The organism is Methylosinus sp. Sm6, assembly GCF_019802345.1.
Taxonomy (GTDB): Bacteria; Pseudomonadota; Alphaproteobacteria; order Rhizobiales; family Beijerinckiaceae; genus Methylosinus.
This window is the reverse complement of record NZ_JAINDZ010000026.1, coordinates 1-55,573: the sequence shown is the minus strand read 5'-3', so window position 1 is coordinate 55,573 and position 55,573 is coordinate 1. Positions and strand designations below refer to the sequence as shown.

Sequence of the window (55,573 nt, the reverse complement as noted above, 5' to 3'; positions counted from 1 at the left end):
GCAGCCGCACGGCGCGCAAATCCTCGAGATTGGCGCGCAGCGTCGTCTCGTCATTGGCGCCGCCGTCGATGTAATCGAAGAGGAACCGCGGCAGTCTTTTCCGCGCGGCGTCGCGGAAATCGGCGGCGCAGGAAATGATCATCGCCTCGTCATCCGAGCGTTCATATCGTCTCGACGCTCATTTGGCTCCGACGCTCATTTGCCGCCGCCGGCGACGATCCGCGCCACCACCTTGGCCGTGTAATCCACCATGGGCACGATGCGCGCATAATTGAGCCGCGTCGGGCCGATGACGCCGAGCGCGCCGACGATGCGCTTGTCCCCGTCGCGCAGGGGCGCGGCGATCATCGACGAGCCCGAGAGCGAGAACAGCTTGTTTTCGGAGCCGATGAAGATGCGCACGCCTTCCCCCGTCTCGGCCCGCTCCAGCAGGTCGATGACTTCGGTCTTGGTCTCGAGGTCGGCGAACAGCAGGCGAATGCGCTCGAGATCGGCCATGGCCGTCAAATCCTCGAGCAGATTGGCCTGGCCGCGAACGATGAGCTGGCGGTGCTCCGCCCCGGCGCCGCCCCAGCTCGCGAGGCCCGCCTCGACCAGCCTCGCCGTCAGCGTGTCGAGCTCCGTCTGCGCGGCCCTGCGCGCCGTTTCGATCTCGCTGCGCAAATCGGCGAGGGTGCGGCCGCGGATGCGGGCGTTGAGATAATTCGCCGCCTCGACCAGCGAGGAGGCCGGCAGATCGCGCGGCACCTGCAGAACGCGGTTCTCGACCGAGCCGTCCTCGCCGACGAGAATGGCGAGCGCCCGCTCCGGCTCGAGCCGCACGAATTCGATCTGCTTCAGCCGCGCATTGTCCTTGCTGGTGACCACCACCGCGGCGCCGCGCGTCAGCCCCGAGAGCAGGCTGGTCGCCTCCGCCAGCACGCGCTCGAGATCATGATCCTTGGAGGCGGCCTCGACCTGAGCCTCGATCTGCGCCCGCTCGTTCTCCTCCATGTCGCCGATCTGCAGCAGCGAATCGACGAAGAAGCGCAAGCCGAGCTCGGTCGGCATGCGGCCGGCGCTGGTGTGAGGCGCATAAACGAGGCCCAATTCCTCGAGGTCCTGCATCACATTGCGGACCGAGGCCGGCGACAGCGTCATCGGCAGCAGGCGGGACAGCTGGCGCGAGCCGACCGGGTCGCCGCTCGCGAGGTAAGTGTCGACGATCTGGCGGAAAATCTCGCGCGGACGCTCGCCGAGATTGGCGAGGCCGCTCGATCCCGGCGGCGGCGCGTGAGGATGGCCCATGCGGATCATGACGAGAGAATGGCGCCTCGGCGGCGCGGGTCAAGCCTCCTCTCGATCTCCTCTCGACCGTCCGTGTCGGCGACCGTTGACACGAGCGGCCGCAAACTGGTCTATGCGGTTCGGCGCAATCACCTTTCCATGGAGCCCTGACCTGCAGTCGCTCGCCCCGACCTCCCTTTCGGCAGCCGTCGCCCCCTTCGAGCGCGCCTGGCATCACCGGGAGCTGATCCGCGCCGTGGTGCGCCGGGAGCTCACGGTGAGGTTCCGCGGCTCCGTGCTCGGCCCGCTGTGGGCGGTTCTGTCGCCGCTCGTCATGCTGCTCACCTATACGGCGCTGTTCTCCATCACGCTCCCTCAGCTGTCCGAGGGCATGAGCATCGCCAAATACGCGGCCGGCATCTTCATCGGGCTGACCGTCTTCAACCTGTTCAGCGAGCTCGCCTATCGCGCGCCGATGCTGCTGCACGAGCATGTCACCTTCGTCAAGAAGTCGATCTTCCCGAGCGAGACCATCGCCTGGGTGGCGACGATCCGCGCCTTCGTCTACGCGGGCGTGAGCTTCGCCGTCTATATGGCGTTCCGCCTCGTCACCGCGCAGGAGCTGCCGTGGACGATCCTGCTCACGCCGCTGCTCGTCATTCCCTTCGCCTGCTTCATGATGGGACTCGTCTGGTTTCTGATGGCGCTCGGCGCCTTCACGCGCGACGTCGCCCATATCATGGTGTCGGTGGTGCCGGTGCTGATGTTCGCGACGCCGATCTTCTATCGGCTCTCGCAAATGCCGCCGAAGCTCACCTTCTGGCTGCGCTTCAACCTGATCGGGGACTATATCGAGATGCTGCGCGGCGTGGCGCTCGACGGGGTTCTTCCCGATCCCTTCGCTTACGTCGCGCTGGTGGTCGTCTCCTATGGCGTGTTCATCTTCGGCTACCAATTCTTCATGCGCTACAAATCGGTGATCGTCGATGTCATCTGAGCCCATCATCCGCTGCGAGGGCGTCGGCAAGGCCTTCCAGCTCTATCTGCATCGCAACGACCAGCTGAAGCAGGTGCTGTTCGGCCTGTGGCGCAAGTTCTACAAAGAGCATTGGGTGCTCCACGACATCGGCTTCTCGATCGGCAAGGGCGAGAAGGTCGGCATCATCGGCCGCAATGGCGCGGGCAAGACCACGCTGCTGCAGATTCTCTGCGGCATCACGCGGCCGACGCGCGGCTCCTTCGAGGTTAAGGGACGGGTGGCGCCGATCCTCGCGCTCGGCTCGGGCTTCGACGGCCTGCTCACCGGGCGCGAGAACGCCCTGATCGGCGGCGCCATTCTCGGCCTCAAGCGCAATGAGGTGGAGAAGCGCCTGCCGGCGATCGCCGCTTTCGCCGATATCGGCCCCTTCTTCGATCAGCCGATGCGGCTCTACTCGAGCGGCATGGTGGCGCGCGTCGCCTTCGCCATCTGCGCCAACGCCGACGCCGACATTCTCATCGTCGACGAGGCGCTGTCGGTCGGCGACGAAGTGTTTCAGGCCAAATGCGAGGCGTTCATCTCGGATTTCGCCAAGAAGGGGACGATCCTGGTCGTCTCCCACGATCTCCACTTCCTCGCCACCCTCTGCGACCGGCTCATCTGGATCGACGACGGGTCGGTGCGCGCGGTCGGCTCGCCCGAGGAGGTGATCCCGGAATATAAGGAAGTCGTGCTCGCGGCGGCGTGAATCAGAAAAGCCGGCCGCCCGAAAAGCGAGCCCTAAGCCTCGCGGTCCAAACGCGGCGCTGGACAGCGAGGCTTCAGGCTCGCTCTTTCCAGCATCGGTTGGTCGCCGAGCTCAGGCTCGCGACGACGGCCGAGGCGACCGCCGTCTTCTCATCGGAAGCAATCTTGCTCGGCGGCGCCTTCAGTTGCGGCGCGCCAGCGAGCGGAGGAAGCCCTCCATGTCCTCGGTCAGCTCCTGATCGATCGCCGGCGCCAATTTGAGCAGCAGATTGGCGACGAATGCCTGATCATTGCGCTTTTCCTCGAGCACCTCGCGCAGCACCGGGACATTGTCCTCGATATGCGTGAGGAAGGAGATTCCCTTCTCCAGCGTGTCCGTCCAGCGCTCGCGGCTCCACAGCGCCAGCGGATACATGATCTCATGGACGAAATTGGATTTGCGCGCCTGCTCGAAGAAGCGGATGCCGGAGTTCCAATTCTCCTTGGCGCGCAGCGGCGGCGGCGGGATGTCGCCGAGCAGCATCTTCTTGCCGGCGGCGCCGACATGGTCCTCGAGGCTGATGGGCGGATCCATCGGCGTGCGGAAGCTCCACAAGGAGGTGGCGCCCGGGAAATCCTTGCCCATGCTCTCGACGAGCGCGGCTTCGACCTTATCCGTCGCGGCCTTGTCGCCCTTGAGCGCCGCGGTCATGAAGAAGGCGAACAGCGCGTCGCCGCCGTAATTGACCGCCGCGGAGCCCTTCAATTGCTGGGCGGTGAGCTTGGGGGTCACGCCGTCGGCGGGAACCGTGACATCGCCGGCGCGCAGCGCGGTGATGAAGGTGGTGATCTCCAGCCAGCCCATATAATTGGCGATGAAGGCGTCCGGGTCCACATAGACGATCGCCAGATTGAGGGGCTGCTTGCGCTTCTGCAGTTCCGCCATGTCGGTCATGAATTTTCCTCGCTGTCCTCTCTTTTCCCGGCGCCGCGCGCTGGTCCGTCCCCCGCGCCGACGCCCGCCGTCACTCGTCCGCCAGCATCACTCCGGTGATGCAGAGATCCCCGTCGTCGACGACGAGCGAGAGAGGCGTCAGCTTCGCGCCCTGGCAGGGGCCGATGAAGCAATGGCCCGTGTCGATGTCGAATTGCGCGCGATGCCGCCCGCAGGTGAGAAAATTGCCGTCCTCGTCCAGGAACACGCCCTGCGTCGTGTCGAGCCGCATGTTCTCGTGCGGGCAGGAGTTCTCGAAGCCGAAGAAGTTGTTGCCCTTGCGGGTGATCAGGATCGGCCAGGGCTTGGTGTCGCCATTGTCGTAGGCGCGCATCAGGACGAAGCCATGGGCCTGGCCGTCCTCTATGTGGCCTGTTCGACAAATCACAAAAAGATCGTCCATCGGCTTGACCCCTTTCCAACAAACGCCGCGTCGCGACAAGAACGCGGCGAACTCTGGAAATGTTTTTAGCAAGGGATGAGCCAGCCGCCGCCGCGCTTGACGATATAGGAAGATCACTATATTCGAGATCGTCCCGAATTGAGAGGGCTCCCATATGGACCACTCGGCGACCGAGCGCAGAGAAATCGAGGCGGAGGCCGGCTCCATCGCGCTCCGAACAGATGCGACGTTCGAGAGAATCGAGCGGCACATGCGGCATATTCGATGGATGCTCGCGCTCACGCTCCTATTGCAACTGCTCACGCTGACGAAGCTCTGCTGAGCGACCCAAAGGGCATCGGGTGATGGAAAAACAGCCTTTCACCCTCGTCCTGAGGAGCTCGCGAAGCGGGCGTCTCGAAGGACAGCCACGGGCGAGACGCCCGGGATTCGTCCCTTGGCCGTCCTTCGAGACGCCGCCTGCGGCGGCTCCTCAGGACGAGGGTTAGGGATTATCATTCACTCGATTGCCCAGCGACCCGGACAGAGGACGATGAAAGGGGCAGAGCAACGAGTTGCGCATGAGCTTATGCGTCAGAGCGACGACAGCACCCTCAAGGCGCAGCTGGTCGGCAAGATCGGCCGACTCATGAAGGAGCGCGGCTTGAAGCAGGTCGAGGCCGCCTGCCTGTTCGGCGTCAAGCAGCCGGACGTCTCCAAAATGCTGCGCGGCGACTTCCGGCAGTTCTCGGTCGAGCGGCTGCTGCGTTTCCTCGTCGCGCTCGGACAGGATGTCGAGATCGTGGTCAAGCCGCCGAGCGGCGCCGAGGCGCCGAGCCTGCGCGTCGCGCGGTTGTGACCGAAGGATTTTATACGCACGATCGGACGAAAGGATCGAGATGACCGCGACGGCGCTGGCGACGAAGACGCCCGACTACTCCACCGAGACGCTCGACGTGAGCATCACGCGGGCGACGACGGCGCTCACCGCGCTCGGCAAGGCGGACGGACATTGGTGCTTCGAGCTCGAGGCGGACGCCACCATTCCCGCCGAATATGTGCTGATGCGCCATTATCGCGACGAGCCGATCGATCATGTTCTCGAAGGCAAGATCGGCAATTATCTGCGCCGCATTCAGGGCGCGCATGGCGGCTGGCCACTGTTCCACGCGGGCGCCTTCGACATGAGCGCCAGCGTGAAGGCCTATTTTGCGCTGAAGATGATCGGCGACGACATCGACGCGCCGCATATGAAGCGCGCGCGCGAGGCGATCCTCGCGCATGGCGGCGCGGCGCGCAGCAATGTGTTCACGAGGGCGCTGCTCGCGCTCTATGCGCAAGTTCCATGGCGCGCCGTGCCGGCAATGCCGGTGGAGATCATGCTGCTGCCGAAATGGTTCCCCTTCCATATCGACAAAATCTCCTATTGGGGCCGCACCGTGCTCGTGCCGCTGCTGGTGCTGCAGAGCTTGAAGCCGCAAGCAGTCAATCGGCTCGGCGTGCATATTCGCGAGCTGTTCACGACGCCCCCCGAGGAGGTGAAAGACTGGCCCAAGGGCGCGCATCAGCATCCGGCGCTGATCGCCGTCTTCGGCGCCATCGATAAATTCCTGCGCGCCGCCGAGCCCTATTTTCCCAAGGGCCCGCGCGCCCGCGCCATCAAAGCGGCCGAGGCCTTCGTGACCGAGCGGCTCAATGGCGTCGACGGACTCGGCGCGATCTTCCCCGCAATGGTCAACAGCCTCGAAATGTATGACCTGCTCGGCGTCCCCGCCGACGACGAGCGCGTGAGGCTCGCGCGCGAATCGATCGAGCGCCTGCTGGTGATCAAGGACGACGAAGCCTATTGCCAGCCCTGCGTCTCGCCGGTGTGGGACACGGCGCTCGCCTGTCACGCGCTGCTCGAGGTCGGCGGCGAGGAGAACGAGGCGCGCGCGCGCGCCGCGCTCGAATGGCTGGCGCCGCTGCAGGTGCTCGATGTGAAGGGCGACTGGGCCGTGCAGCGTCCCGATGTGCGGCCCGGCGGCTGGGCTTTCCAATACGCCAACCCGCATTATCCCGACGTCGACGACACCGCCGTGGTGGTGACGGCGATGGACCGCGCTTTTCGCGGCGCCGCGCAGCCCTATGACGAACGCATCGCCCGCGCGCGCGAATGGATCGAAGGGCTGCAGAGCCGCAACGGCGGCTGGGGCGCCTTCGACGCCGACAATGAATATTACTATCTCAACCACATTCCCTTCGCCGATCACGGCGCGCTGCTCGATCCGCCGACCGCCGATGTTTCGGCGCGTTGCGTCTCGATGCTCGCGCAGCTCGGCGACAAGCCGGAGTCGAGCCCGCGGATGAAGGAAGGCGTCGACTATCTGCTCACCGAGCAAATGCCCGACGGCAGCTGGTTCGGCCGCTGGGGCATGAACTATATTTATGGGACCTGGTCGGCGCTCTGCGCGCTGAACGCCGCCGGCGTCGCGCCCGAGCATCGCGCCATGCGCCGCGCGGTCGATTGGCTCGTCGCCATTCAGAACGAGGACGGCGGCTGGGGCGAGGACGGCGACAGCTACAAGCTCGACTATCGCGGCTATGAGAAGGCGCCGAGCACGCCCTCACAAACGGCTTGGGCCATGCTGGCGCTGATGGCGGCGGGCGAGGTCGGCCATCTCGCGGTGGCGCGAGGGATCGCTTATCTCCAGGCGCAGCAGGCCGAGGACGGCCTGTGGACGGAAGAGCTGTTCACCGCGACCGGCTTCCCCCGCGTGTTCTATCTGCGCTATCACGGCTACGCCAAATTCTTCCCGCTATGGGCGCTGGCCCGCTACCGGAACCTGCAGAGAGGCAACAGCAAAATTGTCCAGACCGGCCTCTAGACGCCGCTTGGACGGCCATGATGACGACGAGCCCCCGCGCTTTCTCATCATCACCGGGCTGCTCAGCGAGCGCGCCTGCGCGGAGGGCGAGGGATTGGTGCCGATTTGCAGCGGCGCCGATACGGAGGGACTGCGCGCGGCGTTGGAGCGCACGCAGGGCTTCGCCCTCGCCGGCGTGGTCAGCTTCGGCATAGCGGGCGGACTGGATCCGGCTCTGCATCCGGGCGATGTCGTCGTCGGCAGCGCCGTCGTCGCCGACGGCGTGCGCTACGAAACCAGCGCGGAGCTCTCGGGGATTCTGAGCGAAGGGCTCGCCGCGGCGGGCGGCAAGATCGCTTCCGGCGTCATCGTCGGCGTCGAGGCGCCCGTGCTCGATCCGAGGGCCAAAGCGGCGCTGCGGTCGAAGACCGGCGCCGTCGCCGTCGATATGGAAACGCATATCGCCGCGGACTTCGCCGCGCGTCGGCGCCTGCCGTTCGCAGTGGTGCGCGTCATCAATGATCCGGCGGCGCGCGCGCTGCCGCCGCTCGCGCAGACCGCGGTGACGCCCGACGGCGGCGTCGACCTCAAGGCGGTGTTCCGCGATCTCGCCCGCGAGCCGCGCCAGATCGGCAATCTCATTCTCGCCGGACTGGACTTCTGCAAGTCCTCGGCGACGTTAGGCCGCTGTGGGCGTCTTCTCGGCCCGCTTCTGAGCCTCGGCCTCCCGGAGCTCTGACAGCGTCGCCACATTGGCGTCGAAGACATATTGCGCCGGCCGCTGCTTCTCGAGCGAGATGTCCGGCGCAAAATCGCCTTCGGTGCGCACGCCGCGCAGAGCGACCAGAGCCGCCTTCCACGGACGCGCGACGGCGTCCTGCACGGCCGTCGCCTCGAAGCCGCAATGCACCATGCAATCGGCGCATTTCTCATAATTGCCGACGCCATAGGAGTCCCAGTCGGTCTCCTCCATCAGCCGCTTGAAGGTCGGGACATAGCCCTCGCCGAGCAGGTAGCAGGGACGCTGCCAGCCGAACACGGTGCGCGCCGGATTGCCCCAGGGCGTGCAATGATAGGTCTGATTGCCGGCGAGGAAATCGAGGAACAAAGTCGATTGCACGAAGGACCAGGCCTTGCCGCCGCGGCCGCGCCGCAGCACGTCGCGGAACAGCTCCTTGGTGCGCGCGCGGTTCAAGAAATGCGCCTGGTTCGGCGCGCGCTCATAGGCGTAGCCGGGCGACACGGTCATGCCGTCGACGCCGAGGCGCTTCGCCTCGTCGAAGAAATCGGCGACGCGCTCGGGATCGGCGTCCTGGAAGAAGGTGCTGTTGATGGTGACGCGGAAGCCCTTCGACTTCGCCAGCGCGATCGCCTCGACCGCGCGCTTGTAGACGCCCTTCTGGCTCACGGCGCGGTCGTGCATCTCCTCGTCGCCGTCGAGATGGATCGACCAAGTGAAATAGGGGCTCGGCTCATATTGATCGATCTTCTTGGCGAGCAGCAGCGCATTGGTGCAGACGATGGCGAATTTCTTGCGCGCCATGATGCCTTGCACGATCTGCGGCAGCTCCTTGTGCAGCAGCGGCTCGCCGCCGGCGATGACGACGACCGGCGCGCCGCATTCGTCGACCGAGGCGAGGCAGTCCTGCGCCGAGAGGCGCTTGTCGAGAATATGATCGGGATAGTCGATCTTGCCGCAGCCGGCGCAGGCGAGATTGCAGCGGAACAGGGGCTCCAGCATCAGCACCAGCGGATAGCGCTTCCGGCCGGCGAGATGCTGGCGAAGGATATAGCCGCCGATCGACCAAATATAGCGGAGCGGAATGGACAAGAACGCTGTTCCTTCTCAGGCTGCCGCGCCTCATGGCTCGCCGGCGCCGCGACTTCGAAGCCGCTTGGACGCCTCGGGACCGAGCGCGCTCAAAGTTCTTCTGATCTAACACGAAAGCTCCGCAGCGCAAACCGGCGCCGCTCATCGCGGGCCGAGGCGCGGGAGCGATTGGACTGGACCCTTTCCATTATCGAAACTGGCGGTTTCACCGCGGGCCCGGGCCGCAATGATCGACTCGGCCGAAGTCTCACGGCCTGGAGCGAAGCACCGGACCGAGCGTCTCGTCGTCGACGCTCGGTCCGAAAAAAGGGAGGAGAAAATGGCGTTGCAAGTTCACAGCAGCGGCGATCTGGGCAAGACCATATTGTGGATCGCGGCCGCCGTCGCCTTCGTCGCCATCGCGCTGTCGAAGGGGCCGGAGTGGCTCTCGCCCGACAGCGCGAATGTCACTGGCGGCACCGGCGCGACGAGCCGCATGATCAACTGATCGCCCGCTCGCCCGGCGTCCCGGAGGCAGCGCCTCCGGGGCCCTCGCATCGACGGCCGGCGCCGGACCCGACGCCGCGGCATGTCGGCGCCCCCGCCGGGCCGCTCCCACCCAACTTCTTCCCCGATCCGGGTCGCTCGACCCGTCCCGGCGCCTCGCCGGACGGCGCGCTCGCGCGCCCTGCAGGAAACCGACGCGACAACGGGTCGCAGCTGGACCCCATGTTTGCGCGAAATTGGGGGTTTTTCCTGACACGCCATAGCGTTACCACTCGCCCGCTCCATCTTGCGTCCCACGCGGACGCTTTATGTGGCGATCCGAATAGACTTGCCTCGCCGGCTTCGGCCGCGCGAGGCTTTTTCATGCTCCAGCGGCCCCATGGTAGAAGGGCGGCGAAATTCGCCCATGCGTCCGAAAGGCGCGGGAGATCAGCTTGTCCGACATCCGCGTCAAGATCTGCGGCCTTTCCACTTTGCCGACGCTCGAGGCGACGATCGCCGCGGGCGCGGATATGGCGGGCTTCGTCTTCTTCGAAAAGAGCCCGCGCCATATTTCGCTGGAGACGGCGCGCGCTCTCGGCGCGGTCGCGCGGGGCCGCATCCGCAAGGTCGCACTCAGCGTCGACGCCTCCGACGCCGATCTCGACGCCATGGTCGAGGCGCTGCGGCCGGACCTTCTGCAATTGCACGGGAGCGAGACGCCGGAGCGCGTCGGCGCGGTGCGGGCGCGCTTCGGCCTGCCGGTCATCAAGGCGATCGGCGTCGCGACCGCCGCCGATGTGGCCGCGGCGCAAGCCTATCGCGACGCGGCCGACAGTCTGCTCTTCGACGCCAAGCCCGCGCCGGACGCGGCGGTCCCCGGCGGCGCGGGCGTTCGTTTCGACTGGGAGCTGCTGCGCGGCCATGCCGGCGATTGGATGCTGTCGGGCGGCCTCGATCCCGCCAATGTGGCCGAGGCGCTGCGGGCGACCGGCGCGCCGGCGGCCGATGTGTCGTCCGGCGTCGAAAGCGCGCGCGGCGTCAAGGACGCGGGGAAGATCGCGGCTTTCGTCGCGGCGGCGCGGAGGCGCAGCGGTGATTTCGACATGGCGGGCGCGATATGAGAGGATGAAAAATACAGCTGACCTGCGGCTCTCGCGCGAGGAGGAGGCGGCGATGACGGGGTCTTGCCTCTACGACAAGGACTTCTATGCCTGGGCGAAGGAGCAGGCCGCTCTGCTGCGCGCCGGCGACCTCGGCCGCGCCGACATCGCTCATATCGCCGAGGAGATCGAGAGCATGGGCCGGACCGAGAAGCGCGAGCTCGTCAGTCGGCTGACCGTGCTGCTGCTGCATCTGCTGAAATGGCGGCATCAGCCCGTCGGCCGAGGAAACTCCCGGCGTCTCTCCATCGCGAATTCGCGGGACGAGATCGTCGATCATCTCGCCGACAATCCGAGCCTTAAGTCTCTGCTCGACCCCGCGCTGGCATCGGCCTACCGCTACGCCCGCCGCAAAGCGGCGGTCGAGACCAATCTGGCCGAAGAGACGTTTCCCTCGATCTGTCCCTGGTCGTTCGACGAAATCATGGACGAGCGCTTCTGGCCGGAGGCGTGACGAGAACGCCCGCGCCCCGCTTTCATCGCGGCGACGGAGGGTCTAAGACAGCCTCGCAAGACGACCGGCGAGGACGCGCGATGAATCAGCAGGCCTTAAACTCCTTCCGCAACGGACCGGACGAGAACGGCCGCTTCGGCCTGTTCGGCGGGCGCTTCGTCGCCGAGACGTTGATGCCGCTGATTCTCGACCTCGAGCGCGCCTATGCGCATGCCAAGGCCGATCCGGCCTATCAGTCCGAGCTCGACAGCCTGCTGAAGCATTATGTCGGCCGGCCGAGCCCGCTCTATTACGCCGAGCGCATGACCGAGCATCTGCGGGCGCTGGCGGCCGAGCAGGGCGGCGACGGCGGCGCCAAGATCTATTTCAAGCGCGACGAGCTGAACCACACCGGCGCGCATAAGATCAACAATGTGCTGGGCCAGATCCTGCTCGCGCGGCGCATGGGCAAGAAGCGCATCATCGCCGAAACGGGCGCCGGCCAGCACGGCGTCGCCACCGCCACCGCCTGCGCGCGCTTCGGGCTCGAATGTGTCGTCTACATGGGCGCGGTCGATGTCGAGCGGCAGAAGCCGAATGTCTTCCGCATGAAGATGCTCGGCGCCGAAGTGCGGCCGGTGCAGTCCGGCGCGCGCACGCTCAAGGATGCGATGAACGAGGCGCTGCGCGACTGGGTCACCAATGTCGCAAACACCTTCTATTGCATCGGCACGGCGGCCGGCCCGCATCCCTATCCCGCCATGGTGCGCGATTTCCAATCGGTGATCGGTAATGAAGCGAAAGCGCAGATGCTCGAGGCGGAGGGGCGGCTCCCCGATTCGCTCGTCGCCTGCATCGGCGGCGGCTCCAACGCCATCGGCCTGTTCCACCCTTTCCTCGACGACGCCTCGGTCGAGATTTACGGCGTCGAGGCGGCGGGCCATGGGCTCGATGTCGAGAACGGCCACGCCGCCTCGCTCGCCGGCGGACGGCCCGGCGTGCTGCACGGCAATCGCACCTATCTCCTGATGGACGACGACGGCCAGATTCTCGAAGGCCATTCGATCTCCGCCGGCCTCGATTATCCCGGCATCGGCCCGGAACATTCCTGGCTGCGCGACATCGGCCGCGTGACCTATCTCTCGGCCACCGACAGGCAAGCGCTCGCCGCCTTCCAGCTCTGCTCCAAGCTCGAGGGCATCATCCCGGCGCTCGAGCCCTCGCATGCGCTGGCCAAGGTCATCGATCTCGCGCCGCAAAAGCCGCGCGACCATCTGATGGTGATGAATTTATGCGGCCGCGGCGACAAGGATATTTTCGCGGTGGCGGAATATCTGGGCGGCATGTGAGCGGCGGGGCGCTCGCCGATTTTCGATGCGCGCCCGGTGCGATCACGGCGCGGCGCGGCGCATCATGGCGCGCACCACCAGCGGATGGATTCGTCCGACCGGCGCCATATACGAGCGGCCGATCCAATTCTTGATGTGGACGACGGTCGTCACGGTGTAGCGTGCGTCGTCCTTCAGCACGGACACGCGCACGTCGAGATGGCTGTCGTCGATTCCGAGAACGAGCTCGCGCTCGTCGATCGCGCTCACGTCGAAAATGCCCATGCGGTCGCCGATGCGATAGGCGATGGCCGGGCGCTCCGTCGCATCCCTCATGGCGCCGACATCGCGCAGGCCGATGCGCCGGGCGAGCGCGTTGCGGATCGCCATCAGCCGGGAGACCCAATCCGGGGTCGCGCGGGCGATGCGCAGAAAAATCTCGGCCGGCGTCGCCTCCGCGTCGATCAGCGGCGCCGTGTAGGAGTCGCAAAAATCCGCCGAGTCGAAGGCTGCGCGCAACAGGCTCTCGGCCGGCGGATGCGTCGCAAAAACGGGCGTCGTCATTCTGTCTTCCCTCCGCCGAAGCGGCGCTCGACCACGGCGTCGGCTCCGGGGCCGGGCGTCACGACGAGATCCCGCGCGCGGAGAGGTCGTCCCTCTCGCGAGGCCACCTCGAGCGGAGCGATCTCCTTCCCGGTCTCGCGCTCGACGAGCGTCACCGGCTCGCGCCCGCTGTTGATCCAGCGATCGCCCCATTGCATCAGCGCCACCAGCACCGGCAGCAGCTCGCGGCCCTTCTCCGTCAGGCGATAGGCCACGGGATTGCCCCGCCCCGGCTCCGGCTCGCGGTCCAATACGCCGGCCTCCACCAGCTTGCTCAGCCGATCGCTGAGCACATTGCGGGCGATGCCCAGATTGGCCTCGAACTCGCCGAAGCGCCGGGCGCCGAAGAAGGCCTCGCGCACCACCAGCAGGGTCCACCACTCGCCGAGAATTTCGAGCGATCGGGCGATGGAGCAGATCTGCGAGGGGAATTCGGCGTGTCTCATGTGGCGACGCCATCATATTTGGTCTCTTGACGCAACTAAATATATTTGGTTGCATAAGAGAACCAAATTATTCGGGGAGGCGTCGATGGTGCGACGTGGACAGGTTCTGGTCACCGGCGCGGCCGGAACCCATGGCGGGACCGGCCGTTTTTTGATCGAGGAGCTGATCGCCCGCGCCATCCCCGTGCGCGCCTTGGCGCGCGTCGCCGACGAGCGGTCGGAACGCCTGCGCGCGCTCGGCGCCGAAATCGTCATCGGCGATCTCACGCGGCTCGACGACATGCGCCGCGCCTTGGACGGCGTCGATGGCGTGTTTTTCTGCTACCCGCTCGCCCCCGGCCTGCTGCAGGCGGCAGCCACCCTCGGCGCGGCCACGCGCGAGGCCGGGACGAGGACGATCGTCGATCTCTCGATCATGATGGCGGCGCCCGATCATCCGAGCCCGGTGTGCCGGGACCATTGGCTCGCCGAGCGCGTGCTCGATTGGGCCGACATGAGTTCAATTCATTTGCGCGCCGGCTTCTTTTTCGAGAATCTGCTCCGCTTCTGCGCCAGAGACATTCGTGAGGACGATCGGATCCTCCTGCCCTTCGGCGAGGGCGACGCCGCGCTCGCCTGGGTCGGGGCGCGCGATGTGGCCGCGGTCGCCGCGGCGATGCTGGCGGAGCCCAGCGCCCATGCGGGACGGACCTTTGACGTGACGGGCGACGCCATTCTCTCGATCAAAGAGATCGCCGAGGCCATGAGCGCGTCGCTCGGCCGTCCAATTCGCTATGAGGCGACGCCGCTCGCCGATTGGCTCGCCCATGTCGCCCCCATTCTCGGGGAGAATGCGCAATTGCGCGCTCATGTCGGCGTGCTCGGGCGGGTCTTTTCGTCCGGCCGCGTCATCGGGCGCGTAAATGATCTCGTCTCACGGCTGACGTCGCGACCGGCGCAGAGCGCCGCCGCATTCGCACAGGCGCATGCCGCCGATTTCACCGCCGCCGCTCCGGCGTCCTCCGTCGCTTCATCATGAAAGGCGCTTTTCGTGACCGACACATCGCTTCCCGACGCTCTAAATAAGGCGCGCGCACTCGACGGAATGGAGTTTCTTCGCGCGCTGGCGGACGGCCGCATTCCCCCGCCGCCGATCACCACGCTGCTCGGCTTCGCTCCGAGCGAACTGGAGCGCGGTCGCGTCGTCTTCACCGGAACGCCGGACGCCCGCCATTACAATCCGATCGGCTCGGTGCATGGCGGCTATGCGGCGACGCTGCTCGACTCCTGCATGGCCTGCGCCGTCCATTCCATGCTGGAGGCCGGCTGGAGTTACACGACCCTCGAGCTGAAGGTGAATTTCGTCCGCGCCATCACCGCCGCAACCGGCGACGTGCGGGCGGAAGGCAAGATCCTTCACCTCGGGCGCCGGATGGCGACGGCAGAGGGGCGTCTGACCGACGAGCGCGGCCGGCTGCTCGCCCATTCGACGACGACCTGTCTCGTCATCGGAGCGGAGTCGTCGAGGGAGCCGGAATAAGGCGCGGGCAGAGCGCTCATAGGATCGCTTCGATGCCCTTGCGATCGGCGAGGGCGAGCAGCTTCAGCGAGGGGCCGCTCGGCCGCGTCTCGCCGCGCTCCCATTTGCTGACGAGAATCTTGCTCACATTCAGCGCCAAGGCGAAAGTCGCCTGACTCATATTGGCTTTTTCGCGGATTTTCTTGATGGCCTCGGGCGACAGCGGCTCGGCCGGCGTCAGGCAGCTCACGTCGAACCGCCGCATGGTCGCCTTGTCGATCGCGCCGACCGCATGCAGGTCCTCGGCGATCTCGTGAAGAGATCGGAGCGCATCGCTCCGATAGCTCTTATTTGTCATAGCTCGATCTTTCGCCATCCTCGTTGCTCGCCGAGTGCGTGCAGCTCTGCATCCGTCAGCCGGTCCAAGAACCGCGCCAATTCGAGATACTCCGCTGATTCCGAATCCGTCAGATTCGCCTTTGCGCTTTTGGAGAACAGGTGCAGGAACACGGCGAGCTTCCCCCTCCTGTAGAAGACGACCGCGCGCGACCCTCTCGCGGCACTCAGAGCACCCCGCGGGATCCTCTGTTTGATCAGTCTCCCACCAAGATCCGCATCGATCAGCCCGCGCTCTGCCTTTTCGATAACGGCTCGGCAATCTTCATCGGAAATTCCCGCCTTCTTCGCTTCGCGCTGAAACGATTTCGGAATGTGGATATCCATAGCGTATCTCTCTTGGCCTTGACTGTGCCGTGATGATGATGATGGCGTCCATGCGATGTCCTCTCTCTCCAGGGTGATTCCCCCCATGTAGGCCCGGGGGTGAACAAGGGCCTATCTATAATAATGTATATTACTCTTCAAGAGCCCCACACGCGGTTATCCACCGAACCGATTATTCTTCGGGAATCCCCGCGGCGGCAGCCGCCCCGCCTCCGCCCGATGCGCGATCCACTCCGCCAGCTCGCGCTTCTCCACAGTGTGGACGCGGGCGGATGTGTCCGTCCATGTCAGCCCATCCGCCAATGCGAACACCTTGGCGTCGGCGACGCCGCCGTCTTTGTAGCGCTGCAGCCGCACGCCCTTGCCGCGCGCCATTTGCGGCGTCTCGGAGAGCGGGAACACCAGAAGCTTGCGATTCTCGCCGATGATCGCGACATGGTCGCCCACGGCGGGGGCGACGATCTTCAGCTTCGCTGGCGGGTCGACGTTGAACACGGCCCGGCCCTTGCGCGTCGTCGCCACGAGATCATTCTGCGAGACGACGAAGCCGCGGCCGTCGTCGGAGACCAGCAGCAGCAGCGCGTCCGGCGCATGCGGCAGAACCGTCACGATCGCCGCATCCTCGTCGATGTCCGCCATCAGCCTTATCGGCTCGCCATGGCCGCGCCCGCCGGGGAGCTTGGCCGCGTCCAGCGTATAGGCCTTGCCGTTCGAGGTCAGCGCCAGAACCTTGGACGTCGTCTGCGCGAAGAAGGAGGTGTCGAGCGCGTCATCGCCCTTGAACTGCAGCTGCGAGAGGTCCGACACATGGCCCTTCAGCGCGCGGATCCAGCCCTTTTGCGTCACCACCACGGTGATCGGCTCGCGCTCGATCATCGCCTCGGCGAGATCGATATCGGCGGCCTCGGGCGCGTCCTCGAATGTGGTGCGGCGCTTGGCGAGCCTGGCGTCGGCGCCGATCGTCTTTTTCAGCTCGCGGATCTGAGCAGTGATCGCCTTCCACTGCTTGCCCTCGTCGGCGAGCAGCGCCTCGACCTCCTTCTTCTCCTCCTCGAGCTTTTCATGCTCCTTGCGCAGCTCCATCTCTTCCAGCTTGCGCAGAGCGCGCAGACGCGTGTCGAGAATGTAATCGACCTGCACGTCGGTGAGATCGAAGGTCGATTTCAGCACCTGCTTGGGCTCGTCCTCCTCGCGGATGATGCGGATCACCTCGTCGAGATTGAGGAAGACGATGATCATGCCGTCGAGCACTTCGAGACGGCGGATGATGGCGGCGAGGCGATGGCGCGAGCGGCGCTCCAGCACCTCGCGGCGATGGTCGAGCCATTGCCGCAGCGCTTCGTCCAGCGAGACGACGCGCGGGACGGCGCCGTCGACGAGCACATTCATATTGACGGGAAAGCGGATCTCCAGCTCGGAGAGCTTGAACAGCGTCTCCATCATCAGCGCCGGATCGACGGTGCGCGCGCGCGGCTCGATGACGATGCGCACATCCTCCGCCGATTCGTCGCGCACATCGCCGGCGAGCGGCGCCTTTTTGTCGACGACCAGCTCGGCGAGCTTTTCGATGAGGCGGGACTTCTGCACGCCATAGGGAATCTCGGTGACGACCGCCACCCATTGGCCTCGCGCCGTTTCCTCCTTGCGCCAGCGCGCGCGCAGGCGAAACGAGCCGCGGCCGGTGCGATAGGTCTCGACGATCTGCGGACGCGGATCGACGACGATGCCGCCGGTCGGAAAATCCGGCCCCTGCACGAAATTCAGCAATTGCTCGGCGCTCGCCTCGCGATGCGAGATCAGATAGAGCGCCGCATCGCACAGCTCCGAGAGATTATGCGGCGGCACAGAGGTCGCCATGCCGACGGCGATGCCCTGCGCGCCATTGGCGAGCAGATTGGGCAGCGCCGCCGGCAGCACCACCGGCTCCTGCTCCTCGCCCGAATAATTGGGACGGAAGTCGATCGCGTCCTCGTCTATGCCTTCGAGCAGCAGCCGCGCGACGGCGGTCATGCGCGCTTCGGTGTAGCGATAGGCGGCGGCGGCGTCGCCGTCGACATTGCCGAAATTGCCCTGGCCGTCGACCAGCGGATAGCGCGAGGAGAAATCCTGGGCGAGGCGCACCAGCGCGTCGTAGATGGCCTGGTCGCCATGCGGATGGAAGGAGCCCATCACATCGCCGACGATCTTCGCGCATTTCTTGAACGGCGCGTCCGGCGCGAGACGCAATGTCTGCATGCCGTAGAGGATGCGTCGATGCACGGGCTTCAGCCCGTCGCGCGCGTCGGGCAGAGCGCGGCCGGTGATGGTGGAGAGGGCGTAGGTGAGATAGCGCTCCTCCAGTGCCTCGCGCAGCTCGACCGGGATCAGCGCCTCGCCGCCGCCGGCGTCCCCCGCCGGCGTTACGCTCTTGGCCATGTCGAACGCTCTCCTTCCGCCGCCGGGCAGGCGATTCGGCGCCTTCGCCCGCGCGGCCTCGTCTATAGCCCGCCGCCGCCCGGGCGTGAACCATGTCGCACGCGAAGCATTGCCGCTGCGGCCGAGTTCCAGTAAGACGGCGACGCTTCGCGCCAGCGGCCCGCCGGCCGCATCGACGCCGGAGCGCATTCTCCTCGAGCCGTTCCATGAAGAAGCCGCTGCTGATCCTGATCACGCTCGTCGCCGGGCTGTCGCTGACGCGCGCCGACGCCGGGACTTTCGAATTTCCGCTGCTCGACTGGCTCGCGGCGGGGCCGGACGAGCCTGCGTCCAAAGAAGCGAGGCGGCCCGCCGCCTCCCCCGAGGCGCTGTGCAAGGAGGTCGACGTGCGGGTCGACGAGGGCTATGGGGTCAGCGGCCGCGAGAAGCGCGTCGTCTGCGACGACGACCGCTGACCGCTCATCTCGACGCCGCCGCGCCCACATAGAGCGCGCGGGCCTGAGGGGCCGCGAGTCCGCGTGGCGTGAACACGTCGCGGGAGAGAAAATGCCCGGTCAGGCGGAAGGCCGCGGCGAGCTCGGCCGGGTCGGCCGGAGCGCTCGAGGCCTCGCGCAGAAAGGCCGGAAAGGGCAGCAGCCTGTCGCTCCAGGGCGCGCCCGCGTCGCGAGTCACCGCGCGGCCGGTCTTGGGCGAGACATAAGCGAGATGTTCGGTCGCGCCGGTGAGGGCGCATCGCTCGAGATCGAGGCCGAAGCCGAGCGCCTGCAGCAGCGCCAGCTCGAAGCGCGCCATCAGCGCCGGCGCGAGATCGAGCGCATCGAGACGGTCGGCGATCACTTCCGCCATCTCGAACAGCTCGCCCTGCGGATCGCGCTCCGGCAGCAGGCGCAGCAGCGCGGACAAATGGGCGACGCCATGCAGAGCGAAGGCGCGGTCGATGAGCCGCGCCGCGCGCGAGCGCAGCGGCTCCACCGCGAAAGAGCCGAGATGCTCCTCGAGCCGCGCCCGCCACAGCGCCTCGACGCTGTTGCCGATCTGCAGAACGGAGCGGAGGGTGCGGCCGGAGCCGCCGCGCACGAGGCCGAGATGACGGCCGTGCGCCTTCGTCATCAGCTCCAAGATGACCGCGGACTCGCCGTGGCGGCGGACGCCGATGATGAGCCCTTCGTCCCGCCAATCCATGCGCGCTCTCTTTTTGTTCGGAGCGAATTCTGATCGCGGTCCAGGGGTCGCGCTTGGACCGCGAGCCTGAGAGGCTCGCTCAAATCGGCTGAACCGCGCTGCTAGAGATCTGAGAGCTTCACGTCGGGCGTATATTGGAAATCCTCGACATCCTTGGTGATCGCCTGGCCGCAGATCACCCGGCCCTTCGTGGCGTCGAAGGTGAGCGTCGGCGCGCCGTAGAGCGACCAGCCGAGGCTCAGCGCCTCGGTGACGCGCTTGCAGAATTCGGCGTCGTCCGGCCCCGTGAGATAGCGATAGACGGTCGACCGCTTGCCTCGTCCATTGGACATCGTCAGCCTCTTCGAATGGGTGGCCGCAAGGCGCGGATCGCCGGCGGCGCGCTGCCCCTCAATCCATGGACGGGGCCTCGCGCGCAAGCGAATTCTGGCGGCTCACTGCTTGCCGCCGCCGAGCTTGAACAGGCGCAGCACGAGCCACACCGGCACCACGATCATCGCTCCAGTCAAGACATATTCGGCGACGAGCTTCACCGCGCCGACGCCGAGCGAGGAGATATGGTCGAAGAACCGCCGCACGCCATGGAGCAGATCGATGGGCCGCAGCTCCAGCCACATCAGCAGCGCGCCGACGACCAGCGAGACGAACAGGAGCTTGACGAACACCTGCAGCGGCGAGCCGCCGAGAAAATTATCGATCGAAGACATCACCGTCCTTCTCGTTAGCCCCGGTCAGAGACGCTCGCCCTCGGGCGTCTCCTCGCGGAAGAGCTTCATCATGCGCCGCACGAATTTTTCGGTAAAGGAGAGCGCGCGGTCGAGCTCCTGCTCGCCCGGCCAGGGCTTCTTCGGCGCCTCCGCCCCGCCGAGCTTGGCGCGCAGCTCGGCGTTCTCGCGCGAGAGGCGGGCGATCTCCGCCTCGAGCGCGGCGCGCTCGTCGGCCGCGGCCCGGCAGACGGAGAGCCCATCCTCGACGGCGCAATGGGCGACGGCGCCGGTCTCCTTGTCGAGCCGCAAAAAGCCATTGGGCGCCGGCGTCATGGCGAAGCGGCCGGTCTCCGGCGCAGGGGCCTGGTCTTCGGCGCGGGCGGCGCCGACGAGCAAGACGAAAACGAGGATCGTGATCGCGCGCATGGGTTTCGTCCTGATTGGCGGAGCGAGCCTGGACCGCGAGGCCTCAGGCTCGACCCCCATAATAATCCTCGACGAGGCGCGGATATGACCAAGACTCGTATCGCCGCCGCTTTTCCCAGAGCGCTTCGAGCGGCAGCGCCAGCAGCGCGTCATTGAGCGCGGAGGGCGCGGCGGCGAGCGCCATGTCCAGAATATGTCCCTCATCCGCCTCGCGCAGCCGTTCCGCCAGCGCGCCGATATCGAAGACGACGGGCGGCACGCCGGCCGCGAGCGCGAGCGAGAGCGCGTAGCAGAAGGTCTCGGGCAGCATGGCGGGGAAGAAGACGAGATGCGGCCGAAATTCGCCGAGCAGCCTCATGGCGACGTCGTCGGAGGGGTAATGGCCTGTCTCGCAGACGCCCTCCTCCTCGAGCTCATTGCGCAGCGTGGAGGAGCCGATGATGCGGAATTGAATGGGCAGCTTGCGCAGCCGCGCGTCGAGCGCCAGCGCATGCAGCAGCTGCGCGCCCTTGTGCACAGTGATCGCGCCGATCACCGCGAGGCGCAGAGGCGCGTCGGCGGGAAGCTGCGGCTCGAGGATCGCCGGCGGCGCATATTCATGCGGACGCAGCTGCGTCCGCACATTCGGGAAGGCGCGGGCGATGCGCGACGCGGTGTCGCGCGAGGGAACGAAGACACGGCTGGCCTTCGCGTAGAAGGCGCCATAGCGCGCCTCACGCTCGGCCGGATCGACGATCTGCGCATGCTCCTTGTCGGCGCGCGCGCAGGACCGGCAGGTCTCGACCTCTCGCTCGGCGCAGAAAGCCCCTTGCGGCGTCACCAGATGATGCCGATGGCAGAGCGCCGTATAGTCGTGCAGCGTGCAATAGAAGCCGGGCGCGGCGCGCGTGATGATCGACATCAGGCTCGTCGTCGCCGGCCAGTCGAGCCCGACGAAGGAATGGACGTGAAAAATCTCCGGGCGCAGCCAGGAGATGAAATCCTCGATCGTTTGCGCATGGCGCGCGATCGACAGCGCGCCGAGCGAGGGCGCATAGATCGCTTGCGCGCCGGCGACCTCGATCCGAATGTCGTCGCTGCGGCTCGCGCCGAGCTTCATCAGCAGGACATCGAAGCCCTCCGCCCTCAGCCGCGTCGCGAGATCGCCGATATGCGTCGCGACGCCGCCGCGGATCGCATGGGTGACCATGACCGCGACGCGCGGACGAAGGCTTTGCGCCAGGCGATAGAGATCGAGCCGCAGGCGCGCCTCCAGCGCAGGATCGGCGCGCACATAAAGCGCGACGCGCAGGGGATAGTCGGGATGCTTCGCGTTCAGCGTGAGCTGATTGGCCGCGCGCTCCGTCTTGGCGCGCTCGGCGAAGGAGACCTGGCCCGTGTGATAGACGAAGACATCATGCGCGAGGACATTGACATATCCTGCCCTGGCCGCGCGCATGCAGAAATCGTTTTCTTCGCCATAGCCGCGGCCGAAGGTCTCGGCGTCGAAAGCGCCGATCTCGTCGATGACGGCGCCGCGCATATACATGCAGAAGCCGACGCCGGTCGGCGCGATGGTGCGCGCGCCCTTGTTGCAGATCTTGGCGAAATCGTCGAGCGCGGCCAGCGAGGCCTCGAGCGCCAGCAGGTTGTCGCGATTGGCGGCGGGATAGCTGCTGATGGTCGCATTATTGGAAAAGGGCGTGATCGTCGCGATGCGCGCGTCGCTGCGCGCATGGGCGAGCAGACGATCGATCCAATCGCCATGGACGACAGTATCGGAATTGAGAATGACGACGTCACGCCGCGCGCGCCGCTCGAGCGCTCGGTTGACCGTGCGCACGAAGCCGATATTCTCGTCATTCTCCACATAATCGAACAGGCCGCGCGCATGCAGCCCGCGCAGAGCGTCGGTGAGCGCGGCGTCGGGGCTGCGGTCGTTGACGACGAGGAGATTGAATGGCGTCTGCTGCGCATTGGCGAGCACGGCGTGGATGCTCGCGAGCGTGTCGTCATAGCCCCGATAGACCGGGATGACGACGTCGACAATCGCGTCGGCGACAGTCATCGCGGCAGCGGCGACGTCCCATTCCCGCGCGCTCGGCGCCTTCGGCCGCGGCCATGGGGCGGGGCCGATGGGATTGGGCTTTCGTCCTTCCCCGCGTCCGCGGACGATGAAATGATAGAGCGGATTTTCTCCGGATGCGCGCACATCGGGATTGCCCGAGAGATAGAACGAGGTCCAGAACGCCGCGTTCGGATCACGTCCTTCGCGCCAGCCATGATCGACATAATGATCGAGCGGATCGAAATCGGCGGGATCGACGTCGGGATTGGCGCGCAGATAGAAGGCCGCGTCGAATTCGTCCGCGATCCTCGCGACGACCTCTTCGCGACGCGCGAGCGGCGCAGCGGCGCGCGTCGGCGCGCCGGACGCCATCGAGCGCGTCGCGACATGATGATAGAGCGGGCTGACCTTGGCGGCGCGCGCATGGGCGTTGGCCTCGAGATAGCCGCTCGTCGAAAAATCGGCGGAGGGATCGAAGCCCAGGCTCCAGCCGATCCGCAGATAATGATCCAGCGGCTCGGCATGAAGGTCGCCGCCGAGATATTTGAGCCGATAGAACTCCGCGTCGAAATGGCCGGCGACGACGCGCTTCTGCAGCTCGATCAGCTCCTCGTCGGACTCGGGAAAGAGGACGAGTCGTTCCTTGTGCTTGTTCGCCGCATAATGGAGCAGCGGATTCTCGCGCCGTCCGCAGCTCGGATTCTTGTCGCGATAATAGAGCGTGTGAAAGCCCCAGGACGGATTGCGTCCTTCGCGCCAGCCATGCTTCAGGAAATGCGCGAGAGGATCGAGCCCGGCGGCGGCGACGTCCGGATAGGCCGCCGCATAATAGTCCTTGTCGAAATGCGGGAGGCCGCGGCCAGCCCGCACGCCGATCATGATCGCCAATCGTCGCAGCATCCGCTCCTTACGTCCTCTTTCGCTCGTCGCTTCGTCAGCGTTCTTCGAGCACCCGCAGCAGATAGGCGCCATAGCCGCTCTTGGCGATTCTGCGCGCCGTCTCGCGCAGCGCATTCGCGTCGATCCAGCCCTTGCGATAGGCGATCTCCTCGAGGCAGGCGATGCGCTGGCCCTGCCGCTGCTCGATCGCACGCACATATTCGGCGGCCTCGAGCAGCGAAGCCGGCGTGCCCGTGTCGAGCCAGGCGAAGCCGCGTCCGAGCTTTTGCACATTGAGCTCGCCGCGCTCGAGATAGATGCAATTGAGATCGGTGATCTCCAGCTCGCCGCGCGCGGAGGGCTTCAGGCTCGCCGCGAACTGCGGCGCGCGCTCGTCGTAGAAATAGAGGCCCGTGACCGCCCAATTGGATCTCGGCTTTTTCGGCTTCTCCTCGAGCGAGCGGGCGCGTCCTTCCGCGTCGAACTCGACGACGCCGTAACGATCCGGATCGCTCACATGATAGGCGAAGACGGTGGCGCCCGGCCCGTCGCTGCGCGGCGCCGTCAGCGCCTCGATGAGATTATGGCCGAAGAAGATGTTGTCGCCGAGCACCAGCACCGAATTGCGCCCTTCGACGAAGCTCGCGCCGATCACATAGGCCTGCGCCAGCCCCTCGGGGCGCGGCTGAACGGCGTAGGAAATGGACAGGCCCCATTGCGCGCCCGTGCCGATCAGCCGCTCGAAGGAACGAAGATCCTCCGGCGTGGTGATGACCAGAATTTCGCGCACGCCCGCGAGCATCAGCGTGCTCAGCGGATAATAGATCATCGGCTTGTCATAGACCGGCATCAGCTGCTTGGAGACGGCGAGCGTCATCGGATAGAGCCTGGCGCCGCTGCCGCCGGCGAGAATGATTCCGCGCATCAGGCGTTCCTCTGAGAAGCGGCGCCGTCGAGGAGGCGATCGACGCAGGCGGCGAGCGACTCCCGCCATGATGGCAGAGCAACGCCGTGGACGCGCGCGAGCTTCGCATTGTCGAGCCGTGAATTGGCGGGCCGCTTCGCCGGCGTCGGATAATCCGCCGTCTCGATGCGGCGCACGCGCACGGGCTTGCGGCCATGCCGCTCGGCGCGCGCGAACACCGCCTCGGCCATATCCGCCCAGCTCGCTTCGCCCGCGCCGGTCATGTGAAATGTCCCGCGCAACTCCGGCGCCGGGTCCTGCGCGAGGCGCGCGGCGATCGCGAGCAGCGCATCGGCGATGTCGAGCGCGCTGGTCGGATTGCCGAGCTGATCGTCGACGACGCCCACCTCGTCGCGCGTCTCGCCGAGCCGCAGCATGGTCCGCACGAAATTGGCGCCGAACGGGCTGTAGACCCAGGCCGTGCGCATGATCGCGGCGTTCGCGCAGGCCGCGGCGACGCGCCTTTCGCCGTCGAGCTTGGAGCGGCCATAGGCGCCGGTCGGGCCGACGGCATCCTCTTCGTGATAGGGTCGATCGAGCGCGCCGTCGAACACATAGTCCGTGGAAAGATGCAGCAGCGGCGCGCCGAGCTCGGAGGCGGCCTCGGCCACGAAGCCCGCGCCCGCGCCATTGACGCGCCGCGCCAGCTCCTCCTCCTGCTCGGCTCTGTCGACCGCCGTATAGGCCGCGGCGTTGACGATCGCGTCACAGCGCGCCTCGCGCAAGGCGGCGCGCACCGATTCGCGATCGGAGAGATCGAGCCGCGGACGGCCGAGGGCGACAATCTCGGTCGCTCCGGCGCGCTCGCGCAAAGCGGTGGCGACCTGACCTTCGAGACCGGTGACGGCGATGCGCATGGCGTTTGCCCTATTCGAATGGCGCGGCGAGATCGCGAAGGCGCGGCCAGCGGCGATCCCGTTCCGAGAGAATGGCGCGCTCCGGCGCGACCGGCCAATGGATCGCCAGATCGGGATCGTCGAAGGCGAGGCCGAAATCATGCGCGGCCGAATAAATATTCGTCACCTTATAGACGACCTCCGTGTCGGGCTCCAATGTGCAGAAGCCATGGGCGAAGCCGATCGGGACGAGCAGCTGCCGCCAATTCTCGGCGGAAAGCTCGACCGCGACATGGCGGCCGAAGCTCGGCGACGCGCGGCGCATGTCGACCGCCACATCGAGGATGCGGCCGCGCACGACGCGCACCAGCTTGTCCTGCGCGAAGGGCGGCGCCTGGAAATGCAGCCCGCGGATCACATGGGTCTCGTGCGACTGCGAATGATTGTCCTGCACGAAGCGATAGTCGAGGCCGCGCTGGTCCCATTTCTGCCGATTATAAGTCTCCGAGAAGAAGCCGCGCTCGTCGCCGAATTTTTTCGGCGTCACGATCTTGACGCCGGCAAGCGCCGTATCCTCCACCTGCATATCGCCTCCGCTCCGTTTCGGCCGCACTCTCAGGCGAGACGGCCGAGCCGCTCGCCGCTATAGCCGCCCGCGCGGATCGTCCGCCACCAGTCTTCATTGTCGAGATACCAGCGCACGGTCTTGCGCAGGCCGCTCTCGAAGCTCTCGGTCGGACGCCAGCCGAGGTCGCGCTCGATCTTCGAGCAATCGATCGCATAACGCAGATCATGTCCCGGGCGGTCCGCGACGAAAGCGATCTGCTCCGCATAGGAGCCGACGCGCGGGCGAATTTCGTCGAGGATGCCGCAGATGAGCCGCACCACATCGATGTTGCGCCGTTCGCTGCGCCCGCCGACGTTATAGGACTCGCCGACGACGCCGGCGCGCGCGACCTGCAGCAGGGCGGCGGCGTGGTCCTCGACATAGAGCCAGTCGCGCACATTTTCGCCGCGGCCATAGACCGGCAGCGGCCGCCCTTCGATCGCATTGAGGATGGTGAGCGGGATCAGCTTCTCGGGGAAGTGATAGGGCCCGTAATTATTCGAGCAATTGGTGACGATGGTCGGCAGGCCATAGGTCTCGCGCCAGGCGCGCACGAGATGATCCGCCCCCGCCTTGCTGGCCGAATAGGGTGAGCTCGGCGCATAGGGCGTGTCCTCGCGGAACAGTCCCTCCGGCCCCAGCGCGCCGAACACTTCGTCGGTGGAGATGTGCAGGAAGCGGAAAGCCGCGGCGCGCGCGGGATCGAGCCGGCGCCAATAGGCGAGGGCGACGTCGAGCAGGGTGAAGGTGCCGACGACATTGGTCTGCACGAAGGCCGCCGGCCCATCGATCGAGCGATCGACATGGCTCTCGGCGGCAAGATGCATCACGATGTCGGGCTGAAATTCGTCGAAGGCGCGCGTTGCCGCCTTGCGGTCGCAGATGTCGGCGCGGGTGAAGGAATAGCGCGGATCATGAGCGATGGGCGCGAGCGAGGCGAGATTGCCGGCATAGGTCAGCTTGTCGAAGACGAGCAGCGCGTCCTGCGTCGTCTCGATGATGCGCCTCGCGACCGCCGATCCGATGAAGCCGGCGCCGCCGGTCAGAAGAACGCGCATGGTCGCTCGCTGTCCATCGCTAGTGATGTGATTCGGCTTAGCGAGCCTTCAGGCTCGCTCTCGAAGCCCATCAAATTCGACGAAGCAAACCGCTAACGGCCTGCGTCACTCGAACTGAAGCCCCTAAGGCGTCGGGCACCCTTCAATTTCATCGTTGCCAGTCTCCAAGGGCCACGCCTCCTCCCGAAACCGGCTTTGCTTGTTCGGGAGTAGGGAATTTCACCGGCATTGTAAAGCTCGCGGCCGCTCGGCCCCCGGCGGATACGTCTGTTTTGCCTTCGCCCGAGCGCCGCCGCGCGCTTTGACCGGCGCAAAACAATCGGTAAGGTCGCACGGGCCGGAACCGGTAGCGAAAGGCGTCGACAGTGACGGAAGCGAAGCAATTCGATGTGGTGGTGATCGGCTCGGGCCTCGGCGGCCTGACCGCGGGGGCTCTGCTGGCGAAACAGGGCTATGGGGTCTGCCTGCTCGAGCGCAATTTCAGCCTCGGCGGCGCCGCCTCCGTCTATAAGGTCGGCTCGCTCACGGTCGAGGCTTCGCTGCATCAGACCTCCGACCCGCGCGATCCGCGCGACGTGAAGCGCCGCATCCTCGACGAGCTCGGCATATTGGATGAAATCGAATGGATTCCGACCGGGCCGCTCTACACGGTCCGCGGCGGGCCGCTCGACGAGCCTTTCGCCCTGCCGGTCGGCTTCGCCGCCGCCAAGGACGCGCTCTCGGCGCGCTTTCCCGCCAGGGCGAAGGCGATCGGCGCCTTTCTCGATCGCATCGACCAAATCCAGGACTCGCTGTGGAACCTCTCGCGGGCGCGCGAGGATCGCTCCATCGCCAAGCTGGCCAAGGGCGTTTCGGAAATCGTCCCCGTCGCGGCCGACTGGCGCGCCTCGCTGTCCGAGGTCTTCGCGCGCGAGTTCGGCGAGGAGGAGGGGCTGAAGGCGGCGCTCGCCGCCAATCTCTTCTATTACGGCGACGACCCCAAGCGCATGTGGTTCATCTTTTACGCATTGGCGCAGGGCGGCTACATCGGCTCGGGCGGCGCCTATATCAAAGGCGGCTCGCGCCAGCTGAGCCTGAAGCTCGCCAAGGCAATCACCAAGGCCGGCGGCGTCGTGCGCCTCGGCCGCAATGCGAGCGCGATCGAGCTCGACGGCGAGGGCCGGCCCGTCGCCGTCCGCCATGTCGCGCGCAAGTCCGGCGAGGAGGAGGAGCGCGTCACCGCGCGCGTGGTGCTCGCCAATTGCGGGCCGAATGTCGCCGCCGATCTGCTGCCGGAGGCCGGGCGCGCCGCGCTCGCCGAGGCGTTCGGCGCACGCGAGCTGTCGACCTCGCTGTTCTGCGCGCATTACGGCCTCTCCGCCAAGCCGGAGACGGTCGGCCTCGCCGATTATTCGAGCATCGTGCTGCCGGCGCAGATGCGCTCTTTCGACGATTACGGCGCCGGGGCGAGCCTGCTCGGCGCAGCGCCGAACGGCCGGCTGCCCGCCTATGGCATCGCCAATTTCAGCGCCATCGATTCGGGGCTCTGGGAGACGCCGCCCATCCTGTTGAGCGTGCTGGGGCTCGACTGGATGGACAATTGGCGCGGCCTCTCGCGCGACGATGCGCGCGCGCGACGCGAGCAATGGCTCGACGCGCTGCAGGCGCGGCTCGAGCAGGATTATCCGGGCTTCTCGAGCCTCGTGCAGGAGCGCACCCTGCTCAATGCGCAATCCATGGCGGGCTATCTCAACACGCCCGACGGCGCGGTCTATGGCTTCGCCTCGCTGCCGCCGACAGAGTCCATCCTCTCGGGATTTCCGCGCACGCCGCGCACGCCGATCCCGCGCTTCTATCTCGCCTCCGCCTTCGGCGGCGAGCACGGGTTCAACGGCGCGATGCTCTCCGGCGCCGAATCGGCGAAGCTCGCCGCCGCCGATCTCGCCGAGGGCGACGCTCGGTGATTTTCGGGCGAGGCTCGCGCCCCGCCCCACTCACGCGCCCTGGAGCCGCGACGACCAGTCCTCGACCGCGCGTCGCTCGAGACGGCGCGCGGCGAGCTCGCGCCAGGGCGCGGCGAGCTCGGAAAGCGCCGCCATCCGCTCCAGCGACTCGAAATCCAGCGTGCGGCGGTAGAGCAATTCGTTCAGCCGCGCCAAGGGCCAGTCCGGCAGCGGACGCTCGATGCGTTCGAGCCGGTCGCCCGGCTGGACGATTCCCTCGCGCAGCACGCGATAATACCAGCCGGTGCGGCCGCTCTCCTGAACGCGGCGCGCCATGTCCTTGCGCGTGAAATGAGCGTTGAGCTTCCAGCAGGGCTGGCGCCCCTGGCTCACCTGCACGATGGCCGAGCCGAGCGCGAAGACATCGCCGACGCAGACATCCGCCTCGGTGAGGCCGAAGGTCGAGATGTTCTCGCCGAAGGCGGGCGCCGTGGCGAGCGAGCCGGCGAGCGCCGGCTCCTCCTCGATCCAGCGCGCGTAATGGTCGCGCGGATAGTGATGCAGCGCCTTCTCGGCGCCGCCGTGATGGACGAGATCGCCCTGGCGATCGCCGTCGAGCCCCGTGTCGCCGATGCGCCAGGGGGCCGGCGCGGCGGTCTTGGCGATGCCGCTCGGCGCGGCGCGCGGGCCGAGCGTGGCGAGAGAATGCGCGGCGAACATCGTCTCGATCGCAATGGAAACCATGGAGTCCTCGAAAAAGGCCTCGCGCGGGCGCTGTGCCCGGCGAGGCGAGTTCGGAGTCGCCGAAGTGACAACGGCGGAGCGATGTCGGGGTTATTTCAGCGCGGCGAGTTCCGCGCCGAAATTGATGTGATAGGCGCGCCCGTCGATGACGAAGGCGGGCACGGATTTGACGCCCGCTTCCTCGGCCTCGCGCAGGCGCGATTTGTCCTCGCCGAGATGAACGACTTCGACATCGAACTCCTTCGGGTCGAGGGCGTTCGCAAAGGCGGTCTCCGCATCCGCGCAGACCGGGCAGCCTGCGTGATAGAAGGTCGCTTTCCGAGCCATTGCCTTGGTCCTCCTCTGTTTGGCCTATCGAGCGGCCCGCCTCGCGAGCCGCTTTTCCAAGGGCGGCGGATGGCCGACCCCGGGAAGCTTTGGACGCCCTCAGCCGCCCGGCGGCGCGGCGGCCGCGCGCAGAAATTCGGTCCAGGCGGCGTCGCGCTGCGCCTGCGGCGCCTCCTCCTGCTCGGGGCAGTCGAGACGCAAATGGCGGCCGCCGAAAGCCGCATCGACCAGAGCGCAATGATGCGGCAGCTCCGCATCCTCGTGCAGGAACGGACGAAAGTGGCGGCAGTCGACGCAGAGCCGCTGCGGCGCGATCGCCTTCGCCTCCTGCAGCGCGCGAATGGTCTTGATGACGAGACGGAGCAATTCCTCCTGCTCCGGCGGGGGCAGCGTCGCCAGCGCCCGCTCGATCGACGAGTCTTCGGTCTGCGCGGCGAAGGACGCCTCACGTCCGGCGGCGGTGGCGCGCAGCAGGACGGCGCGTGCATCTTCTGGGTCCGGCGTCTTGGTCACGAGGGCCTTGCGCACGAGCGCGGCGACCGAATCCGTCGCCGTCGGCTGTGAGACGGCGAGATGATCGGCGACGGCGCGCAGCCGCACGCCCTTGTCGCCGCGCCCGGCGACGAAGGCGAGCGCGTCGAGCTGGGTCGGCGTGAGCGCGGCGCCCTCGGCGGCGCTCCAGCGCTCGGACCGCATCGCGGCGCCGATGCGGTCGAGCCCCTCGCGCAGGCGACGAGGAAGCGGAGTGGAGAGCGCGTCGAAGGGCGTCATGCGATTAACATAGGACTCCTATTTATTAGCGTCAAGCAGAAAGGGCGTCCCCTCGGGGACGCCCTCGCATGGCAAATCGCGCGGGTCGTCAGCGCGAATAGAATTCGATGACGAGATTGGGCTCCATCTGCACCGGATAGGGCACCTCGGCCGGCAGCGGCACGCGCGTCATCTTGGCGACCATCTTATTGTGATCGACCTCGTAATACTCCGGCACGTCGCGCTCGCCGAGCGCGACCGACTCGAGCACCGTGATCGCCTGCTTGGAACTCTCCTTCACCTCGACGATATCATCGATCTTGACGAGATAGGAGGGGATGTTCACGCGGCGGCCGTTCACCTTGATGTGGCCGTGATTGATGAACTGGCGCGCGGCGAAGACGGTCGGCACGAATTTGGCGCGATAGACCACGGCGTCGAGACGGCGCTCGAGCAGGCCGATGAGATTGTCGCCCGAGTCGCCCTTGAGGCGGATCGCCTCCGCATAATATTTGCGGAACTGCTTCTCGGAAATGTTGCCGTAATAGCCCTTGAGCTTCTGCTTGGCCTTCAGCTGCGTGCCGAAGTCGGAGAGCTTGCCCTTGCGGCGCTGGCCATGCTGGCCCGGGCCATATTCGCGCCGGTTCACCGGGCTCTTCGGGCGGCCCCAGATGTTCTGACCGAGACGGCGGTCGAGCTTATATTTGGATTCGGCGCGTTTCGTCACTTGCTGCGTCCTGTTCTCGCGTCCTCGCACGGGAAAAGCACGCCGCTCCCGCCCCCTCGAGGGCGAGCTGCGCCGAACCACGTTCCCGCGCCGAGGGACATTTCCTGGCGTCGAAAGAACGCGCCCTCCTCTGCCGGATGATCCGGCCGACAGGCCCTCCTCGGACGAAGATTCACGAGGACGACCACGGGTGCGCGCCGGCGGAAGCTCTCGCCTCGACCGGACGCCGGCTTGCTAAGCGCCCGAAGCGCGAAAGTCAAGGCGGCCTGCGCATGCGCCCACTCTCGACGAGAATACGATTTCATATTATTTTAATAAATTGCGAGTGGGGGCTCGTTCTCCGGCGCGCGCGGTCTCGCGTCGCCGGCGAGGAGGCATGTCATGTCCTATCCCGTCCATTTGGGAGCCGCTGCGGCTCTCGGCGCAACAATCGCACTCACCTTTGCTCCATCCGAAAGCGCGGCGGCGCCGACCAGCGTCGCCCCGACGTCAGTGGTCGCCTTGCCGTCGCAGGTGGCGACAGTCGGCTATTATTGCGCCCGGCGCCATCGCCACGTCAGGCGCGTCTACCATTATGTTTACGGAGCGAGCCCCGCGCCGGTCGTGACGACCTATCGCGTTTATTCGAGCGCCCCTTATTACTACGACTATGGCTACGGCTATCCCTCCTATGGCTATCCCTCTTACGGCTATGGCTGGAGCGCGCCGGTCGTCTGGGGCGGCGGCTGGGGCTATCGCCGCTCTTACGGCGGCTGGGGCGGCGGTTGGGGCGGCCATCGCCATTTCGGTCATTGGGGCGGCGGCGGATGGGGCGGCGGCGGCTTCCATCATGTCGGCGGCTGGGGCGGCGGCCGGGGGTTCGGCGGCGGATTCCACCATGGCGGTTTCCATCACGGCGGCTTCGGGGGATTCCACGGCCATTGACGATTTAGCGCTGTCTCGCGCCGGGCCGATGCGCCCGGCGCGTCTCGATTCGTCGCATTCCCTCATCCGCTGGAGCCGGTATGCTCGTCTCCGATTCGTGAGAGGCGCGAGAGAAGAGCGACAGCGACATGGAACGAGACCACGAGGGCCGTCCGAGCGCGGCGAGCCGATTCGAGGAGCACGAAGCGCGCGCCGCAATTCTCGCGGAGCTGCATGCACGGCCCTTCCTGCCGATCGAGGCGCCCCAGCGCATCTATCATTTCGCCTTTGCGACGAATGAAGAGGAGGCGCGCGCCGATCGCGCCGCGCTCGCCGGGCTGCTCCGCTCGCATATGCTGCCGCCGCCGACCGGCGACGCCAAGTTCCAGCGCCTTACGATCGGCGACTGGCGGCTGCGCTGGGAGCAGCATACGGAATTCACCACCTACACCTGGTCCACGCAAAAGGACGCCGGCGAGCCCTTCGCTCATCCCGACCCGCTCGGCGCCGGCGAAATCGCCTTCCCCTCGCCGGGCCGGCTGATCGTCGCCACCCATCTCTGCGCCATCGAGAGCGGCCATTCGCACGAGATCTATGCGCAGCTGTTCAACTCGCAGAGCCTCTGCCTCGTGCGCGCGGCCAAGGGCGGCGCGCATGTGCTGACCGATTTCGCGGTGGACCCCTTCGGCTTCACGCGCCTTCTGGTGAAGACGAACGGGATCGGCGCTCTGGAGACCGGGCGGCTGCTGCAGCGCGTATTGGAAATCGAGACCTATCGGACGATGGCGCTGCTCGGCCTGCCGGAGGCGCGCGGCGCCGGCGCGCAATTGCGGGCGATGGAAAGCGAGATTTCCGACATCACCCATGCGCTGAGCCAGACGCAGGACATGCGCACCAGCCGCGATCTCTTGAAGCGCTCGAGCGATCTCCTCGCCAAGAGCGAGGCGCTGTCGACGCGCACCGCCTTCCGCTTCGGCGCCAGCCGCGCCTATCAGGCCATCGTGAAGAATCGTCTGGCGCTGATCCAGGAGGCCAAGGAGAGCCACTACACCACCATCTCCGCCTTTTTCAGCGCGCGGCTCGATCCGGCGATCGAGACCTGCAACGCCTTCGAGGCGCGCCAGGGGCGGCTCGCCGCCCAGGTCGAGCGCGCCGTCGATCTGATGCGCACCGGCATTACGTTCGAGCTCGAGCAGCAGAACCGCGATCTGCTCGACGACATGAATCGCCGCGCCCGGCTGCAGATGCGGCTGCAGAAGCTGGTCGGCGGCCTTTCGATCGCCGCGCTCAGCTATTACGTCGCCGGCCTGTCCCTCTATTTCTTCAAAGGCGTGAAGGACGCGGGATTCCTGCCTTTCGGCTTCACCGGCGAGGAGGCCGCCGCAGCGGCCATGCCCTTTGTCATTTTCGGCGCCTGGGCGTTCTGGCAGCGGGTGAAGCGCCTCTCGGCGAAGGCGCAGGAGGAGGAGCGCGTCAGCTGACGCGCTCTTTGAGCCCTCGATCTACTCGAATTTTATGCAACTCGACTTACTCCGGCGAGCAGATTCGATAGAATTGTTCTTATTTCCATGCGCCGCACAGCGCGATTTCCGCTCGGCAGCACAATTACGGATTGCATCAAGCACTTGTAAATTAAAGCGCTTTTTGAATCCGCGAGCGAGGGTGTGCGAGGCATAAGTAAATGTCCTAATTTTTGTTTCGGTCATGAACAAGTATTGACGAGCATCGACTCCAGCTAGCGGCCAGACTGCGCCGCCGAACCAGACAAGAAGAGGACAGAATATGAGCAGAATGCCACGTACGCATTCGATCAATTTGAATGATTTCTTTCCTTGATTGCACCCATGGCTGGTCGATCGATAAGAGGCGCCTTTGTCCTCGCGAGCCATACGCCGCCCCAGCGGGCGTGGTCTCGTTTGCGTAACGCGTAAGGAGCTCAACATGATTTCTGTGTCGGAATGCGCGGCCCTGGCCGGCCTCTCCTCCAACGAGCTGGTTCTCGGCGCCTCCCCTTCTGCGAAGCACCGCTCGCTTTTGTCGAGCTATCTGCTCAACGCCCATCGCGGCCTCGAGGCGGTGCGCGAGCTGATCGTCGCCGATCTGCGCCGCTTCCTCGATCTCGGCGTCCCTGCGCGCGCCGCCGATCTGCTGATCGTGCTGCGCATGCTGCTGACCCATCACCCCGAAGCGCGTCGCCCCGACCTCCTCTACGCGCCGCGGCGGCCCGGTTTGGTCGAGGTCGCGCTCGCCGATCTCGAGGGGTTCCACGACAATCGGCAAGCGGGAGTGGTGCTGTCCTTCGCGCGCCGGACGCGGCGCGTCGAGCGCAGCGAGCCGGCCGGCTATTTCGATCGCGCGAGCGAGTCGGTCGCGGCGCGGCGCAGCGCGCGGCCTATTCAGCTGCGCGGCGACAGCTGAAGGCCGGCCGCCGGACCCGCCGGCCGCCCGGCGCGCAGGGTCACGCCACCTTGGCGAAATCCGCGACCTGCAGCATCGCGCCGCGCAGCTCGGCGAGCAGGCGCAGCCGATTGAGGCGCAGCTTCGGATCGTCACAATTGACCGTCACCGTGTCGAAGAAGGCGTCGACCGGCTCGCGCAGCTTCGCCAGCGCCTGCATGGCGCCCTCGAAATTCTCCTTTTCGAGCCGCTCGCCGGTCTCCTCGCGCGCGCGCTTGATCGCGGCGGCGAGCTTGTGCTCGGGCATCTCCATGCGCAGATTGGGATGATGCGGCTCATCATAGGCGCCGGCGCCGTCCTTCTTCTCCTCGATCTTGAGAATATTGGCGGCGCGGCGAAAGCCGGCGAGCAGATTCTTGCCGTCATCCGTATCGAGGAATTTGGCCAGAGCCTCGACCTTGCGGGTGATCGTGAGCAGATCGTCTTGCATGTTCGCGCTCCCTTCTCCCGCTCGCGGGAGAAGGTGGCCCCGCCAAAGGGCGTCCGCAAGGACGCCCGTCGCAACAGGACGGGCTTTGGCGGGGTCGGATGAGGGTACAGCTCCCAGCGCCGCATCGATCAGGTCATATCGCGCGCCGCGATCGCGAAGATAGACCTTCAGGCGATCGATGAAGAAGGCGAGGAGGTCGGCAGCATTCGCCTCGAGCAGCGACGGCAGCGTTTCGCGCATGAAGATTTCTGCTTGCGCGGACGGAGCCTGCGCGCCCTTTTCGCGGCCGATCGCCGCCAGCTGCTTCTCTATGTCCGCGCGCAGATGCGCCTGCGCATCCGCCGTGAGGCTCGAGGCTCCATTCGGCGACAGATCGGAGGCGACGCGATTGACCTCGCCCGTCACCAGCTCGCGCAGCGGCGTCCGCGCATCGAACCACACCGGCAAGCGCGCCATCGCGAAGGCTTCGCGCAGCGGCAGCCGCAATCCATTCTCGAGCGCGACGCGAATGACGCCGAGCGCCGCCCGACGCAGCGCATAAGGGTCCTTGCTCCCCGTCGGCTTCTCGTCGATCGCCCAGAAGCCGACCAGCGTGTCGAGCTTGTCGGCGAGCGCCACGGCGATCGACACCGGACTGGTCGGAATGCGGTCGTTCGGTCCCTGCGGCTTGTAATGCTCCTCGAGCGCCGCAGCGACATCCGCGTCCTCGCCCTGCGCCGCCGCATAATAGCGGCCCATCAAGCCCTGCAGCTCGGGGAATTCGCCGACCATTTCGGTGACGAGATCGGCCTTCGCCAGACGCGCCGCACGCTCGGCCTTGTCGGCGTCGGCGCCGACCAGCGGCGCCAGCTCGCGCGCCAGCGCGGCGATGCGGCTCACGCGCTCGCCCTGGGTCCCGAGCTTCTCGTGGAACACGATGTTGCCCAGCTTCGGCAGGCGCTCCTCGAGCTTGGTCTTCAGATCAGTCTCGTAGAAGAATTTCGCATCCGAGAGACGCGCCGCGATCACGCGCTGATTGCCGCCGACGATGGTCGCGCCGCCATCGCTCGCCTCGACATTGGCGACGAGGATGAACTTGTTGGCGAGGCCGCCGTCGTGGCGCTTCAGCACGAAGCACTTTTGGTTGACGCGAATGGTCGCGCGAATGACCTCGGGCGGAATGGCGAGGAAGCTCTCGTCGAAAGAGCCCATCAGCGTGACCGGCCATTCGACGAGGCCGGCGACTTCTTCCAGCAGCGCCGCGTCCTCGACCAGCTCCAGCCCCTGCGCCATGGCGAGATTGCGCGCGTCATGCAGCACGATGTCGCGCCGCCGCGCCGCATCGAGCACGACCTTCGCCTTCTCCAGCGCCGGAACGTAATCGTCGAAGCGCTTCACCGAAAAGCCCTGCGGCGCCATGAAGCGATGGCCGAAAGCGACATTGCCGCTGTTCGTCCCATCGACGGCAAAGCGCACCACCTCGGGCGTCTCCGTCTCGGGGCCGAAAGTGGCGAGGATCGACTGCAGCGGCCGCACCCAGCGCAGCGAATCGGAGCGAACGGAGGCTGCGCCCCAGCGCATCGACTTCGGCCAGGGAAAGCCCTTGACGATTCCCGGCAGAACCTCCGCCAGCACCTCGATCGTCTCGCGCCCGGCGCGCTCGATCACGGCGACATAGAACTCGCCTTTCTTGGCGTCCGTCTCGATCTTCGCATCCTCGAGCGAGGCAAGGCCGGCGCTCTTCAAGAAGCCGGCGATGGCCGCCTCGGGCGCGCCGACGCGCGGGCCCTTCTTCTCCTCGCGCACATCGGGCTGGCGCGCCGGCAGTCCGGCGACATGCAGCGCGAGCCGGCGCGGCGTCGCATGAGCGGTCGCGCCCTCATAGGCGAGCCCGCGCTCGGCGAGCGCGCCGCAGACGAGCCGCTGCAGATCATCCGCCGCCTGGCGCTGCATGCGGGCGGGAATTTCTTCGGAGAAGAGCTCGAGGAGAAGGTCGGGCATCGCTCTATCTGGATTGGAGTGAAGAATTCGTCGCAATCTCCACCCTCCCCTCGAGGGGGAGGGGCGGCGTGCCATAGCCCGGCGCTTGCGACGGGCGTTCTTGTGGAACGCCCTTCGGCACGACGGGGTGGGGCGTCCCCCGTGTCTCGCGGCGCGGACCCCACCCCGCGCCTGCGGCGCGACCCTCCCCCTGAAGAGGAGGGTGGGCGCGCGCGATCTGTCACAACGGCTCCTCAGAGGCGAGCGCTTCTCCCGCCGGGACGGGCGCATCGAGAAGATATCGCTCCACGTCGAGCGCCGCCATGCAGCCGAGGCCGGCCGCCGTCACCGCCTGGCGATAGGTCTCGTCGGCCACATCGCCCGCTGCGAACACGCCGGGGATGTTGGTGCGCGTCGTGCCCGGCTGCACGAGAATATAGCCCGAAGGCTTCAGCTCCAGCTGGCCGACGAACAGCTCCGAGGCCGGCTGATGGCCGATGGCGATGAACACGCCGTCGACGTCGAGCGTCTGCGTCGCGCCGGTCTTCACATTTTTCACGCGCGCGCGGGTGACGGAGAGCGGAGCGCTGTCGCCCAAAATCTCGTCGACCGCATGGTCGAACAGGATGGACACATTGGGCCGCGCAGCCAGCCGCTCCTGCAACACACGCTCGGCGCGGAAGACGTCGCGCCGATGCACGACGGTCACATGCGCGGCGAGCTGCGAGAGATAGAGCGCCTCCTCCACCGCGGTATTGCCGCCGCCGACGACAAGCACCTTCTTGCCCCGGAAGAAGAAGCCGTCGCAGGTGGCGCAGGCGGAAACGCCATAGCCCTTGAACGCCTCCTCGCTCGGAATGCCGAGCCATTTGGCTTTCGCCCCCGTCGCGACGATCAGCGCATCCGCGGTGTAGAGCGTGCCGGAATCGCCAAGGAGCTCGAACGGCCGCTGGCCGAGCCGCGCCTCGACGATATGGTCGGAGACGAGCTTGGCGCCGACATGCTCGGCCTGGGCGCGCATCTGATCCATCAGCCAGGGGCCCTGGATCGGCTCGGCGAATCCGGGGTAGTTCTCGACGTCGGTGGTGATCATCAGCTGGCCGCCTTGATCGAAGCCGGCGATGACCACGGGCTCCAGCATGGCGCGCGCCGTATAGATCGCGGCGGTATAGCCGGCGGGTCCGGAGCCGAGCACGATGACGCGGGCGTGCAGGCGGCTCTTATCGTCTGCGGACATGAACGGGGCCTTTGCGAAATTTCTGCCGCGCGAACGGCGCGGCGCGCTCGGATGAGCGCAATCTAGTCATTCTCGTTCGCGCCGCAACCATCGCCTTCCTCAGGCAAATCGGGCGCCGCCGGCGAATCGCCGATAGGCGCGCGCAATTTCCTCCGCCAGCCCCGGCGTCGAATTGACGGGCTCGTAGGACCATCGTTCCATCCGCCCCGTCCAGGGCCGCGCCGCGCCCCGCGCCTCGAGGCCGGCGAGGAAGGCGGCGATCTTGGCCGAGCCGCCGCCGGGCGCGAACACATGGACCGGCGCGCCGGTCGCCGCCGCCTCCGCGACCATATTGACGCTGTCGCCGGTGACGAGCAGCGCATCGGAGCAGGCGAGGATGGAGAGATAGGGATTTTCTCCCTCCCCGTCCCAGAGGAAAGCGCGCGGAATATGGGCGCGCGTCCCTTCTCCCACTCGTGGGAGAAGGTGGCTCCGCGCAGCGGGGTCGGATGAGGGTCCGCGCCATCCTTCGAACTCGCCGAAGCTGCGCGGCCCCTCATCCGATCCGACTTCGTCGGGCCGCCTTCTTCCGCGCGCGGGAGAAGGCGGGGCGCCCGTGGAGTCCGCGAACCTCTGCCGCAAGGCGGCCGCCAGCCGCGCAGGCGTGCGCCGCGACAGCGTCGCCGCGACGCTCCACCCCTCGTCCAGCAGCCCGCGCGCCGCCGCCGCCAGCTCGGCGACATCCCTCTCCGAAAACCGGAAATGCCGGCTGTCACCGCCGACGAGCAGCCCGGCCACCGGCCCCGACAGCGCGCCGACGCGCGGATCGGGCGCGGCGCGCGCCTGCGCCAGAAGCTGCGGCGTCAGCCGGTTGGGCGGCGTCAGCGGCGTCAGCACATCGGCGCCCGAAGAACCATCGTGGCGCGGCGCGACAATGAGATCGGCGGTCCCCTGCCCGGTCGCGGGCTTGTTGACATAGACGGTGAAGGCCGCGCCGCCCGATGCGCGCTTCACATGGCGCAGATAAGGAATGGTTCGCCGCCCGCAGGCGATCACGAGATCGGGAAACGGCGGAGCGACGAGGCTCGCCTCGCGAGGATCGATCGGGCCGAAAGGGGCGAGCGCGGCGATCAGTCGCCGCGGCGCGATACGGACGAGGCGGGGAGCGACGCCCAACGCCTCGGCGAGCCCGAGCGTCTGCGCCTCATGACCGGCGCGGCCGTCGGAGAGAACCCAGACTGACGCAATGTCGCCAGCGCCCTCGCCGTTCTCCCTTCTCCCGCTCGGCGGGAGAAGGGAGCGCGAACCTCGTCACACTCGCGGCTCAGACGAACGCCACCTTCAGTATCTCATAGCTCTTGCCGCCGCCGGGCGTCTTCACCTCGACAGTGTCGCCCGCCTTCTTGCCGATCAGCGCGCGGGCTATGGGCGAGGCGATGGAGACGCGGCCGTTCTTGGCGTCGGCTTCCGGCTCGCCGACGATCTGATAGGCCTTCTCCTCTTCGGTGTCCTCGTCGATCAGCGTGACCGTCGCGCCGAATTTGATGGTGTTGCCGGAGAGCTTGGAGACGTCGATGACCTCGGCGCGGGACAGCTTGTCCTCGAGCTCGGCGATGCGCCCCTCGTTCAGCGACTGCGCCTCCTTGGCGGCGTGATATTCGGCGTTTTCCGACAAATCGCCGTGCGAGCGGGCCTCGGCGATCGCCTGGATGATGCGCGGGCGCTCGGTCTGCTGACGATGCCGCAGCTCGGTGTCGAGAGCGGCGTAGCCGGCGGCGGTCATGGGCACCTTGTCCATCTCTCTTGCTCTCTGCTTCTCGGATTCTGGCCGGGTTCGACGCCTGCCAAAAAATCCTGCCGCCGCCGGCCTCGCGAGAGACGCGGCGGACGATCGAACCTTCTCGAACATGAACGTTCCGCGGATGCGGCGGCCGAATTTTTCAGGCTTGCGCGCGCCCGGCCGGGGCGCGTCAGTCACGCGAAATAGTCCTGCAGGGCGCGGACTTCGAGATCTCCCGATACATAGGCCCTGATGCTCTGAGCCGCCGCGATCGCGCCGGCGAGCGTCGTATAATAGGGCACTTTATGCAATAGCGCAGCTTGGCGCAAGGAACGTGAATCGGCCAGCGCCTGAGCGCCCTCCGTCGTGTTGAAGACGAGCTGGACCGAGCCGTTCTTGATCGCGTCGACGATATGCGGGCGGCCTTCCGAGACCTTGTTGAGCTTTTGCGCCGGCACGCCGTTCTCGGCGAGATAGCGCGCCGTGCCGCCTGTCGCCACGACGGCGAAACCGAGCTCGGCGAGCAGCCGCACGGAGGGCAGCATGCGCGGCTTGTCGGCGTCGCGCACCGAGACGAACAAAGTCCCCTGGCGCGGCACCTTCGTCCCGCCGCCGAGCTGGCTCTTGGCGAAGGCCGCCTCGAAGCTGCGGTCGAGTCCGATGACCTCGCCGGTCGAGCGCATCTCCGGGCCGAGCACGGTGTCGACGCCGGGAAAGCGCGCGAAGGGAAACACCGATTCCTTGACGCCGACATGATTCGGCGTCGGCCGCGGCAGGCCGAAGCCCGCGAGCTTCTCGCCGGCCATGATGCGCGCCGCGATCTTGGCGATCGGCGCGCCGATCACCTTGGCGACGAAGGGCACCGTGCGCGAGGCGCGCGGATTGACCTCGAGCACATAGAGCTCCCCGTCCTTCAGCGCGAATTGCACATTCATCAGGCCGACGACGCCGAGCGCCTTGGCGAGCAGGATCGTCTGCCGCTCGAGCTCGGCCACGGTCTCCGCCGAAAGCGAGCGCGGCGGCAGCGAGCAGGCCGAATCGCCCGAATGAATGCCGGCCTCCTCGATATGCTCCATCACGCCGGCGATGGCGGCGCTCTCGCCATCGGCGACACAGTCCACGTCGACTTCTATAGCATCGGTCAGATAGCGGTCGAACAGCAGCGGATTGCGGCCGAGCACCGTGTTGATCTGCCCGGTCTTGTCATTGGGATAGCGCGCCTTGATCTCGGACGGCACCAGGCTCGGCAGCGTGCCGAGCAGATAATCGTCGAGCGTGTTCTGGTCGCGGATGATCGCCATGGCGCGCCCGCCGAGCACATAAGAGGGCCGGACGACGAGCGGCAGGCCGAGCTCGCCGGCGACGAGCCGCGACTGCTCCACCGAATAGGCGATGCCGTTCCTGGGCTGCTTCAGGCCGAGCTTGTCGAGCAGGCGCTTGAAGCGGTCGCGGTCCTCGGCGAGATCGATCGAATCGACCGGCGTGCCGAGGATCGGCAGACCCGCCGAATTCAGCGTATGGGCGAGCTTCAGCGGCGTCTGCCCGCCATATTGGACGATGACGCCGTGCAGCGTTCCATTGCTGCGCTCGACGTCGAGTATCTCTTCCACATCTTCGGCGGTCAGCGGCTCGAAATAGAGTCGATCCGATGTGTCGTAATCCGTCGACACCGTCTCCGGATTGCAATTGATCATGATCGTCTCGAAGCCGGCGTCGGCGAGCGCGAAGCAGGCGTGGCAGCAGCAATAGTCGAATTCTATGCCCTGGCCGATGCGGTTCGGCCCGCCGCCGAGAATGACCACCTTGCGCCGATCGGACGGCCGCGCCTCACTGGCGGGCGCGCCGATGAAGGGAGTCTCATAGGTCGAATACATATAGGCGGTGGGCGAGGCGAATTCCGCCGCGCAAGTGTCGATGCGCTTATAGACCGGACGCACGTCCAGCGCGCGGCGCGCGGCGCGCACGCCCTTCTCGGCCTCGCCGGCGAGCGTCGCGAGGCGCGCGTCGGAGAAGCCGGCGAATTTCAGCGCGCGAAAATTCTCGGCGTCCTTGGGCAGACCGAACTTGCGCACTTTGTTCTCGAGCGCGACGATCTCCGCGATGCGCGCGATGAACCAGGGATCGATCTTGCAGGCCTCGTGAATCTCCTGCGCGCTCATGCCGAGGCGCAGCGCCTGGCCGACGACGAGCAGGCGGTCCGGCGTCGGCGTGCCGAGCGCGGCGCGCAGCACATTCATATCGTCGCCGCGGCCCAATCCCTCGATCTCGATCTCGTCGAGCCCGGAGAGCCCAGTCTCCAGCGAGCGCAGCGCCTTTTGCAGGCTCTCGGCGAAATTGCGCCCGATCGCCATGGCCTCGCCGACCGATTTCATCGCCGTCGTCAGCACCGGCTCGGCGCCGGGGAATTTCTCGAAGGCGAAGCGCGGAATCTTGGTGACGATGTAATCGATCGTCGGCTCGAAGGAGGCCGGCGTCGCGCCTCCCGTTATGTCATTGGCGATCTCGTCCAGCGTGTAGCCGACGGCGAGCTTGGCCGCGACCTTGGCGATGGGAAAGCCGGTCGCCTTGGACGCCAGCGCCGAGGAGCGCGAGACGCGCGGATTCATCTCGATGACGATCATGCGCCCGGTCGCGGGGTCGACGGCGAATTGCACATTCGACCCGCCGGTCTCGACGCCGATCTCGCGCAACACGGCGATCGAGGCGTCGCGCATGATCTGATATTCTTTATCCGTCAGCGTCAGCGCCGGGGCGACGGTGATCGAATCGCCGGTATGCACGCCCATCGGATCGATGTTCTCGATCGAGCAGACGATGATGCAATTGTCCGCTTTGTCGCGGACCACCTCCATCTCATATTCCTTCCAGCCGATGACGCTCTCTTCGATCAGCACCTCGGTGGTCGGCGAGGCGTCCAGCCCCCGCTCGATGATATCGATGAACTCGGCCTTGTTATACGCGATGCCGCCGCCGGTGCCGGCGAGCGTGAAGGACGGCCGGATGATCGCCGGCAGGCCTATATCCTCGAGCGCCTCCAGCGCCTCGGTCAGGCCCTTGGAAATGTAGCGCCGCTTGCGCTCGGGCTCGTCGGCCTCCCAGCGGCGGCGGATGTCGGCGATCGCCTTCCTCTTCTGGTCCTCCGGCAGCGGGCCGGCCTCGATCTCGGCGATCTCGGCGTTGCGCCTCGCTTTGTCGGCGGTCTTCAGATCGGTGGCGTTGGCGAGGCGCGAGCGCGGCGTCTCGAGGCCGATTTTCGTCATCGCCTCGCGGAACAATTCGCGATCCTCGGCCTTGTCGATGGCCTTGGCGTCGGCGCCGATCATCTCGACGTCGAATTTTTCGAGCATGCCCATGCGCTCCAGCGAGAGCGCGCAGTTCAAGGCCGTCTGCCCGCCCATGGTCGGCAGAAGGGCGAAGCCGCCGGGAATGGCGTAGCGCTCCTTCTCGATGATCTTGGCGACGATCTCGGGCGTTATGGGCTCGACATAGGTCCGATCCGCCATATCGGGATCGGTCATGATGGTGGCGGGATTGGAGTTGACGAGGACGATCCGATAGCCCTCGGCGCGCAACGCCTTGCAGGCCTGGGTTCCCGAATAGTCGAACTCGCAGGCCTGGCCGATGACGATGGGGCCGGCGCCGATGATCAGAATGGTCGATATGTCGGTTCGTTTCGGCATGTCGGTCCGTCTGTCATCCTTTCTTCGCCTTGCCCTGCTCCAAAACAGCCGGGGCCGCCTCGGCATGAGGGACAAGCGCGCGTCCTGCCGCCGACCGCCGTCTTTCGTGCGGGCGCGCACAAAAAAAGGCCGCGCCGCAGCCTTTTCAAGGTTCAGCGCGCCCTCCGTGAGACGAGATCGAGCAGGGCGAACGGCCCGGCCCGGCGGTCGAGCGTGTGTTAGACGAGAATCCGCGGCAGGGGAAGGGGGCGCGGCGACGCTCTCATGACGATCGGGAACGGACCGCGATCCCCGCGGGCCGCGGAATCGGCGCAGCAGACGCTCGATCGACGCCTGTCGACGGAGGCGCGCAGCGGTGGACAACAAGCTCAGCCGCATTATCTGCTGGCGGCATGCTCGATGACGAGAGCCACATCGCGAAACAGGGCGGAGTGTCGCATGGAGAAAAAGGCCGAACACCGCACATCCGCAACCCCGGAGGCCGATTACGACAAGCTCGGCCGCGACGCGCTGATCGCGCTGCTGCGCAGCGCGCTCCAGCAGCGCGACGAGGTGATCTCCAAATATGAGGCGATGGCCTATCAGGTCGACGAATCGACCCGGGAGATCGACGACGCCGTGCTGGCCGCGCGCCGCGAGGCCGCACAGGCCGAGAAGAACGAGCGTCACGCGGAGGAAGAGGAGGCGATCGTCGCCAAGCTCGAGCGGCTTCTCGACGCGGAACGCGGCAAGAACGCCGCGCTCGCCGCCGATTTCGCCCGTTATCGCGAGCAGATGGCGAAAACGCCGGTCGAGGACCCGTGGGGCCATCTCTGGCGCGCCCTGTCGCAGATCGGCGCCGACGGCGTCGCCTGGATGCGGGCGAAAATCCCGCCGGACAGCAAGATGCTGCCCTGGTTCGACCGGGTCGTCGAAGGCGTCGAGACGGCCGGCCGAACCGCCTGCCAATGGGGCGTCGCCGCCTATGATTGGGCGAAACCGCGCGCGATCGAGCTCTACCAATGGGGAAAACCGCGCGCGATCGAGGGTTATAGATGGGCGCGCGGCGAGATCGAGCGGCGGATGGGGAAGGGACCAGGGACTTCGGGCCCCTGAGCCGACCGCTACGCTAGTGCGTTCTTTCGTTTGAGCGAATTCTGATTGATCGAACGATTCCGTTCGATCGGAAAGCGCTCTAATCGACAACGACGATGCCCGCCGCGTTCAGCTCGAGCACGGCGCGCTCGAACGACTGCACCCGATCTCGCGCGAGCTTCTTGTGATCCGCGGTCGCATGGCCGTCAGATTCGATGTCCGCCAATTGAGACTTGGCGTCGGCCAAGCCCTGTCTCGCTCTCCTGAGCAGATCGTGCCGCGTGCGCTCGGCTTTCCGAAATTTCCACCAAGTCGCGGTCTCGGACTCCAGAAATGTCCAAACTTTCAAGAGGACGACGCCGATCGAAGGGGCCGCGACGATGAGCAGGCTCTTCCATTGCGGATTCTCGACGAATGTATTCGCCAAATAGGCGATCATGCCTCCGCCCCCGCCCGTCACGGCGAGCTGCGCTGTCGTGACGGGCGGCTTTTCCGGCGAGGCTTCCGAAGGCGCCGCGCCCAGCAATGGCGAGCTCGTCCGAGGAGCCGGCCTTCAAGCTCGGCAATTCGATTGTTTCGTGTTCGGTCATTGTCGAGCCTGAAAATCAGGCCGCATTTCGAACGGCCGGTGATGACTGCAATTTCACGCCAGGGAATCGTTTCAAATGCCTACGAACTCGCGTTCCCGGCGGTTTCCGTCCTCTTCCTTCCAGGCTCCGACGTGCATTCCAGATCTTTTGGCCTCGGTTGCCGCGCTCAGAAACTCGATTGCGAACCTCAGCACGTCGGCTTTCGACGACTCGTTCTCGGCGGCAATGCGATCCACGATCGCATTCAAGCGCTGAGAAAGATCGAGCGTCAGTCTTACCCTGGCCGCTTCGGGCGAGATGCTCTTCACTGGCTCCTTCGACATTGGGTAGTCCCTTTCTCCTCCTCACAGCACATATCGTTCCTTATTTTCGGCTGTGACTGCCCGGTCTCCGACGACGTAGTTTATGCCGATTGTGTGTTAGATCGGCATAAGTAGGACTCCGGCAAGGCACCCAAGGTCGATTTTTTTTGCTAGGAAATTCAGTCATTCACGTTCCTCCGAAAGTTGCAGCCACGAAACGCCTCTTATGGCATTCGCCCGGATTATATGTGGATAAAAGGCGGAAAAAGTCAACCAAATTACCGCCGATATGGTTGACGATCGGCGTGTCGCGTCTATGTTACGTGCTGCGGCAACGGGCTTGAATGCGGAGGCAGGCACATGGAATGCGTTCGCTGGACGGATGTTTTCGACGGTTTGGACGTTCACCCCTCAGCCGCGATTCAAATCACGAGCCTTTCAGCTGAAGATTATGAGTTGGCGACCTCGGACATTACGGAATTCTTCGAGGTTTCAATGACGATGATACGCACACAATAAAAGCATATATGTACTTTAGTCAAGATATCTCCGGCCTTACTGATCTAGATAATTTTCTATGTGGGAGATTTTCTACGATTTCTGTCAAATGGGAGCACACATTTTTCAAGGTAAACCGGAAATAATTCGGACATATTAGGATACAACATTTACAAATGCTGCGTCCACGTTAATTTGCCTCCGCCATCAGTTGGTCGTTGTTTCTGTAACGAAAGACCGAAGATCACCCGATGGACTTGCTTTGCCCGCCAGGGGTGAGACAGGCCGCCGCTTTGCCTCCGCGGCGCCTCGTCCATATGATGCCCGCGAGCAGGCGGGAATCACCATCATGAGCTTCGGCGCGCAGGACGAGACGGTCCGCTTCCTCATGGCGCGAGGAGAGAGCGCTGGCGCGCCGATCGTCACCCATATCTCGATTGTCGTGCTGACGCGGGACCGCGCCTATAAGCTCAAGCGCGACGTCGTCTTTCCTTATCTCGACTTCCACACGCCGCAGATCCGGCTCGCCATGTGCCGGCGCGAGCATGAGCTGAATCGCCGGCTGGCGCCCTCGCTCTATCTCGGCGCGCGGCGCATCACGCGCGAGAGCGACGGCTCGCTCGCCTTCGACGGGACGGGCGATCTCGTCGACGCCGTCGTCGAAATGCGCCGTTTCGACGAGGACGCGCTGCTCGACCGCCTCGCGCTCGACGGGCGCCTCACGACGGCGCTGATCGAAAGGCTCGCCTCTCGCCTCGCCGCCTTCCACGACAGCGCCGAGGTCGATCGCGCGCACGGCGGCGGCGCGGTCATGGCCACGCTGCTCGATCTCGGCGAAGCGAGCTCGCTCGCCAAATCGCCGGCGGTCGGCGCGGACGAGCGCATCGCGCTGGCGGAAGGGCTGCGCGATGCGGCGCTCCGGCATGGCGCCCTTCTCGACCGGCGGCGCGACGACGGCAAGGTGCGCCGCTGCCACGGCGATCTCACGCTGCGCAATATCTGTGTCGTCGACGGCGAGCCGACGCCCTTCGACTGCATCGAATTTTCCGACGATCTGGCGACGATCGACATTCTCTACGATCTCGCCTTCCTGCTGATGGATCTGACGCGGCGCGGCGCCCATTCGCTCGCGGCCTCGGCGCTGAACCGCTACCTCGACGCCCGCGACGAGACGGACGGCCTGCCGCTGCTGCCCTTCTTCATGGCGCTGCGCGCGGCGATCCGCGCCGATGTGGCGGCGGCCCGCGCCGTCGAGCGCGACGCCGGCGCCGTCGCGGCCAATGCGGAGACGCGCGACTATTTCGATCTCGCCTCAACGCTGCTGCGTCCCGCGCCGCCGCGCATCGTCGCCATCGGCGGGCTCAGCGGAACCGGCAAATCGAGCGTCGCCGCGGCGCTCGCGCCGCTGCTCGGCGCGGCGCCGGGCGCGCGCGTGCTCTCCAGCGACCGGCTGCGCAAGCGCCTCTGCGGCGTCGCGCCGACGACGCGGCTGCCGCCGGACGCCTATGCGCCCGAAACATCGGCGCGCGTGTATGCGCTGCTGCGCGGCGAAGCGGCGCGCGTCGCCGGCGCCGGCGCCGGATGGAGCGTCGTCGTCGACGCCGTGCACGCCCGCCCCGACGAGCGCGCCGCAATCGAGGCCGAAGCGCATCGATGCGGCGTTCCCTTCGCCGGCTTCTGGCTCGAGGCCGACGCCTCGCTCGCCGAGCAGCGTGTCGCGGCGCGCCGCGACGATGTCTCCGATGCGACGGCGACAGTGCTTGCCGAGCAGCGCCGCTATGAGCTCGGCGAGATGGGGTGGACGCGCATCGACGCGTCCCGCGCCGTGGATGCGATCGCCCGCGACATTGCCGGGCGAGCCTGACGGCTCGCCCGGCCATCAGAACAGCAGATTTCTGCGCATGATCGTCCAGGTCGAGAGCGCGTCCGGAATTTCCGTCAGCTGCTCGACGCAGAATTGCGCGAAGGGCGACGCGTCGCCGACGAGGATCGAGGCCAGCGACGCGTCGCGCGCCGGCATGATGTGGCGCGGCACGCTGGAGCCGATCACGAAAGCCTCGTCGAAGGGACGCAGCGCATCGACCGCCTCGGCGATCGGCGCGCCGTCGAACAGCCACGCGACGCGATCGGCGACGCCGAGGCGCTCGAGCACGTCAGCGCCCGCCGCTTCATCGGCGACGACGACATGACGCCAGCCAGCCGTGGAGAGAGTCTCCATCGCATCGAGCGCGCCTTCCGCGAGCCGAACATCCGGATCGCGCGACGCGAGGGCGTCGAGCGCCCAGAACAATAGCCTGCTCATTTGGCCAGCGGCTCGCGTCGTCACTCGGCGGCGGGCGCGGCCTTCTCTTTGGTCTTGGCCTTGGTGTCGATGCGCTCGGCGATGCGAGCCGACTTGCCGCGGCGATCGCGCAGATAATAGAGCTTGGCGCGGCGCACCTTGCCGCGGCGCACCAGCTTGACCGACTCCACCAGCGGCGAGTGGATCGGGAACACGCGCTCGACGCCCTCGCCGTAAGAAATCTTGCGGACCGTGAAGCTCTCGTTGAGGCCGCCGCCCTGGCGCGAGATCACCACGCCCTCATAGGCCTGGATGCGCGAACGGTCGCCTTCCTTGACCTTCACATTGACGATGACGGTGTCGCCGGGACGGAATTCCGGAATGGCCTTGCCTTGGAGGAGGCGGGCGGATTGCTCGGCGTCGAGCTGCTCGATGATGGAGGGCATGAAATCGACTCCTGCCGTTTCGCCTTCGCCGCGTCGACGGAGAGGCGAGCGTTTCGGGACGCTGTTTTGATTTGGACGCGCCGCCATACACGAGGCGGAGCCGATTGTCGAGGGCGCGCGCCGCCTTCCGCTCAGCCGCGCCCGCGATAGGGCGGCACGCCCTGATCCGGCAGCCACAGCCCCTGCGGCGGCTCTCCCGTCTGCCAGAACACGTCGATCGGAATGCCGCCGCGCGGATACCAATAGCCGCCGATCCGCAGCCACCGCGGCGCGAGCGACGCGACGAGATCCTTGGCGATGCGCAGCGTGCAATCCTCGTGAAAGGCCCCGTGGTTACGAAAGCTGCCGAGATAGAGCTTCAACGATTTGGATTCCACCAGCCACTCGGCGGGAGCATAATCGATGACGATGTGAGCGAAATCGGGCTGCCCGGTCACTGGGCAGAGCGAGGTGAACTCGGGCGCCGCGAAGCGCACGAGATAAACCTCGGAAGGATGCGGATTGGCGACGAGGTCGAGCTCGGCCTCGTCGGGCGAGGCCGGAAGCTCGGCCTTTCGCCCGAGCAATTCGGCGCCTTTGTGCGTCTTGGTCATGCGCCGGTTCGATCCGAAGGCGGGCGCGCGGTCAAGAAAAATCCGCGCGGCGCGGTTTGATGCGGAAGGGCGCCGGAGTATAGTCCTGCGCCGAAGCGGAAGAGAACAAGCATGACCGAAAACAAGATCGACGCCCTGCTGGCGTTGCGCCGCGAGGGTCGCTTTCTGGTCGGGCGCGATCGCATCAAGCTGCTGGAGGCCGTCGCCGAGCACGGCAGCATCACCAAGGCGGCCAAGGCGGTCGGCTTCAGCTACAAGACCGCCTGGGACGCGGTGAACTCGATCAACAATCTGCTGCCCAGCCCGGCCTTCGTGACCAAGGCCGGCGGGCGCTCGGGCGGCGGCGCCGAGGTGACGGAAGAAGGGCGCCGGCTCATCGCCACCTTCCACCGGCTCGAGGAGCGGCTGTCGCGCATCTCCTCGCTGATCGCCGAGGAGGGGCTCGAGGATCAGGACGATTTTCTGCTCTGGAGCGTCGGCCTCAAGATTTCCGCCCGCAATGTCTTTCAGACGGAGGTCGTGCAGGTGAAGCGCTGGCCGGTCGACGTCGAGGTCACGCTGCGCGTGTCGCCGGACGCGTACATCCTGTCCATCGTCACCAATGACGCCGCCGACGAGTTGAGCCTCCAGCCCGGGCGCAAGGCGCTGGCGCTGATCAAATCCTCCTTCGTCAATCTCGCCCCCGCCGATCTCGCCGGCGCCGAGCCGCCGGCGAGCGGCATGCGCAACCGTTTCGCCGGAATCGTCCGGCGCCGCATCGACGCCGAACGCAACAGCGAGGTTCTGCTCGACATCGGCGCCGGCAAGACGATGAGTTCCGTCGTCCCGCGTCAAACCGCCGAAGACCTCTCTATCGCCGAGGGCGACAAGATCGTCGCCACGTTCAAGCCCTCGGATGTGATCCTCGCGGTCGACTGACCGATTTCCGATAAGCAGATCGGCGCGTTTTGAGGCGCCTCTGTCGATTGACAGGCCGGCGAAAGCGTATTTAATTTCCGTTATGCAACGCAGATGCATATCGGCCCTCATCCGCCCCAGCCGGCGCGCGCTTCTCGCCGGAGCGCCCGCAGCGCTCGGCGCGGCTCTCCTCTCGCGCGCCGCCGAGACCGTGGTGGTCGCCACCAGCTTTCCGGAAGAGCTGACCACACACTACGAGGTCGAGTTCGAAAAGGCGCATCCGGGACTTCACGTTCAATTTGTCTGGAAACAGTCGCGCGACGCGCTCGCCTTGCTGAGCCAGCCGGAGCAAGGCGGCGTCGACGTCTATTGGGCCCCATCGCTCGGCAATTTCCCTATATTGCGAGACCACGGAGCCTTCCGCCCCCTGCCGGTCGATCGCGCCGTTCTGCCGGGCCGTCTCGGCGCCCAGCCGATCTCCGATTCGAAGGGCATGTTCGAGGCCTATGACCTCGCCGGCTATGGGATCGTCTATGATCCGGCCGCGCTCGCCGTCCTCGGCCTCGCCGCGCCTCGGCGCTGGAGCGATCTCGCCGCGCCGGCCTTCGCGGGGCGCGTCGTCATCCCGCTCGCCGGCAAGGTCGGCTTCTCGCCGGCGCTCTATGACATCATCCTGCAGGCCGAGGGATGGGAGCGCGGCTGGTCGCTGCTGTGCGAGATCGCCGGCGGCGCGGAGCTCGCGAGCTCGGGCCCCGGACCGACCGGAGCCGTCAGAGAGGGCCGCGCCGCGCTCGGCCTCACCATCGATTTTCTGGCGCTGGGCGCGCAGGCCAATGGCGCGAAGATCGGCTTCGCCTATCCCGAGCGCACCGCCTTTCTGCCCGGCCATATCGCGATCACGACCGCAACGCGGCGTCCCGAGGCGGCGCGCGCCTTCGTCGATTTCGCGCTCTCGACGAAAGGACAGCGGCTGCTGATGGAGGCCGACAGCAGCCGCCATCCGGCGCGGCCGGACGCCTATGCCGGCCATGCCGAACGCATCGTCGATCCGTTCTCCCTGCCGCCGGACTCCTTTTTCGCCTATGACGCCGAGATCGGCCGCCGCCGGCCCAGCCTCGTCAGCGTTCTGTTCGGTCTCGCCATCGCCGAGCGCCACGCCGAGACGGTCGCGCTCTGGCGCGCTCTCCACGCGGCCGAGGCGCGACTGGCTGCTGCGCCGGAGGCTGGCGCGGCCGAAATCGCCGCCAAAGCGCGCAGGCTCGCGGGCTTCGTCCCGCTCTCGATCGCGGAGGCTTCGGACCCCGCTCTGCTCGACCGCTTCAGCGGACGCGAGCTGAAGGACCCCGAGCTCGCCGCGCGCTGGCGCGCCGAGATCGGCGCCGCGCGCGCCGAGGCGACGCGGCTGCTCGCCTCGCTCGACGCGCGGCTGTGAGACCCCTTCTCGCGGCGCTGGCGCTGGTCCTGCTCATGGCCGGCGCGCCTTACGAACATTCGGCGCTCGATGGCGAGGTCTTCTCCCGGCCTCTTCCCGGGCTCGATCCGGCCTTCCCGCGCGCCTTCGGCGAGGGCGCCGGCCTGTTCCGTCACGCCTGGGTCGTCGGCCCTTCGGTCGACTCGTCCGAGCTGACCGGCCTCGGCCCGCTCTACAACCGCCTCTCCTGCGTCGCCTGCCATGTGAAGAACGGCCGCGGCCCCGCGCCGGACGCCGAGAATGGCGTCGCTCGCGCGATGGTCGTTCGCCTCGGCGTCGCCGGCTCCGACGCCCATGGCGGTCCGCTGCCGCATCCGCTCTATGGCGCGCAGCTCAATCCCGAAGGGATTCCCGGCGTAACGGGAGAAGGCCGCGCCATCCTCGGCTTCGACGAATTCGAGACGCGGCTCGACGACGGCGACATTGTCGCGATGCGCCGCCCCCGTCTCTCCTTCCACGATCTCGCCTATGGGCCGATCGACGCGGAAACCCAGACATCGCTGCGCAATGCGCCTCCCGTCTTCGGCCTCGGCCTGCTCGAGGCCGTGCCGGAAACCGAGATTCTCGCCCATGCGGCGGGCCCGGGCGGCGGCCGGCCGAACCATGTCCACGACATGGCGGCCGGCCGCATCGCGCTCGGCCGCTTCGGCCTCAAGGCCAATCAGCCGAATCTCCGCCAGCAGATCGCCAGCGCCTTCGCCGAGGATATCGGCGTCGCCTCGGCGCTGTTCCCCGACGCCGGCTGCGCGCCCGCGCAGCACGCCTGCCGCAAGGCGGCCGGGGCGGACCCCGAGCTTTCCGAACAGCGGCTCGACGCCGTGCTCGCTTACATGCGCGGCCTCGCCGTTCCGGCGCGTCGCCATATCGACGATGCGCGCGTGCAGCGCGGCGCGGCGCAGTTCGCCGCGCTCGGCTGCTCCTCCTGTCACCGAGAGACGCTGCGGCTCGGCGCCGTCGATTTCGCGCCGGCGCTGAGCGGCTCCGAAATTCATCCCTATACGGACCTGCTGCTGCACGACATGGGCGAAGGCCTCGCCGACGGCCGCGCGGATTTCGAGGCCGGCCCGCGCGACTGGCGCACGCCGCCGCTCTGGGGCCTCGGCCTCGCGGGGCGCTTCGCCGCGACGGGCCTGCTGCACGACGGGCGCGCCCGCACGGCGGCCGAGGCGATCCTCTGGCACGGCGGAGAAGCGCAGGCAGCGCAGCAGCGCTTTCGCGCCCTGCCCCGCGCCGAACGCGAGGCGCTGCTCGCCTTCCTCGACTCTCTTTGACAGCTCTTGCAACCAATCGGGGGATTGGATGATGAAGCACGACGCCACTCCTATCTTCACCTTTGCCGCCGCGAGCGTCGCCGCCATGACAGCGAGCGCCATGACAGCGAGCTTCGCGGCGGAGCAGCCGCAGCCCTTCGATCTCGGGGAGATCCATGTCGGCGCGCAGCGCATGAGCGCGCCCGAGAAGACGACGGTCAAGAAGAAGGACGACGGCCCGGCGCCGCGCCAGACCACCGATTCCTTCGGCGGCACGGTGCTGAGCAATCGGCAGATCGAAACCTATCAGCGCGACTCGCTCGATCGCGCGGTCAATCTCGCGCCCGGCGTCGTCAGCCATTCGACCGGCGGCTCGCGCAACGAGCAGAACATTTATGTGCGCGGCTTCGATCGCTGGCAGGTTCCGCTCACCATCGACGGCGTCCGCGTCTATCTGCCCGCCGACAACCGGCTCGATTTCGCGCGCTTCCTGACGCCCGACATCGCCTCTGTGCAGATCGCCAAAGGCTATGTCTCGGTGCTCGACGGCCCCGGCGGCATGGGCGGCCAGATCAATCTCGTCTCGCGCAAGCCGACCCGCGAGGTCGAGGGCGAATTGCGCACCGGCCTCGAGTTCGGCCGCGACGGAACCTATGAAGGGATCAAGACCTACGGCCTGCTCGGGACGAAGCAGGAGAATTACTATCTCCAGGTCAGCGGCGCCTGGCGCGACCTGCGCGGATGGATGCTGCCGGAGAGCTTTTCGCCCAACGCCACCCAGGGCGAAGGACAGCGGGTCAATTCGGAAGCCTATGATTGGAACGTGAACGCCAAGGCCGGCTACACGCCCAACGCCGCCGACGAATATTCGCTGAGCTTCATTCGTCAGGACGGCAAGAAGAGCGCGCCCTTTCACATCAGCGATCCGATCGCCAGCCAGCGCTATTGGACATGGCCCTACTGGCGCGTGCAGAATCTCTATTTCCTGTCCAACACCAAGCTCGGCGACGACTTCTATCTGAAGACCAAGGCCTATTGGAGCAAGTTCGACAATGGCCTGTTCTCCTTCAACGACGCCGCGCTCGCGACGCAGAAGACACAGAAATCCTTCCGCAGCTATTACACGGACTATGCGCTCGGCGCCGATATCGAGGTCGGCGCCGACATTGCGGGCGTCGACACGCTGAAGATCGCCGGCCATTATCGCTTCGACGAGCACGGAGCCTGGCAGGATTATTATGGCGTGAACGCCTCCGGCGGATCGGCGGGATGCCAGACCAACGTCGTCTGCTTCACCCAGCCGATGGTCTATGCGCAGGAGGACACTTATTCACTGGCGATCGAAAACACTTTCCATCCGACCAAGGACATCGATCTCGTGCAGGGCTTCGCCTATGACTGGCGCCATCTGCGCAAGGCGGAGGATTATGTGATCGGCTCGGGCGTGCTGAGCTATCCGCTGCGGGACATGACGGCGCCCAATTACCAGGGCGCGGCGATCTGGCGCTACAACGACACCGACAAGCTCTATTTCAACGTCTCCGACCGCGAGCGCTTTCCCACTCTGTTCGAACGCTTCAGCACGCGCTTCGGCGGCGCGACCTCCAATCCCTCCTTGAGGCCGGAGCGCGCGATCAATTTCGATCTCGGCTGGTCGAGCGAGTTCGCGCCTGGCGGCCGCATCGCGATCGACGTGTTCCACAGCATCGTCGGCGATCTCATTCAGAGCGTGCCGGTTCCCCGATTCGGCGCCGGCGTCACGCAGAGCCAGAATGTCGGCGACGGCCGCTTCTGGGGCGGCGAGATTTCGGTCGATTACGCGCCGGCGGAGAATTTCTCGATCGGCGGCAATCTCACCTTGATGCGCCGAAGCGTCGTCGCGCCCTATATCGCCAATTTCCAGCCGATCGGCGTGCCGGACGCCAAAATGTTCCTCTTTGCCGCCTATCGGCCGATCGCGGAGCTCACTCTATCGCCGAATGTCGAGATGGAAAGCAATCGCTGGACCTCGAACACGAGCGGCTCGCTCTATTATCGGACCGGGGCCTTCTTCCTGTTCAACATGCAGGCGGATTATCAGATCCACGAGAATTTGAAGCTCACGGCCGGCGTGCGCAATCTGTTCGATACCGCCTATACGCTGACCGATGGCTTCCCCGAGCCGGGCCGCAGCTTCTATCTCGGCGCGAAGACGACATTCTGACCGGCGATCCGACGGAATAGCCGAGCCATATGGATTTCCGGTCCGCGCTTCGGCCGCTTGCCAAAGCGCGCCCTATTCCCGATAGTCCGGTCGATCATTAGATCTGTTCCGATCCGATAGGATCGGAACGTTTCTCGAACCTTCGATGAAGCGCGGTGTCTGCTCCCTCTCCCGCGCAGCCTAAGGGAGTCACACATTTCCAGGAGGCCGTCATGGCCGGGCTCGTCCCGGCCATCCACGCCGCAACGCCGCGGTTTCTCGCAAATTCA

At 66.4% G+C, this 55,573-nt stretch carries 56 protein-coding genes (1 of these 56 cut by a window edge); 23 read left to right on the top strand and 33 right to left on the bottom strand.

The features are described 5' to 3' along the window. Positions 1-142 carry the beginning of an FMN-dependent L-lactate dehydrogenase LldD gene (lldD, locus tag K3F48_RS16610; protein ID WP_222576548.1) on the bottom strand. Its footprint begins 989 nt before the window's first position, so only the first 142 of its 1,131 coding nucleotides appear in the window; it begins with the start codon at positions 140-142; its stop codon lies beyond the left edge, outside the window. A 53-nt stretch (positions 143-195) separates the two neighbouring features. Beyond that, entirely contained in the window at positions 196-1,296 is a 1,101-nt protein-coding gene (gene hrcA, locus K3F48_RS16605; protein WP_222576547.1) for a heat-inducible transcriptional repressor HrcA, read from the bottom strand. A 103-nt stretch (positions 1,297-1,399) separates the two neighbouring features. On the opposite strand from hrcA, the gene K3F48_RS16600 reads away from it, so the two are divergent. After that, positions 1,400-2,263, top strand: coding sequence for an ABC transporter permease (locus K3F48_RS16600; RefSeq protein WP_222576546.1), 864 nt, complete (start codon positions 1,400-1,402; stop codon positions 2,261-2,263). Further along, positions 2,253-2,993 carry an ABC transporter ATP-binding protein gene (locus K3F48_RS16595; RefSeq protein ID WP_222576545.1) on the top strand — a complete coding sequence of 247 codons (741 nt, stop codon included), beginning with the start codon at positions 2,253-2,255 and terminating at the stop codon, positions 2,991-2,993. The genes K3F48_RS16600 and K3F48_RS16595 overlap by 11 nt, the downstream gene beginning before the upstream one ends. Before the next feature lie 180 nt (positions 2,994-3,173). Here K3F48_RS16595 and K3F48_RS16590 read toward each other — a convergent pair whose 3' ends face one another. Then, complete coding sequence (locus K3F48_RS16590; RefSeq protein ID WP_222576544.1) at positions 3,174-3,926, bottom strand: hypothetical protein; 753 nt, start codon at positions 3,924-3,926, stop codon at positions 3,174-3,176. A gap of 70 nt (positions 3,927-3,996) precedes the next feature. Next, a complete protein-coding gene (locus tag K3F48_RS16585; RefSeq protein ID WP_222576543.1) occupies positions 3,997-4,368 on the bottom strand; it encodes a Rieske 2Fe-2S domain-containing protein in 372 nt (123 codons plus the stop codon). Between the two features lie 154 nt (positions 4,369-4,522). Between K3F48_RS16585 and K3F48_RS16580 the strand changes: the two genes are divergently transcribed. From K3F48_RS16580 to K3F48_RS16565, 4 genes are all read left to right on the top strand, one after another. Further along, positions 4,523-4,690: a hypothetical protein gene (locus tag K3F48_RS16580; protein WP_222576542.1), complete on the top strand. Its 168-nt coding sequence runs from the start codon at positions 4,523-4,525 to the stop codon at positions 4,688-4,690. A 246-nt stretch (positions 4,691-4,936) separates the two neighbouring features. Continuing rightward, a complete protein-coding gene (locus K3F48_RS16575) occupies positions 4,937-5,206 on the top strand; it encodes a helix-turn-helix domain-containing protein (RefSeq protein ID WP_255609198.1) in 270 nt (89 codons plus the stop codon). Between the two features lie 40 nt (positions 5,207-5,246). Next, the gene (shc, locus tag K3F48_RS16570) at positions 5,247-7,214 is read left to right on the top strand and encodes a squalene--hopene cyclase (RefSeq protein WP_222576540.1); all 1,968 of its coding nucleotides are present in this window, start codon (positions 5,247-5,249) and stop codon (positions 7,212-7,214) included. Positions 7,215-7,221: 7 nt separating this feature from the next. Then, complete coding sequence (locus tag K3F48_RS16565) at positions 7,222-7,932, top strand: phosphorylase (RefSeq protein ID WP_255609197.1); 711 nt, start codon at positions 7,222-7,224, stop codon at positions 7,930-7,932. On the opposite strand, the gene hpnH is transcribed toward K3F48_RS16565, so the two are convergent. Continuing rightward, a complete protein-coding gene (gene hpnH / locus K3F48_RS16560; RefSeq protein WP_222576538.1) occupies positions 7,873-9,024 on the bottom strand; it encodes an adenosyl-hopene transferase HpnH in 1,152 nt (383 codons plus the stop codon). The genes K3F48_RS16565 and hpnH overlap by 60 nt on opposite strands. Before the next feature lie 319 nt (positions 9,025-9,343). On the opposite strand from hpnH, the gene K3F48_RS16555 reads away from it, so the two are divergent. From K3F48_RS16555 to trpB, 4 genes are all read left to right on the top strand, one after another. After that, complete coding sequence (locus K3F48_RS16555; protein WP_222576537.1) at positions 9,344-9,511, top strand: hypothetical protein; 168 nt, start codon at positions 9,344-9,346, stop codon at positions 9,509-9,511. Positions 9,512-9,944: 433 nt separating this feature from the next. Continuing rightward, entirely contained in the window at positions 9,945-10,613 is a 669-nt protein-coding gene (locus K3F48_RS16550; RefSeq protein WP_222576536.1) for a phosphoribosylanthranilate isomerase, read from the top strand. Between the two features lie 4 nt (positions 10,614-10,617). Further along, positions 10,618-11,106 (top strand): DUF29 domain-containing protein, encoded by a 489-nt coding sequence (locus K3F48_RS16545; protein WP_255609196.1) that lies wholly within the window; start codon positions 10,618-10,620, stop codon positions 11,104-11,106. A gap of 80 nt (positions 11,107-11,186) precedes the next feature. Next, a complete protein-coding gene (gene trpB, locus K3F48_RS16540) occupies positions 11,187-12,434 on the top strand; it encodes a tryptophan synthase subunit beta (protein WP_222576535.1) in 1,248 nt (415 codons plus the stop codon). 42 nt (positions 12,435-12,476) lie between these two features. Here trpB and K3F48_RS16535 read toward each other — a convergent pair whose 3' ends face one another. Continuing rightward, positions 12,477-12,977: a DUF2867 domain-containing protein gene (locus K3F48_RS16535; protein WP_222576534.1), complete on the bottom strand. Its 501-nt coding sequence runs from the start codon at positions 12,975-12,977 to the stop codon at positions 12,477-12,479. Then, a complete protein-coding gene (locus tag K3F48_RS16530; RefSeq protein WP_222576533.1) occupies positions 12,974-13,462 on the bottom strand; it encodes a helix-turn-helix domain-containing protein in 489 nt (162 codons plus the stop codon). The genes K3F48_RS16535 and K3F48_RS16530 overlap by 4 nt, the downstream gene beginning before the upstream one ends. Before the next feature lie 85 nt (positions 13,463-13,547). Between K3F48_RS16530 and K3F48_RS16525 the strand changes: the two genes are divergently transcribed. Next, positions 13,548-14,480, top strand: a complete 933-nt coding sequence (locus K3F48_RS16525) for an NmrA family NAD(P)-binding protein (RefSeq protein ID WP_222576532.1) — start codon at positions 13,548-13,550, stop codon at positions 14,478-14,480. Positions 14,481-14,492: 12 nt separating this feature from the next. Continuing rightward, positions 14,493-14,981 carry a PaaI family thioesterase gene (locus K3F48_RS16520; protein WP_370631439.1) on the top strand — a complete coding sequence of 163 codons (489 nt, stop codon included), beginning with the start codon at positions 14,493-14,495 and terminating at the stop codon, positions 14,979-14,981. 16 nt (positions 14,982-14,997) lie between these two features. Here the strand turns inward: K3F48_RS16520 and K3F48_RS16515 are convergent, their stop codons facing one another. The 3 genes from K3F48_RS16515 to parC form a co-directional block, all read right to left on the bottom strand. Then, positions 14,998-15,318, bottom strand: coding sequence for a DNA-binding transcriptional regulator (locus K3F48_RS16515; RefSeq protein ID WP_222576531.1), 321 nt, complete (start codon positions 15,316-15,318; stop codon positions 14,998-15,000). Beyond that, a complete protein-coding gene (locus K3F48_RS16510; RefSeq protein ID WP_222576530.1) occupies positions 15,315-15,683 on the bottom strand; it encodes a type II toxin-antitoxin system RelE/ParE family toxin in 369 nt (122 codons plus the stop codon). Before K3F48_RS16510 ends, K3F48_RS16515 begins: the two co-directional genes overlap by 4 nt. Positions 15,684-15,839: 156 nt before the next feature. Further along, positions 15,840-18,098, bottom strand: a complete 2,259-nt coding sequence (gene parC / locus K3F48_RS16505) for a DNA topoisomerase IV subunit A (RefSeq protein WP_222576529.1) — start codon at positions 18,096-18,098, stop codon at positions 15,840-15,842. Between the two features lie 206 nt (positions 18,099-18,304). Here parC and K3F48_RS16500 point away from each other — a divergent pair, with 206 nt between their 5' ends. Then, positions 18,305-18,553: a hypothetical protein gene (locus tag K3F48_RS16500; protein ID WP_222576528.1), complete on the top strand. Its 249-nt coding sequence runs from the start codon at positions 18,305-18,307 to the stop codon at positions 18,551-18,553. Between the two features lie 4 nt (positions 18,554-18,557). Here K3F48_RS16500 and recO read toward each other — a convergent pair whose 3' ends face one another. The 9 genes from recO to rfbB form a co-directional block, all read right to left on the bottom strand. After that, a complete protein-coding gene (gene recO / locus K3F48_RS16495) occupies positions 18,558-19,280 on the bottom strand; it encodes a DNA repair protein RecO (RefSeq protein ID WP_222576527.1) in 723 nt (240 codons plus the stop codon). Between the two features lie 101 nt (positions 19,281-19,381). Then, on the bottom strand, positions 19,382-19,612 hold the full coding sequence (locus tag K3F48_RS16490) for a DUF1737 domain-containing protein (protein WP_222576526.1): 231 nt from the start codon (positions 19,610-19,612) through the stop codon (positions 19,382-19,384). Between the two features lie 102 nt (positions 19,613-19,714). Then, complete coding sequence (locus K3F48_RS16485) at positions 19,715-19,987, bottom strand: DUF6460 domain-containing protein (protein WP_222576525.1); 273 nt, start codon at positions 19,985-19,987, stop codon at positions 19,715-19,717. A gap of 24 nt (positions 19,988-20,011) precedes the next feature. After that, positions 20,012-20,413 (bottom strand): hypothetical protein, encoded by a 402-nt coding sequence (locus K3F48_RS16480; RefSeq protein ID WP_222576524.1) that lies wholly within the window; start codon positions 20,411-20,413, stop codon positions 20,012-20,014. 43 nt (positions 20,414-20,456) lie between these two features. Beyond that, positions 20,457-23,360 (bottom strand): glycosyltransferase, encoded by a 2,904-nt coding sequence (locus tag K3F48_RS16475; protein WP_222576523.1) that lies wholly within the window; start codon positions 23,358-23,360, stop codon positions 20,457-20,459. A 34-nt stretch (positions 23,361-23,394) separates the two neighbouring features. Further along, positions 23,395-24,264: a glucose-1-phosphate thymidylyltransferase RfbA gene (rfbA, locus tag K3F48_RS16470; RefSeq protein ID WP_222576522.1), complete on the bottom strand. Its 870-nt coding sequence runs from the start codon at positions 24,262-24,264 to the stop codon at positions 23,395-23,397. Beyond that, positions 24,264-25,160, bottom strand: a complete 897-nt coding sequence (gene rfbD / locus K3F48_RS16465) for a dTDP-4-dehydrorhamnose reductase (RefSeq protein ID WP_222576521.1) — start codon at positions 25,158-25,160, stop codon at positions 24,264-24,266. The genes rfbA and rfbD overlap by 1 nt, the downstream gene beginning before the upstream one ends. 10 nt (positions 25,161-25,170) lie before the next feature. After that, the gene (gene rfbC, locus K3F48_RS16460; RefSeq protein WP_222576520.1) at positions 25,171-25,725 is read right to left on the bottom strand and encodes a dTDP-4-dehydrorhamnose 3,5-epimerase; all 555 of its coding nucleotides are present in this window, start codon (positions 25,723-25,725) and stop codon (positions 25,171-25,173) included. Between the two features lie 29 nt (positions 25,726-25,754). After that, positions 25,755-26,804, bottom strand: coding sequence for a dTDP-glucose 4,6-dehydratase (gene rfbB, locus K3F48_RS16455; protein ID WP_222576519.1), 1,050 nt, complete (start codon positions 26,802-26,804; stop codon positions 25,755-25,757). Positions 26,805-27,169: 365 nt separating this feature from the next. On the opposite strand from rfbB, the gene K3F48_RS16450 reads away from it, so the two are divergent. After that, positions 27,170-28,747, top strand: coding sequence for an NAD(P)/FAD-dependent oxidoreductase (locus tag K3F48_RS16450; RefSeq protein WP_222576518.1), 1,578 nt, complete (start codon positions 27,170-27,172; stop codon positions 28,745-28,747). Positions 28,748-28,777: 30 nt separating this feature from the next. On the opposite strand, the gene K3F48_RS16445 is transcribed toward K3F48_RS16450, so the two are convergent. The 4 genes from K3F48_RS16445 to rpsD all read right to left on the bottom strand — a co-directional run bounded on the left by K3F48_RS16445 (position 28,778) and on the right by rpsD (position 31,274). After that, positions 28,778-29,470 carry an MOSC domain-containing protein gene (locus K3F48_RS16445; RefSeq protein ID WP_222576517.1) on the bottom strand — a complete coding sequence of 231 codons (693 nt, stop codon included), beginning with the start codon at positions 29,468-29,470 and terminating at the stop codon, positions 28,778-28,780. 90 nt (positions 29,471-29,560) lie between these two features. Beyond that, positions 29,561-29,797 (bottom strand): thioredoxin family protein, encoded by a 237-nt coding sequence (locus K3F48_RS16440; RefSeq protein ID WP_222576516.1) that lies wholly within the window; start codon positions 29,795-29,797, stop codon positions 29,561-29,563. 99 nt (positions 29,798-29,896) lie between these two features. Continuing rightward, positions 29,897-30,568 (bottom strand): MarR family winged helix-turn-helix transcriptional regulator, encoded by a 672-nt coding sequence (locus K3F48_RS16435; RefSeq protein WP_222576515.1) that lies wholly within the window; start codon positions 30,566-30,568, stop codon positions 29,897-29,899. A gap of 88 nt (positions 30,569-30,656) precedes the next feature. Next, entirely contained in the window at positions 30,657-31,274 is a 618-nt protein-coding gene (gene rpsD / locus K3F48_RS16430; RefSeq protein WP_222576514.1) for a 30S ribosomal protein S4, read from the bottom strand. Between the two features lie 381 nt (positions 31,275-31,655). Here rpsD and K3F48_RS16425 point away from each other — a divergent pair, with 381 nt between their 5' ends. From K3F48_RS16425 to K3F48_RS16415, 3 genes are all read left to right on the top strand, one after another. Further along, on the top strand, positions 31,656-32,198 hold the full coding sequence (locus K3F48_RS16425; protein ID WP_222576513.1) for a hypothetical protein: 543 nt from the start codon (positions 31,656-31,658) through the stop codon (positions 32,196-32,198). Between the two features lie 128 nt (positions 32,199-32,326). After that, positions 32,327-33,658 (top strand): DUF3422 family protein, encoded by a 1,332-nt coding sequence (locus K3F48_RS16420; protein ID WP_222576512.1) that lies wholly within the window; start codon positions 32,327-32,329, stop codon positions 33,656-33,658. A gap of 460 nt (positions 33,659-34,118) precedes the next feature. Further along, positions 34,119-34,595 carry a hypothetical protein gene (locus tag K3F48_RS16415; RefSeq protein ID WP_222576511.1) on the top strand — a complete coding sequence of 159 codons (477 nt, stop codon included), beginning with the start codon at positions 34,119-34,121 and terminating at the stop codon, positions 34,593-34,595. A 40-nt stretch (positions 34,596-34,635) separates the two neighbouring features. Here K3F48_RS16415 and glyS read toward each other — a convergent pair whose 3' ends face one another. The 5 genes from glyS to carB form a co-directional block, all read right to left on the bottom strand. After that, positions 34,636-37,044, bottom strand: a complete 2,409-nt coding sequence (gene glyS / locus K3F48_RS16410) for a glycine--tRNA ligase subunit beta (RefSeq protein WP_222576510.1) — start codon at positions 37,042-37,044, stop codon at positions 34,636-34,638. A gap of 220 nt (positions 37,045-37,264) precedes the next feature. Next, positions 37,265-38,260: a thioredoxin-disulfide reductase gene (trxB, locus tag K3F48_RS16405; RefSeq protein WP_222576509.1), complete on the bottom strand. Its 996-nt coding sequence runs from the start codon at positions 38,258-38,260 to the stop codon at positions 37,265-37,267. Positions 38,261-38,359: 99 nt separating this feature from the next. Continuing rightward, positions 38,360-39,415 carry a mitochondrial fission ELM1 family protein gene (locus K3F48_RS24970; RefSeq protein WP_370631438.1) on the bottom strand — a complete coding sequence of 352 codons (1,056 nt, stop codon included), beginning with the start codon at positions 39,413-39,415 and terminating at the stop codon, positions 38,360-38,362. A gap of 148 nt (positions 39,416-39,563) precedes the next feature. After that, the gene (gene greA / locus K3F48_RS16395; RefSeq protein ID WP_222576508.1) at positions 39,564-40,037 is read right to left on the bottom strand and encodes a transcription elongation factor GreA; all 474 of its coding nucleotides are present in this window, start codon (positions 40,035-40,037) and stop codon (positions 39,564-39,566) included. Positions 40,038-40,213: 176 nt separating this feature from the next. Further along, a complete protein-coding gene (gene carB, locus K3F48_RS16390) occupies positions 40,214-43,699 on the bottom strand; it encodes a carbamoyl-phosphate synthase large subunit (protein WP_222576507.1) in 3,486 nt (1,161 codons plus the stop codon). A 438-nt stretch (positions 43,700-44,137) separates the two neighbouring features. On the opposite strand from carB, the gene K3F48_RS16385 reads away from it, so the two are divergent. Next, on the top strand, positions 44,138-44,794 hold the full coding sequence (locus K3F48_RS16385; protein ID WP_222576506.1) for a hypothetical protein: 657 nt from the start codon (positions 44,138-44,140) through the stop codon (positions 44,792-44,794). Positions 44,795-44,873: 79 nt separating this feature from the next. Here the strand turns inward: K3F48_RS16385 and K3F48_RS16380 are convergent, their stop codons facing one another. Both K3F48_RS16380 and K3F48_RS16375 read right to left on the bottom strand, forming a co-directional pair. After that, the gene (locus tag K3F48_RS16380) at positions 44,874-45,299 is read right to left on the bottom strand and encodes a hypothetical protein (protein ID WP_222576505.1); all 426 of its coding nucleotides are present in this window, start codon (positions 45,297-45,299) and stop codon (positions 44,874-44,876) included. 135 nt (positions 45,300-45,434) lie between these two features. Then, positions 45,435-45,671 (bottom strand): hypothetical protein, encoded by a 237-nt coding sequence (locus K3F48_RS16375; protein WP_222576504.1) that lies wholly within the window; start codon positions 45,669-45,671, stop codon positions 45,435-45,437. A gap of 841 nt (positions 45,672-46,512) precedes the next feature. Here K3F48_RS16375 and K3F48_RS16370 point away from each other — a divergent pair. Beyond that, positions 46,513-48,027, top strand: a complete 1,515-nt coding sequence (locus K3F48_RS16370; RefSeq protein ID WP_222576503.1) for an AAA family ATPase — start codon at positions 46,513-46,515, stop codon at positions 48,025-48,027. Between the two features lie 15 nt (positions 48,028-48,042). Here K3F48_RS16370 and K3F48_RS16365 read toward each other — a convergent pair whose 3' ends face one another. From K3F48_RS16365 to queF, 3 genes are all read right to left on the bottom strand, one after another. Then, the gene (locus K3F48_RS16365) at positions 48,043-48,465 is read right to left on the bottom strand and encodes a hypothetical protein (RefSeq protein ID WP_222576502.1); all 423 of its coding nucleotides are present in this window, start codon (positions 48,463-48,465) and stop codon (positions 48,043-48,045) included. 20 nt (positions 48,466-48,485) lie between these two features. Beyond that, a complete protein-coding gene (gene rplS / locus K3F48_RS16360) occupies positions 48,486-48,890 on the bottom strand; it encodes a 50S ribosomal protein L19 (protein WP_222576501.1) in 405 nt (134 codons plus the stop codon). A 131-nt stretch (positions 48,891-49,021) separates the two neighbouring features. Next, positions 49,022-49,483, bottom strand: coding sequence for a preQ(1) synthase (gene queF / locus K3F48_RS16355; RefSeq protein ID WP_222576500.1), 462 nt, complete (start codon positions 49,481-49,483; stop codon positions 49,022-49,024). Between the two features lie 111 nt (positions 49,484-49,594). Here queF and K3F48_RS16350 point away from each other — a divergent pair, with 111 nt between their 5' ends. From K3F48_RS16350 to K3F48_RS16335, 4 genes are all read left to right on the top strand, one after another. Then, complete coding sequence (locus tag K3F48_RS16350; protein ID WP_222576499.1) at positions 49,595-50,401, top strand: TOBE domain-containing protein; 807 nt, start codon at positions 49,595-49,597, stop codon at positions 50,399-50,401. 82 nt (positions 50,402-50,483) lie between these two features. Then, positions 50,484-51,812, top strand: a complete 1,329-nt coding sequence (locus tag K3F48_RS16345) for an ABC transporter substrate-binding protein (protein ID WP_222576498.1) — start codon at positions 50,484-50,486, stop codon at positions 51,810-51,812. Further along, positions 51,809-53,122, top strand: coding sequence for a di-heme oxidoredictase family protein (locus K3F48_RS16340; protein WP_370631437.1), 1,314 nt, complete (start codon positions 51,809-51,811; stop codon positions 53,120-53,122). The genes K3F48_RS16345 and K3F48_RS16340 overlap by 4 nt, the downstream gene beginning before the upstream one ends. Positions 53,123-53,150: 28 nt before the next feature. After that, positions 53,151-55,304, top strand: coding sequence for a TonB-dependent receptor (locus K3F48_RS16335; protein WP_255609185.1), 2,154 nt, complete (start codon positions 53,151-53,153; stop codon positions 55,302-55,304). Positions 55,305-55,573 lie beyond the last annotated feature (269 nt).

Excerpts from the sequence above, each read along its gene's own strand:
- shc (WP_222576540.1), top strand. The coding sequence starts at position 5,247 with ATGACCGCGACGGCGCTGGCGACGAAGACGCCCGACTACTCCACCGAG.
- K3F48_RS16530 (WP_222576533.1), bottom strand. The coding sequence starts at position 13,462 with ATGAGACACGCCGAATTCCCCTCGCAGATCTGCTCCATCGCCCGATCG.
- K3F48_RS16600 (WP_222576546.1), top strand. The coding sequence starts at position 1,400 with ATGCGGTTCGGCGCAATCACCTTTCCATGGAGCCCTGACCTGCAGTCG.
- K3F48_RS16370 (WP_222576503.1), top strand. The coding sequence starts at position 46,513 with ATGAGCTTCGGCGCGCAGGACGAGACGGTCCGCTTCCTCATGGCGCGA.
- K3F48_RS16485 (WP_222576525.1), bottom strand. The coding sequence starts at position 19,987 with ATGTCTTCGATCGATAATTTTCTCGGCGGCTCGCCGCTGCAGGTGTTC.
- K3F48_RS16480 (WP_222576524.1), bottom strand. The coding sequence starts at position 20,413 with ATGCGCGCGATCACGATCCTCGTTTTCGTCTTGCTCGTCGGCGCCGCC.
- carB (WP_222576507.1), bottom strand. The coding sequence starts at position 43,699 with ATGCCGAAACGAACCGACATATCGACCATTCTGATCATCGGCGCCGGC.
- K3F48_RS16385 (WP_222576506.1), top strand. The coding sequence starts at position 44,138 with ATGGAGAAAAAGGCCGAACACCGCACATCCGCAACCCCGGAGGCCGAT.
- K3F48_RS16350 (WP_222576499.1), top strand. The coding sequence starts at position 49,595 with ATGACCGAAAACAAGATCGACGCCCTGCTGGCGTTGCGCCGCGAGGGT.
- K3F48_RS16580 (WP_222576542.1), top strand. The coding sequence starts at position 4,523 with ATGGACCACTCGGCGACCGAGCGCAGAGAAATCGAGGCGGAGGCCGGC.
- rfbC (WP_222576520.1), bottom strand. The coding sequence starts at position 25,725 with ATGCAGGTGGAGGATACGGCGCTTGCCGGCGTCAAGATCGTGACGCCG.
- K3F48_RS16435 (WP_222576515.1), bottom strand. The coding sequence starts at position 30,568 with ATGACGCCCTTCGACGCGCTCTCCACTCCGCTTCCTCGTCGCCTGCGC.
- rfbA (WP_222576522.1), bottom strand. The coding sequence starts at position 24,264 with ATGCGCGGAATCATTCTCGCCGGCGGCAGCGGCGCCAGGCTCTATCCG.
- rfbD (WP_222576521.1), bottom strand. The coding sequence starts at position 25,160 with ATGCGCATCGCCGTCACCGGTCTCGAAGGTCAGGTCGCCACCGCTTTG.
- K3F48_RS16420 (WP_222576512.1), top strand. The coding sequence starts at position 32,327 with ATGGAACGAGACCACGAGGGCCGTCCGAGCGCGGCGAGCCGATTCGAG.
- trxB (WP_222576509.1), bottom strand. The coding sequence starts at position 38,260 with ATGTCCGCAGACGATAAGAGCCGCCTGCACGCCCGCGTCATCGTGCTC.
- rfbB (WP_222576519.1), bottom strand. The coding sequence starts at position 26,804 with ATGCGCGTTCTTCTGACCGGCGGCGCCGGCTTCATCGGATCGGCGGTC.
- K3F48_RS16345 (WP_222576498.1), top strand. The coding sequence starts at position 50,484 with ATGCAACGCAGATGCATATCGGCCCTCATCCGCCCCAGCCGGCGCGCG.
- K3F48_RS16365 (WP_222576502.1), bottom strand. The coding sequence starts at position 48,465 with ATGAGCAGGCTATTGTTCTGGGCGCTCGACGCCCTCGCGTCGCGCGAT.
- K3F48_RS16475 (WP_222576523.1), bottom strand. The coding sequence starts at position 23,360 with ATGCTGCGACGATTGGCGATCATGATCGGCGTGCGGGCTGGCCGCGGC.
- K3F48_RS16445 (WP_222576517.1), bottom strand. The coding sequence starts at position 29,470 with ATGGTTTCCATTGCGATCGAGACGATGTTCGCCGCGCATTCTCTCGCC.
- recO (WP_222576527.1), bottom strand. The coding sequence starts at position 19,280 with ATGGATTGGCGGGACGAAGGGCTCATCATCGGCGTCCGCCGCCACGGC.
- hrcA (WP_222576547.1), bottom strand. The coding sequence starts at position 1,296 with ATGATCCGCATGGGCCATCCTCACGCGCCGCCGCCGGGATCGAGCGGC.
- K3F48_RS16440 (WP_222576516.1), bottom strand. The coding sequence starts at position 29,797 with ATGGCTCGGAAAGCGACCTTCTATCACGCAGGCTGCCCGGTCTGCGCG.
- K3F48_RS16595 (WP_222576545.1), top strand. The coding sequence starts at position 2,253 with ATGTCATCTGAGCCCATCATCCGCTGCGAGGGCGTCGGCAAGGCCTTC.
- K3F48_RS16590 (WP_222576544.1), bottom strand. The coding sequence starts at position 3,926 with ATGACCGACATGGCGGAACTGCAGAAGCGCAAGCAGCCCCTCAATCTG.
- K3F48_RS16335 (WP_255609185.1), top strand. The coding sequence starts at position 53,151 with ATGATGAAGCACGACGCCACTCCTATCTTCACCTTTGCCGCCGCGAGC.
- greA (WP_222576508.1), bottom strand. The coding sequence starts at position 40,037 with ATGGACAAGGTGCCCATGACCGCCGCCGGCTACGCCGCTCTCGACACC.
- glyS (WP_222576510.1), bottom strand. The coding sequence starts at position 37,044 with ATGCCCGACCTTCTCCTCGAGCTCTTCTCCGAAGAAATTCCCGCCCGC.
- K3F48_RS16510 (WP_222576530.1), bottom strand. The coding sequence starts at position 15,683 with ATGGATATCCACATTCCGAAATCGTTTCAGCGCGAAGCGAAGAAGGCG.
- queF (WP_222576500.1), bottom strand. The coding sequence starts at position 49,483 with ATGACCAAGACGCACAAAGGCGCCGAATTGCTCGGGCGAAAGGCCGAG.
- K3F48_RS16555 (WP_222576537.1), top strand. The coding sequence starts at position 9,344 with ATGGCGTTGCAAGTTCACAGCAGCGGCGATCTGGGCAAGACCATATTG.
- parC (WP_222576529.1), bottom strand. The coding sequence starts at position 18,098 with ATGGCCAAGAGCGTAACGCCGGCGGGGGACGCCGGCGGCGGCGAGGCG.
- K3F48_RS16575 (WP_255609198.1), top strand. The coding sequence starts at position 4,937 with ATGCGTCAGAGCGACGACAGCACCCTCAAGGCGCAGCTGGTCGGCAAG.
- K3F48_RS16585 (WP_222576543.1), bottom strand. The coding sequence starts at position 4,368 with ATGGACGATCTTTTTGTGATTTGTCGAACAGGCCACATAGAGGACGGC.
- K3F48_RS16525 (WP_222576532.1), top strand. The coding sequence starts at position 13,548 with ATGGTGCGACGTGGACAGGTTCTGGTCACCGGCGCGGCCGGAACCCAT.
- trpB (WP_222576535.1), top strand. The coding sequence starts at position 11,187 with ATGAATCAGCAGGCCTTAAACTCCTTCCGCAACGGACCGGACGAGAAC.
- K3F48_RS16415 (WP_222576511.1), top strand. The coding sequence starts at position 34,119 with ATGATTTCTGTGTCGGAATGCGCGGCCCTGGCCGGCCTCTCCTCCAAC.
- K3F48_RS16425 (WP_222576513.1), top strand. The coding sequence starts at position 31,656 with ATGTCCTATCCCGTCCATTTGGGAGCCGCTGCGGCTCTCGGCGCAACA.
- K3F48_RS16515 (WP_222576531.1), bottom strand. The coding sequence starts at position 15,318 with ATGACAAATAAGAGCTATCGGAGCGATGCGCTCCGATCTCTTCACGAG.
- K3F48_RS16545 (WP_255609196.1), top strand. The coding sequence starts at position 10,618 with ATGAAAAATACAGCTGACCTGCGGCTCTCGCGCGAGGAGGAGGCGGCG.
- K3F48_RS16500 (WP_222576528.1), top strand. The coding sequence starts at position 18,305 with ATGAAGAAGCCGCTGCTGATCCTGATCACGCTCGTCGCCGGGCTGTCG.
- K3F48_RS16535 (WP_222576534.1), bottom strand. The coding sequence starts at position 12,977 with ATGACGACGCCCGTTTTTGCGACGCATCCGCCGGCCGAGAGCCTGTTG.
- rplS (WP_222576501.1), bottom strand. The coding sequence starts at position 48,890 with ATGCCCTCCATCATCGAGCAGCTCGACGCCGAGCAATCCGCCCGCCTC.
- K3F48_RS16490 (WP_222576526.1), bottom strand. The coding sequence starts at position 19,612 with ATGTCCAATGGACGAGGCAAGCGGTCGACCGTCTATCGCTATCTCACG.